Below are 57,671 nucleotides of genomic sequence, written 5' to 3'. Positions count from 1 at the left end.
ACCAGCTAGTATCGCTTTTATTGACAGATCATTATACCTGAATGAATTATATAGCAAAAATCTAAACCCAGATCTAGTTGTATTAAGTGCATGTGAAACTGGCATTGGACGTATTGCTTCTGGAGAAGGGCCTTTAAGTCTTGCCAGGGGATTTCAATATGCAGGTGCAAAAAGTGTCCTTTTTTCACTTTGGAAAGTAAACGACCAATCTACGGCAAATCTGATGAGTCGGTATTACATAACTCTTAAAGAAACAGTATCAAGAAACGCCAGTCTTCAAATCTCCCAACGCGCTTATCTTCAAGATGAAAACATATCTAACAGTAAGAAATCACCCTACTATTGGGGCGCCTTCGTATACTATGGCCCTACAGATATTCCGAGCCAACAAAATCATCCCTTATGGTGGTGGATACTGGGTATTTTTGGAGTACTTTTGAGCATTGTTTTGATCAGAAAATATGGCAAGTCTTAGAGAATTTTTATTAGCAAAAGGATATACACGCATTCGGTTATTCCCTACCCTCACACAACACCTAGAAATCACAGCCAAAATCAATGGTGTAAAAGGTTCTTTTATTCTAGACACAGGCGCTTCAAATTCATGTGTAGATTTCACATTTGCTGAGCATTTTAAATTAGTAAGCGAAGAAAGTGAAGTACTTGCTGCGGGTGCTGGCGCTACAGATATGCGCACAGAGTTATCTGAAGAAAATAGCATTAAAATCGGCACTTGGAAACGAGAAGATATTAACCTTGTACTATTTGATCTTTCTCATGTGAACACCGCTTTAGAAAATCACAACACACCGCCTGTACATGGCATTTTAGGAGCAGACATCCTCAACCTCGGAAAAGGAATCATTGATTATCAGTACACTTGCTTATATCTTAAAAAGTAAAATATAGCTTATATTGTAGGGAAAGATTTTATTAAAAATCTCGCCCTCAATGAGAATAATCTTACTTGTTTATCTTATATGCTACTGTTGTGTTTGTCATGCACAAAACAATGAGGTATATTTAAAACAATTCACCCAACAAGATGGATTGGAGATAGACAACGTCAATACACTCGAGTTTGATCAAAATGGATTTCTTTGGTTGGGCGGTGGTGTTAATCCAGCTCGCTCCAAACTTATAGCCAACGCAAATCCAACTATTTTACAACGCTTTAACGGAAATTCTTTTCATACCATCTCGACACCTGATGATAGTAATATTTTTGACATTTATAAAAGAAAGGATGGGCAATTTTACATCGTCACAGATAGTTCACTGTATCTTTTTGATCCTATCACTACCAAATTTATAAAAATACACCTACCCATACACACAAAGATTTCCTCTGTTTTTGAGTATCAAGACAAAAACTATGTCATTACTCAAAATAACCTTGAAGTGATTGTCAATATCATACATCCTGATTTAAAATTAGAAGAAACATTTCGATTTACTACAAAGGTTAATCGTATTAAGATAGATAAAAAAACACAGTTTATTCCTTTTGAAGATGTCGTTGTTATTAGTGATGACAACTTCCCTATCACCTTTGTTACTTGGGAAGGAGATGTCGTAAAAACCATTGACCCAAAAGGGTTTGAAAACGAACGAGAACTCGCTTTGCGTAAAAAATGGATTGATGGACATTTCCAAGTAAATGGACAACACTATGCACTCTTATACAATTACCATCAAGTATATCGCATAGATCCCAAAGCAATGGAGCTAATCCCTATAACGGCTACAGAAAATCAAATTCTTAGTACTATTTTAAAAACGTACAATGACCCAAAAGGAGGACATACCATTATTTCATCCTATAATGATCAATTATCTATACAAACATTACATAAAACGAAAGGATTAACCACTGTATACGAAGACAAAAAATTTGGCCCTGCTAGTAGTTTTGAAATCGTATCCAAAGACATACAACGTGATGCTTGGTTTACAACTAACAATACATTACACTACATAAAATTCCCATCAGATATTGTAACGACATTGCTCCCTGACAAAGAGATAAGAGCCATAACGCCTTTCTCAGAAAAAAAACACCTTATTGCTACAGAAAAGGATGGATGGCAGCTTTTTAATAGCAGTAACAACACCATAAAACCTTATACCATTCTTGAACAAGGAGACGTTTTAAAACCATCCTCCTCTCGTAATTTTTTTATAGAAGGCAGTACGATATGGAGTAATGATACTGCTGGAGGAATTATTGAGGTAGACACCTTAACACGAGAAATACAGTATTATAGACATTACCCTGTAATATGCATGGTACGCCCTACAGACTCAACCATTGTGTATGGAACCAAGGGGTACAATCTTATGGAGTTTAACACACATAAGAAAACCCACACACCTCTGGTAGCTACAGATTCCTTAGAGATTTATGATCTTGAGTGGCGTAAAGCAGATAATCACATCATAGCAAGTACAAGTAAAGGAGTACTCACCTATGATCTTAGCTCAAAAGAGCATGCATTATATAATGATCCGACACAGCTACCCGACCCTTTTCTTCTTATGGGAGAGTATCACCCTGAGTATGGATATATCCAAGGGTCACGTTCTGGCATCATCACCACGTTTGATCTTGAGACTAAAGAATTCAAAACCCTATATGAAGACGACCTCCAGGCAGGTATTGCAACCATTCTTTTTGACGATCAAGACAATTGGTGGATCAACACCTTTAACGGCATTGTATCCTTCAATCCAGCATCAAAACAAATACATCGCTTTTCTGTAAAAGACGGATTTACAAATAATGAAGCCAATAGATATAGTGCTTTAAAGACAGAAGATGGATTTTTGGTAGGTACCATACAAGGGTTAAACTTTTTTGATCCAGAAAAACTTCAGCCAGAAATCAATACAGCGCAAATCGTTCCTTTACGTATCAGCACCTATAATACACAAGATAAAAAATATAGCGTATCACATAATCAGTTCGCTTTCGCGAAATCGAGCTTGCGAGATTCACGACCATTGGGAGAGCAAAGCGGTAAAGCAAAAACCATCACACTCCCATCAGAAAATCGTGCCTTAGAAATTGGTTTTGCCTTGACACAACCTGATGTAACACGAAACGAACGCTACCGCTACCGCCTTGATGATAAAGAATGGGTATCTATAGGAAATACACAATCCATACGCTTTCCAAATCTTGCTGCTGGAAACTACCTTCTAGAAATTGAAGCACTAGACTTTTCAGGCAAGAAAATTGGAGACTCCCTCCTACTTCCCATATACTCCAAAGATTTCTTTTATAAGACCTGGTGGTTTTTCCTAATCATAACAGTAATCATATCTAGCATCCTTTTCTGGATGCTCAGACAACAACAACTTCGCAAACGCCTACAAGAAAGCTTTTCACAAGACTTAATGCAATCGCAAGAAGAAGAACGCGCTCGCATTGCTAAAGATTTACATGATAGTGTTGGTCAGCAACTCACCTTAATCAAACAAAAACTTCAAAAACAAGGAAAAACAACTATAAGTGAGCTTACCCATAAAGCCCTAGAAGAAATACGTCATATCTCTCGAGGATTGTATCCTACCATTATCAAACAATTAGGGCTAAGCGGTAGTATTGAGCAGTTACTCTATGACGTAGATGAACAAACCGACCTTTTTGTCTCAGCAGACATTGATGATATTGATGATCTTTTTGACGAAAATGAAGCACTACACATTTACCGGTTTGTTCAAGAAAATGTATCTAATATTATAAAACACGCTTTCGCGAAAGCATTCTCAGTAACGGTTCAAAAAGAAAAAAACACGATACAAATCACCATAAAAGACAACGGAAAAGGTTTTAAGGTATCTGAAAAACAAAAGAACCATAGTTTAGGATTAAAAACCATGGAAGAACGTATTCGTATATTAGCAGGAATAGTAACCATAGAAAGTAGTCAAACATCAGGAACAGTAACCACGGCACAAATCCCCCATAGTTATGCAAAAAAATGACATACACCTACTCATAGCAGATGATCACCCATTACTATTGGAAGGGCTTAAAAACGCACTACATACCCACGGATATTCACATATAGTAGCCGTAGAAAATGGCGCGCTCGCATTAGATTATATAAAAGAAGAACAACCCCATGTCGCATTACTCGATATTGAGATGCCCTTATTAACAGGGTTTGAAGTCATTAAAAAATGTCAAGCATTAAGCGTTACTACACGTTTTATTATTTTAACCTCCCACAAAGAAAAAGGCTTTGTTTTAAAAGCTAAAAAATTAAACATTGCTGGATACATCATAAAAGACGAACCTTTTATGGAGATAGACAAATGCATTCAAGAAGTAGCAGCAGGAAACACCTATTTCAGTGCGACATTTGATGCTGTTTTTGAAGGAGAAATCAGTCCTCAACTACAAAAAGTCAAACTTCTATCTCCCTCAGAACGTACCATCTTACGACTTATTGCTCAAAATAAGAACTCTAAAGAAATTGCAGAATTACTCAGCATTTCTGTACGTACGGTACAAAAACATCGTGCTAATATCATTGCAAAACTAGAATTACCTACTGGCTTAGACTCTCTTTCTGTCTGGACCCAAGAACATCAAGAATTGATACTCTCTATCTAAAATAACAAAGAAAATAGAGCAAAGAGCAGAGGAATCAAGGGTAAATATATTTTTTTCTCTTTACTCTTTCTTCTGATTATGTCACCTCGAGCGCAGTCGAGAGCTCGTGTAACTATACCTTAAAAACTTCTCGACTGCACTCGAAGAGACATACATGGTGATACCTTTCCATTAAACCAGAAATAGAATAGCACTCTAACGATAGCGTAGTACTCTATTTTTATTTTGCAATGTAGAATTCAGGCGTAACCTATGGTTCTCATTTCTGGAGAAAAACTCAAAATTCACACCTACCTAGCCCTTACTTCGACAAGCTCAGCACATCGCCTTCTTAGGAGGGAATTTCGTCAAACTGAACTTGTTTCAGTTTCTCATTAGCGTGATGAGATTCTGAAATGAATTCAGAATGACGTATTAAGTTGCTTTTTTCAATTTTCTTTTTCGCAACCGGTCATTTCGGTACACTTCGACAGGCTCAGTACAACGCTATTTTCGCGTAAAGCGAAAATCACTCAACCACCTTACATTTATATTTTAGTAATCATACTACACATCTAACACCAAATAACTTTAAACTTCTAGCGTCATCTTGAACTTGTTTCAAGATCTCATGAGCCTAACAATTAGTGTGATGAGATTCTGAAATGAATTCAGAATGACGTATTAAGTTGCTTTTAGATAGCTTTTTTAAATCTATTTTCTTTTCTTTTTTCAACTTCAATTTCAACTTCATTTTTCATCATGGTAACTTCGATACAATTCTGACTCCGTCAGAATCACTCAGTCACCTTTTCTTTTTTCAATTTCAAGTTCGATTTCAAATTCAATTTCAATTTCGTAATCAATCATTTCGATACACTTCGACAGGCTCAGTACAACGCTATTTTCGCGTAAAGCGAAAATCACTCAACCACCTTACATTATATATTTTAGTAATCATACTACACATCTAACACCAAATAACTTTAAACTTCCAGCGTCATCTTGAACTTGTTTCAAGATCTCATGAGCCTAACAATTAGTGTGATGAGATTCTGAAATGAATTCAGAAGGACGTATTAAGTTGCTGTATTCAACTTCAATTTCGTAACCGGTCATTTCGGTACACTTCGACAGGCTCAGTACAACGCTATTTTCGCGTAAAGCGAAAATCACTCAATTACCTTTTCAACTTCGATTTCGATTTCATTTTCAGTTTCAAGGACTACGTACCCCTACGTAATTTTTGCAGGAGGTACGTATAGGTAAAGAAAACTCTTACGCCTACTTTTACATCCTAAACTAGCATCCCTATTGTTATGAAAAAAATACTACTTATTATTATTTGCATTACTAGTATCACAAATGCTTTACAAGCACAAGACACCTTTACTAGAGACGATTTAAATTACGAAGTAACATCGACTGTTTTTCCATTTACAGTAAAAGTCACTGGTCGAGCAACTAGCACAAGTAACATTATTATTCCTCCTACTGTAATAAATGATGGTACTAATTATAGAGTAACTACTATAGGGGCAGCAGCTTTTGACCAAATCCAATTAGATAGTGTTAGTATTCCAAATACGGTAACGACTATTGAAGCTATAGCTTTTCGACTTTGTGGATTAACAAGCCTTACATTACCAGACAGTTTAATTAGTATTGGAGAGGCTGCTTTTGCTGCTAATAGTTTAATGGGCACTCTTATAATCCCTAATAGCGTAGAGACTATAGCTTCAGGTGCTTTTTCTGGGGCTTTTTCTAGTAGCACAAATATAAGTCTTACAATAGGAAATAGCGTAACAAGTATAGGGGAAAGCGCTTTTTCAGGAGGTATTGGTGTTTCTAGAGGGGTAGATGCAGTTACTTTTGAAAGCCCTAGTAGTTTAACGAGTATAGGACAAAGAGTTTTTGCGAATAGTAAAATAACAAGCCTTACGATTCCAAGTAGTGTTGTTAATATAGGTGAAGAAGCTTTTGAATTTGGTAATTTAACCGAGCTCATTATTCCCGACAACGTAAGTAGCATAGGAGCGCGCGCTTTTGCAGGGCACGAATTAATAAATATCAATATCCTTACCAGTTCAGCTAGCATTGGCCCACAAGCTTTTTCTAGCAATACATCCCTTGTCACAATAAGATCAAATATTGCATCAAATATTCCTACGTACATTAGTCATGTTGCTTTTCCAGAAAATGTTACTTTAATAGTACCTAACGGAACTATAAATGCGTACGAAAATGCTGGCTGGGATGAATTTACTATTGTAGAACAAACAGTTACTATTAATGATATAACCTACACCCCAACTTCTCCAACTACAGCAAGTGCTATTGCATATAATAATAATGGTAACCAAGGAAGTATCAATATTCTATCAAGCGTAACGAATAATGGTACCAGTTTGATGGTAACTAGTATTGGAGAAGCTGCTTTTTTTAATAGTGCTATAATAGAAGGGGTTGTGATACCCAATAGTGTAACAAGTATAGGTGCTCGTGCTTTTGAAGGTAATTTTATTAATAGTATTACCCTACCTAATAGCCTTACGAGTATTGGAGAAAGAGCTTTTTTTCTTAATTCAATAACAAGCGTTATCATTCCGAACAGTATTACAAGTATAGAAGCTAGTACTTTTGGTAATAATTCATCCTTAGAAACTGTTAGTATTCCAAATACGATAACTACTATAGGAGCTAGCGCATTTGTAAATAATGATTTACTAGAAGTTGTGATCCCTGATAGTGTAGAGACTATAGGTGATGGAGCTTTTTTTGGTAATTCACTAGAAAATATCACTCTTGGAAGCAGTGTAACCAGTATTGGTTCAAGGGCTTTTGAAGATAATAGAATATTTTTTCTTACAATACCCGATAGTGTAATGAGTATAGGCGAAGATGCTTTTTTAAATAATTCATTAAGAGAAATTAGTTTAGGAAATAGTCTTACCAATATTGGAAATCGTGCTTTTGCAAATAATCCGCTTGTTGATACATTAACTTTACATGTTGAAGAAAATATCCCTACTTATAACACTACTATTTTTTCGGATGAAGCAGGTGGAGACATACGACAAAATATTACCGTAGAAGTACCTGTTGGAACAAGAGAAGCTTATTTAAATGCAGGTTGGACAGGGTTTAAAACACTTGGAGGAAGATTTACAATAAACAATATAACCTACGAAACAACCAGTGCCTCTACGGTAAAAGTATTTGATTACAATGATGCAGGAGGGACTGTTGTTACGATTCCTGCTACTGTAGCAAATAATGGAGTTAATTATAATGTAACAAGCATAGGTGCAGCTGCTTTTGAACTTAACGGCCTAACAGAGGTAACGATTCCTGATGGTGTAATTAGTATTGAGCAAGCAGCTTTTTTTGATAATAACTTAACAGAAATTACGATTCCGAGAAGTGTAACGAGTATTGGAGGATTTGCTTTTGCTAATAACCCTAATTTAACTTTGGTAAACTCATTTATACCAGACAACATACCCACATATGATAATTACTTTACCTTATCAGCAACAATTATTGAAATAACAGTTCCAATAGGCACAACAGAGGCCTACGAAAGCGCAGGCTGGGACTTAGGGAGTTTTACTTTAATTATAGAAAGAGAAGCAACTATGTTTACGGTTGATTTTATAACCTATATAGAAACCTCACCATCTACAGTAAGTGCTATAGATTATGATGTGGCAGGAGGTACTGTAGTGAACATTCCATCAACAGTAACAAACAATGCTATTGACTATAGTGTAACCAGTATAGGTGCTATTGGAGGAGATGATTTTACCTTTTTTGGTAAAGGTCTAACAGAGGTTACCATTCCTAATAGCATAACGACTATAGGGGATCGTGTTTTTCAAACTAATTCATTAACAGAAGTTACCATTCCAGATAGTGTTACTAGCATAGGAAACTCTGCTTTTGAACGTAATTTACTCGAGAGTATTGATATACCTAACAGTGTAACTGTTTTAGCACGTAATGCTTTTCGATTTAATAGATTAAGCAGTGTTCACTTTGAAGAACCCAGCCAGATTACTAGTATAGAACGAGAAACTTTTGAGGGGCAAGGAGCTGCTCAAGGCGAAGCTTTATTAACAGCAGTTACCATTCCTAGCAGTGTAGAAACTATAGGAATAGCAGCTTTTGGTAGTTGTGGCTTAACTGCGGTAACCATTCCTAATAATGTAACAACTCTAAGCGAGCGAGCTTTTGGTTTTAATCAATTAACAAGTGTTACTATTGGAAATAATGTAACAAGTATAGGTGCTAGTGCTTTTGGATTTGCAGCACCCTCTTCTCCTGGTACGGGTGAGCATAGTGTGACCTTTTTAGGTGCTACTCCTCCTACAATAGAGTCTAATAGTTTTGCACAATTCACCACTCCTAATCGCTCAGATCTTACGCTCACAGTCCCTTGTGATGCATTAGATACTTATACCAATAGTGCTAATTATAACGATTTTCATGCCATTATTTGTCCTAGTATTATGACGACATGGGACGGTTCTATGTGGTCTCCAGATGTACCCGGACAAAATGATATGGCCATCATTGCCGGCGATTATAACACCGCCACAAATGGAAATCTTGATGTAAACACCCTAGAAGTACAAGGTGATACTGCGCTTGCTACGCTTACCGTAGCAGACAACACGTATGTGCAAACCCAAGGAGATATCACTGTTAATACTAACGGTGCCATAAATGTAGCTAACGCAGGAAGCATCGTACAGGTAGAAGAAGATGCTGTGACTATCAATAATGGAAGTATCGCTGTCGCGAAAACAACCCCAATCATAGACGATCGTAATTTTGTAGCCATGAGTAGTCCAGTTACTGCCGAAGCTAGAGATCGAGTCTATGGAAATTCTAGAGCCGTTTTTAGTATCATCCCTAGTAACTTTGTACCTTTTACAATTGACTTTGTGGAGTTCCCAGAATTTGAGTTTTCAGAAAACTTCCTTGATGATAACAATGATTATTTATTACCTGTCACTGGAAGTACTGCTTTACCAAGTGCAGGTATCGGACAACTCATATTCCCACAACCAGAACCCAATGTAGGAGATGGTGCCTATACCCTTACCTACACACAAGATGTCATGAATCCGGGAACCTTAAACTCAGGAACCATATCGGTGCCGATTAATTACAATGGCCCTGCGACTACCAACAACTATAATCTATTAGGAAATCCATATGCTTCGGCGATAGATGTCACAGCATTTATTAATGCTAATGATGCGATAAACGAAGTGTACTATTGGGATCATATCACCAATCCTACATCAGAGCTTCCTGGTTTTGGAACCAGTAACTTCTCTATGAATGATATTTCGATACGTAATGCCATAATGGGTATTGCTGCCGTAAATGGAGGAACACCGCCTAGTCAGTTTATGGCTTCTGGACAAGGATTTGGTATCAAAGCAGATCAAGCAGAAATGGTCGCTGGAACACCTGTAGTATTTACCAATAGCATCCGTGTGACTGGAAATAATGATGGCTTTAGAAGTAGTGATACCAGTACAGATATTGATAAACTATGGCTCAATTTGACTACAACCGCTTTTGACGAAGCCATTGCTCAAACAGGTATTGGGTTTACATCTAATGCTACTCCTGCGATTGACAAAGGCTATGATAGTCCGCGAGTGGGGACCTTCTTATCTCTATTTACAACCCTAGATTCTGGAGAACTATTGGGTATTCAGTCAAGAGAAACTTTTGATGCTGAAATGGAAATTGCGCTTGGCTTTTCCACCTCTATTGAAGAAATAAGCCCGTACACCATAAGCATCGGCAACCTTGAAGGAATCGCCATAGAAAATGCAACCGTTTTTATCATTGATCATGTGTTGGATACCATTGTTAACCTAAACGAACAACCCTATACCTTTACAGCTCAAAAGGGTCTATACACAGACAGATTTACGATGGTTTTCCAAGAGAGTGAGATATTGAGTACAGACGAAGAAAGCTTTCGCGAAAGCGGAATTACCCTCTACCCTAACCCATCACAGGGTCAAGTGACACTCGCATATGCTGGATCTTCAATACTAGAAAATGCAGTCATTACAGATGTAAATGGAAAAATCGTTAGAACTATTGATCTAAGTAGCTTCAATCAATCACAAACAATGGACTTAAGTGCGCTTGCCAGAGGAATGTATTTTATACAAATCACATCGCAAGAAAATACGGTTACTAAAAAATTGATTTTACGATAATGATATACTCCTAAAGTATAAGGAAACGTAGAATAAAATGGAATATGGATTGGGGGATCACTATACCATTTTACCAAAAAGACTGAACGCAAGTTCGGTCTTTTTTGATTTTATATTCTCTTCATTCCCGGGAACCTGCCTGTCGTCAGATAGGGGAGGGAATCTCAACTTGTCATCTCGAGCGCAGTCGAGAGCTCGCAAAAATACATACCTAAAACTCCTCGACTACGCTCGAAGAGACAAACATAATGTGATCCCTTTTCGTAATACCATAAATAGAATAACACTCTATCAATAGAACATTACTCTATTTTGCATTATCATTTTGTAATGTAGAATTAGAGGTTAATTAATACGTCATCTTGAACTTACCTGTGCTGTACTTGTTTCAGCATTTCAAGACCCCATAAATTTGATAACTAGTGTGATGAGATTCTGAAATGAATTCAGAATGACGTATTAAGTTGCTTTATTCACTTTTCTTTTTCAAATTCAATTTCATAACCAGTCATTTCGATACTATTTTCGCTTTAAGCGAAAATCACTCAATCTCCTTACTTTTTTCACTTCAAAAATCTAAAATTAGAAATCTACAATATTCATTCTATACTACGTACCCCTACGTAATTTTTGCAGGAGGTACGTATAGGTAAAGAAAACTCTTACGCCTACTTTTACATCTTAAACGAACATCCCTATTGTTATGAAAAAAATACTCCTTGTTTTTATTTGTATCATCAGTATTACAAATACGCTACAGGCACAAACTACATACACCTACACAGGAACAGGTGACTGGACAGATACTGCAAATTGGAGTCCTTCGTATCCTGGACTGTTTATACCTAATGGTGACACCGCCATTATTTCGGAAGGTTCTCAAGCTACAGTGCCTAATGGTAGCGGTGGTATTAGTATTGAAGGAAGAATAGATATTGATGGGACACTTATTATTAATACCACCTCTTCTTTTTCAACTATAAGCCCTTTATTTAATATTCGTATTAATTCAACAGGAACCCTCCAGAATAATTCTACCATTTTTAATGACGGCAATTTTATAAATTCTGGTATGCTCATCAATAATGGTTTTATAAATAACGATCGTTTATTCTCAAGTGGTGGTAGTGGTGATTTTAACAATCAAAATGTTATTCGCAACAGAACTGGAGGTGAAATGAATTTGTTTAGTAGTTCTCCATTTGTGAATATGAATTCCGGTATCTTTAATGATTTTGGCGGGCAATTAACCCTATTAGGATCTAACTTAACAGGAAACTTTAGCAATTCTGGCTCCATTACATTTTTTAATGCAGGTCTTTTAGGTACGTTAACCAATACCGATACTGGAACGATAGCTAACCCTGATAGCAATTTCACTATTCTTTCTGGCGGAACGATTATCAATGATGGCACCATAAATAGTATTAGAAATTTTTCGATATCAAATGGAGGAACATTAACTAATAGTGGTTTCCTTAATATTAACAACTTCACCTTTGCAATAAACAGTGGTGGGGTACTTACAAACTCCACAACAGGCACTATTACCAATAATGCAACTTTCATTAACAACAGTGATCTTACGAACAATGGCTCTCTAATTAATAATAATGTTTATACCAATAATGGATTCCTACGCGGCACCAATATAACACATACTAGTGATTTTGTTAATGCAGCTTTAGGAGATGTAAGCCCTGGAGGTATACTTCCAGAAAATCCAATAGGCACCTATACGTTTAATAATAACTTTATTCTACAGTCTAGTGGATTTTTCCCTACCCTTTTTATTGATATTAATGGCAATACTCAAGCGGGTATTGACTATGACCGAGTAAATGTGACTGGAGATATTACATTAGCAGGTAGGCTTCTTGTTCAATTACCATTTGGTTATACTCCTCAGATCGGCGATGAGTACACCATACTCACTGGGGCTAATGTATCAGGAACTTTCGATCAAACGTCTTTACCTCCATTAGCTATAGGATTGATATGGGAAATAAATTATAACCCTACCAATGTTGTCCTAACCGTACTAGCTGGTTGTCAAGTTCCAGTAACATTTACTGCACCAACAGCTATTTGCTTAGATGCAGGTGTACAAGCTAATCTAAGCGGTGGATTATCAGAAGGTGGTGTATACTCAGGTCCTGGAGTTACTGATGACGGTAATGGAATGACCTATAGTTTTGATCCCCAAGCAGCAGGTGCTGGAATACATGTCATAACCTACACTTTTATAGATGGAATTGGGTGCTCTGATAGCGCTAGTGACACCATAGAAGTATTTGATTTACCTATGATAACATTTGTTTCGCCAGCGCCTATATGTATAGATGCAGGTGTACAAACTGGTTTAGGTGGCGCTACTCCATCTGGCGGAGTGTACTCAGGTCCTGGAGTTACTGATGACGGTAATGGAATGACCTACAGTTTTGATCCCCAAGCAGCAGGTGCTGGAATACATGTCATAACCTACACTTTTATAGATGGAATTGGGTGCTCTGATAGCGCTAGTGACACCATAGAAGTATTTGATTTACCTATGATAACATTTGTTTCGCCAGCGCCTATATGTATAGATGCCGGGGTACAAACTGGTTTAGGTGGCGCTACTCCATCTGGCGGAGTGTACTCAGGAACAGGAGTGACCGATGATGGTAACGGAATGACCTATAGTTTTGACCCAGCAGCAACTGGATTAGGAACATATACAATAACCTATGAAGTGGCAGATACTAATGGATGTACTAACAACGTAGCAGAGAGTATAGAAGTCGTTCCTTTACCTGTAGTAGGCTTTACAGCCCCACCAAATCTAGCCGTAGATGCAGGGATACAAACGGGGCTTAGTGGCGGTACACCAACGATAAGTATCGCATCAACAACAGTTATATTAAATCTTGATTATGAGGACGTTTTTGGTCCTGGATCTGGTGTAACAGGAGCGGAGATCGTATTTGATCCTTCAGGTGCTATGATATCAACAAACCTTGTTTTTTTCGGTAATGCTAATGGCAATGTAGCCCCATTAATAAACGCAACTGCTTCGGGTGCGACTATAACGTTAGATTTTGAAAATGGCCCAATAGGTACCTTTGTTTCAGATGTTCCTATCATAGGGGCTACAGGAAGTTTAAATTTTATCTCAGGTACTGACTTGATTATTGATGGAGATAATTTTAGCTTTTTGTCGGCTACAGGAACTGCAACTACAGATTTTGTTGGCTCTCGTCTATATACTGGCTCAGGTGTTACAATGGATGCCAATGGAACTACCTATAGCTTTGATCCAGCAGTTGCAGGCTTAGGTACGCATACAATTGAGTTTACATTTACAGATGATAACGGTTGTGCTGCTACTGCCAGTGATACCATAGAAGTGTTTACTGAAATGTCAGAATTTATAACCACTTGGAAAACCGATAATCCGGGCACTTCTAATGACAACCAGATTACGATACCTGCCATAGGAGGCAACTATACCGTAGATTGGGGAGATATGTCTACGCCTGATACCAATGTAAGTGGAGCGATTACCCATACGTATACCACAGCTGGAACGTATACAGTAACGATTTCTGGAACATTCTCAACGATATTTTTTAATAACGGAGGAGACCGCGAAAAAATCCTTTCTGTAGAGAATTGGGGAAATTCCGTATGGAATTCCATGGGAAGAGCTTTTCATGGATGTACCAATTTGGTTATAAACGCACTGGATGCTCCAGATTTATCTCAAGTTACAAGTATGGCGGGAATGTTTGATGGGGCTACTACTATAAATCAGGATATAGGACACTGGGATGTAAGTAATGTAGAGAATCTCGATGGGATGTTTAGAAACACACCCTTTAATCAAGACATCAGCAGTTGGGACGTGAGCAATGTAAGCGTTTTTGCCTTTATGTTTGATGGTGCCTCTACGTTCAATCAAGATTTAAGTGCTTGGGGAACTCGTTTAGGAAGTGCCGATAATATGGCTTCTATGTTTAGAGGTGCTACTGCTTTTAATGGAGCAATAGAAAACTGGGATGTAACCACAGTCACTAATATGGTAGGGGTATTTGAAGGTACTGCTTTTAATAGAGACATCAATACTTGGGATGTAAGTAATGTAAGCAATATGGCTTTTATGTTTTCTGATGCGACTGCATTTAATCAACCTCTGGATCAATGGGCAACACGCTTAGGAAATGTGACGGATATGACTAACATGTTTGAAGGAGCTACTGCATTTAATCAGGATATAAGCAATTGGGATGTGAGTACAGTACAATTAATGGCAGGCATGTTTTCTAGCGCGACCTCTTTTAATATACCTATTGGAGCTTGGGGAACAAATACAGCCAGTGTTGTCAATATGGAATTCATGTTCAATGAAGCAACAAGCTTTGATCAAGATTTAGGAGGTTGGAATGTAGAAAATGTAAGCAATATGACTGCGATGTTTTTTGGTGTTACCCTTTCTGCCGACAATTATGATAGTCTGCTCACAGGATGGAGCACGCAAACACTTCAAAACGATGTAGAGTTTGATGCAGGAAATAGTGGTTATTGTACTGCAGAAGCCGCTAGACAAAGTATTATAGATACCTATAATTGGCTTATTATAGATGTAGGCGTAGAAAATATCCCACCTGTATTTATGGACTGTCCTACAGACATAATGATACCTGAACCTACAAATCCAACCGATTGCGGAGCCATAGCTACTTTTGTGACACCTACTGCAACAGATAATTGCTCTACAGTAACTGTCACTCAAATTGAAGGACTTGCATCTGGTGAATTTTTCCCATCAGGAACTACTGTAGTTACTTTTGAAGCAGTAGATACTGCTGGAAATGTGGCAACATGCTCTTTTAATGTTATTGTTGCTAATAGCACACCACCTGTTGCAGTGTGTCAACCTTTTACCTTACAACTGGATGCAAATGGGATGGCTACCCTAAATCCACAAGATTTAGATGGCGGTAGTACAGATGATTGTGATAGCATAAATCTTAGTGTAAGTCGTACTACTTTTGGTTGTGCAGATGTAGGAACCCCACAAATGGTCACACTCACTGTAGATGATGGTAGTGGTAATATAGATACCTGTACTGCGATGGTTACGGTAGAGGACTCCATTGCGCCTACGATTAATTGTCAAGATCTCACCGTAGATCTCGACATGAGTGGTACAATTACTTTAGATCCAGCAACTGTTTTAGCAGACTTAGCTTCTTTTGAAGTAGTCCTTGTAAGTGGAAATAATGATTCAAATTTACCAGGAAGTTCTGATATTACAGTACCTATCACCGAAGATGTTACCATCACTTTTGATTGGGCCTATGCAACTGATGATGGGGCTGAGTTTGACCCTTTCGGATATCTCCTCAATGGTGTATTTACAGAACTAACCGATATAGCTGGTGATGAATTCAATCAATCGGGTACAGAAAGCATAATGCTAAGTAATGGTGACACTTTTGGATTTAGAGCCTTTACGCTAGACAACACCTTTGGTCCTGCGACAACTACTATTACTAACTTTCAACCAAGCTTTCAAGGGCAATTTGCCACTGCAAACTGGACCGAAACCCTTACCGAATCAGATGGTTCTGCGGTGATCAACGAAAATTTAGCTGTTTTTGATGCCTGCGGGATTGCCTCAATTACCATGGATCAAACCACATTTACGACAGCAGATATAGGATCAAATCCAGTAATGTATACCGTAACCGACGTACATGGAAATGTAAATACGTGCAATGCGTTTGTGAATGTATTTTCTGCAGGGACTAGTTGTCCTACCACGACCACTTATACAACAGCAGAAGGTTGGAACAATGGAACTCCAAATGCAACCACAAGAGCGATTATTGCCGAAGATTACAATACGTCAACTGTAGGGCTTGGTGATATCACAGCTTGCGAACTTATCATCAATAGCGGAGTGACACTTACCATCACTGATAACAATTCTGTAAGCGTAGAGAATAATATTATTATAAACGGAACACTAGATGTAGCTAACACAGGAAGTGTCGTGCAAGTTCAAGAAGATGCTGTGACTATCAATAATGGGTCTATAGCTGTCGCGAAAACTACCCCAACCTTAGACGATCGTAATTTTGTAGCCATGAGTAGTCCAGTTACTGCTGAAGCTAGAGATCGAGTCTATGGAAATTCCAGAGCCGTTTTTAGCATCATTCCAAGTAACTTTGTACCATTTGATATTGACTTTGTGGAGTTCCCAGAATTTGAATTTTCAGAAAATTTCCTAGATGATAATAATGATTATTTATTGCCTGTCACTGGAAGCACTGCAACACCCACAGCAGGTATTGGCCAATTGATATTCCCTCAGCCGGAACCGAATGTAGGAGATGGTGCCTATACTCTCACTTACACACAAAATCCTATGAATCCGGGAACCTTAAACTCAGGAACGATTACGGTGCCGATTAATTACAATGGCCCTGCAACCACCAATAACTATAATCTATTAGGAAACCCGTATGCTTCGGCGATAGATGTCACAGCCTTTATTACTGCAAATGATGCAGTAAATGAAGTATACTATTGGGATCATATTACCAATCCTACATCAGATCTACCTGGTTTTGGAACCAGTAACTTCTCTATGAATGATATTTCTATACGTAATGCCATGATGGGTATTGCTGCCGTAAATGGTGGTACTGAACCTGGACAGTTTATGGCCTCTGGACAAGGATTTGGAATCAAAGCAGATCAAGCCGAAATGGTTGCTGGAACACCAGTGGTATTTACCAATAGCATCCGTGTGACTGGAAATAATGATGGCTTTAGAAGTAGTGATACCAGTACAGATATTGATAAACTATGGCTCAATTTGACTACAACCGCTTTTGACGAAGCCATTGCACAAACAGGTATTGGGTTTACATCTAATGCAACACCTGCGATTGACAAAGGCTATGATAGTCCGCGAGTGGGGACCTTCCTGTCCCTATTTACAACGGTAGCTTCTGGAGAACTATTGGGTATTCAGTCAAGAGAAACTTTTGATGCTGAAATGGAAATTGCCCTTGGTTTCTCAACGTCTATCGAAGAAGTAACGCCATACACCATAAGCATTGGCAATCTTGAAGGAATCGCTATAGAAAATGCAACCGTTTTTATCATTGATCATCTGTTAAACACCTTTGTAAACTTAAACGAACAGCCCTATACATTTACGGCTCAGAAAGGATTACATACAGATAGGTTCACGATGGTTTTCCAAGATCGTGAGGTATTGAATGCAGACGAAGAAAGCTTTCGCGAAAGCGGAATCAATATATATCCTAATCCATCAAATGGTCTAGTGACACTTTCATACACTGGAAGTTCAACACTGGAAAATGTGATAATTACTGATGTGAATGGAAAAATCATTAAGCGTATAGATCTAACAAATTTTAATCAAACACAAACTATACATCTAGAAAATCTTGCGAGAGGAATGTATTTTATGCAGATCATATCGCAAGGAAATACGGTTACTAAAAAATTGATCTTACGATAATAGGATGTTCTCAAGGCACAAAAATATATAGACTAAAATGGTGGATTGATTGAGGGATCAAGAAACCATTTTATAAAAAAGAGGTTATTTAAAAAGATATAATTTTCGTCAAATTGAACTTGTTTCAATTTCTCATCAAATTAACCAGAGTGATGAGAGAAACAAATTCAGAGTGACGTCCTAAATTACTTTTTAGATAGCTTCTTTTTTAGGTCTATATTCTATTCTCTAATCATTTTTTACCTTCATTTTCCTGAACCTGCCTGTTGGCAGACAGGGGCGGAAATCTCAACTTATCATCTCGAGCGCAGTTGAGAGCTTGCACAAATGCATACCTAAAACTTCTCGACTACGCTCGAAGAGACAAACATAATGTGATCCCTTTTCGTGAAACCATAAATAGAGTAACACTCTATCAATAGAACATTACTCTATTTTTCATTATCATTTTATAATGTAGAATTAGAGGTTAATTAATACGTCATTTTGAACTTGCCTATACTGCACTTGTTTCAGCATTTTCAAAACCCCATAAATTTGATAACTAGTGTGATGAGATTCTGAAATGAATTCAGAATGACGTATTAAGTTTCTTTTAGATAGCTTTTTAAAATCTATTTTCTTTATTCTCTTCTCTTTTTTTCATTTTCCTTCATAATTCTGAATTCATCGTTCTACATTCATCATTCCTCACTACGTACCCCTACGTAATTTTTGCAGTAGGTACGTATTTGTTGGAAAACATCTTACCAGTATTTTTACATCCTAAACTAACATCCCTATTGTTATGAAAAAAATACTACTAGTACTCTCTGTTTTAGCACTTACTATAAGTTCACTACACGCACAAACCACCTTTACTTATACTGGAATTGGAATTTGGACAAATACTGCAAATTGGAGTCCATCGTATCCTGGTACCACCTTAAATACAGGAGATACCGTAATTATAGATACAGGGGCAACGGTAGTCATAAATACTCTTGTCACCATACAAGGGCGTCTATTTAACAATGGTACCGTGAACAATGAAAGTATTTTAGCTATTATGGGAACTTTATTTAATAATATGCAATTAAATAATACAAGTCCCGGGATAGTAAGAGTTAACAATGGGGGCGTTTTAAATAATAACGGCGGCGTTATAAGTAATAATGGCACCATAGATAATAACAATGGAGGAACTATCGTCAATTTTTCTATTATAAACAATACTATTAATGGGGTTTTAAACAATAATTCTGGCGCATTACTAAGAAATGATGTAGGGCTTGGACAAATAAACAATAATGGTTCTATAATGCTCTCACAAAATGGCACACTATTCGGAAGTAATAATACGCATACCGGTAATCAAAGCAACGCAGGCATTTTAGTACCTGGTAATGGTATAGGGGTCTATCGTTTTGACAACAACTACATGCATCAGAGCACGGCCCGCCTAGATATTCAAATAACAGGAGCTACAACAGCAGGTACAGACTATGATCAAGTAATTGTTGCCGGAAACGCACTATTAGCAGGCACACTCAATGTGAGTTTACCTACTGCCTTTGAACCCCTACCAGGAGATAGTTTCACCATTTTAACTGCTGGCTCAATTACTAGCACATTTGCTATTGTAAACTTCCCCACTATTGCAAATGGTGTGTTCAATATTACATATACTTCTACAGAAGCTATTCTTACGGTTTCTTGTCCTACCACGACCACTTATACAATAGCAGGAGGATGGGATAATGGAGATCCAACAACAACTACAAGAGCGATTATTGCTGAAGATTACAATACGGCAACTGTAGGGCTTGGCGATATCACAGCCTGCGAACTGATCATTAATACGGGAGCAACTCTTACTGTGAGTGATACTAATTTTATAAGCGTAGAAAATGACATTATTATAAATGGAAATCTTGACATTACAAACACAGGTAGCCTTGTGCAAGTAAACGAAGATGCTGTGACTATCAATAATGGAAGTATCGCTGTCGCGAAAACAACCCCAACCTTAGACGATCGTAATTTTGTAGCCATGAGTAGTCCAGTTACTGCCGAAGTTAGAGATCGAGTCTATGGAAATTCCAGAGCCGTTTTTAGCATCATCCCTAGTAACTTTGTACCATTTGATATTGACTTTGTGGAGTTCCCAGAATTTGAATTTTCAGAAAACTTCCTCGATGATAATAATGATTATTTATTGCCTGTCACTGGAAGCACTGCAACACCTGCAGCAGGTATTGGCCAACTCATATTCCCACAACCAGAACCGAATGTAGGAGATGGTGCCTATACCCTCACTTACACACAAAACCCTTCAAATCCTGGAACCTTAAACTCAGGAACGATTACGGTGCCGATTAATTACAATGGCCCTGCAACCACCAATAACTATAATCTATTAGGAAATCCGTATGCTTCGGCGATAGATGTCACTGCCTTTATCAATGCTAATGATGCGATAAACGAAGTGTACTATTGGGATCATATCACCAATCCTACATCAGAGCTTCCTGGTTTTGGAACCAGTAACTTCTCTATGAATGATATTTCGATACGTAATGCCATAATGGGTATTGCTGCCGTAAATGGAGGAACACCTCCTGGACAGTTTATGGCCTCTGGACAAGGATTTGGAATCAAAGCAGATCAAGCAGAAATGGTTGCTGGAACACCTGTGGTATTTACCAATAGCATCCGTGTGACTGGAAATAATGATGGCTTTAGAAACGCTGAAACCAGTATCGATATTGATAAACTATGGCTCAATTTGACCACAACTTCTTATGATGAAGTGGTTGCTCAAACAGGTATTGGCTTTACACCTAATGCTACTCCCGCGATCGACAAAGGGTATGATAGTCCGCGAGTGGGGACCTTCCTGTCCCTATTTACAACGGTAGCTTCTGGGGAACTTTTAGGCATTCAAGCAAGAGAAACTTTTGATCCTGAAATGGAAATTGCCCTTGGTTTCTCAACGTCTATCGAAGAAGTAACGCCATACACCATAAGCATTGGAAATCTTGAAGGAATCGCTATAGAAAACGCATCTGTTTTTATCATCGATCATGTGTTAAATACCATTGTTAACCTAAACGAACAGCCCTATACATTTACGGCTCAGAAAGGATTACATACAGATAGGTTCACGATGGTTTTCCAAGATCGTGAGGTATTGAATGCAGACGAAGAAAGCTTTCGCGAAAGCGTAATTACCCTTTATCCAAATCCATCACAAGGTCAGGTGACACTTTCATATACTGGAAGTTCAACACTGGAAAATGCGATAATTACTGATGTGAATGGAAAAATCATCAAACGCATTGATCTAACAAATTTTAATCAAACACAAACTATACATCTAGAAAATCTTGCGAGAGGAATGTATTTTATGCAGATCATATCGCAAGGAAATACGGTTACTAAAAAATTAATCCTGAGATAATTGCATATTTTTAAAACATAAGAATAAAGACTAAAATGGTATATTGATTGGGGGATTAACTAAACCATTTTATAAAAAGAGACTGTCTAAAAAAGTGTGATTTTCGTCAAACTGAACTCGTTTCAGTTTCTCATCAAATTAACCAGAGTGATGAGACTCTGAAACAAGTTCAGGGTGACGTTCTAAATTACTTTTTAGATAGTCTCTTTTTTCAATTTCAATTTCACAACTGGTTATTTTAATACTATTTTCGCTTAAAGCGAAAATCACTCCATCACCTTTTGAGTTTCGACTTCAATTTCAAAGACTACGTACCCCTACGTAATTTTTGCAGTAGGTACGTATTTGTCTCTTTATTTTTAGGTGGTACATTTACCAAAACTTTAAAAATTCCAAAAAACAACTTGAAATTGCTTTTGCGAAATCAAACTTGAGAGGTTCATGACCAAAAAGTAAAGTGTAACGTTAAAGCAATAAAAGTCTATAAATATCATTTTAATAGATATTTGTATTTTTAGGGAAGATTTAGATTTTTACTAAAAACGAAATATAAGACAAGGAGGGTATCAAGTATATGAACACTCATCCTTAGGATGACTTTATGATTGGGGGATCACTAAGTCATTTACAAAAAAAGACCGAACGATGAGTTCGGTCTTTTACTATATATTAGGAAATACTATCCTATTAAACTCTCATCTGCAGATGCCACATAGCTAGCTGGCACTTTTAGATTATTCATACGCAAATACACACCTAATTGAGCTCTATGATGTATGGTATGACTAATGACTAGATTACGTATTACGTCTTGTTTAGGTACATCTTTAAAATAAGTAGTCTCTCCATTTTTCAATGTCCACGCATCTGTAAATTGTGCTTCTGGCAATTGATTTAAAGCTTCTTTAGCTTGTGTTACATTTGTTTCAAAAAGCTCAATTATCGCCTCTTTAGTTGTTGCTGGTTCAGATGGAGGTACCTTACTAAAATCTAAACTAGATCCTCCTGCAATAGCAGTTATAAATGAAGGAATACGCGCAATATGATTTAACAATTTTGCAGCATCCATTGATTTTTCATGGGGTTGGTATGCAAAAAACTCATCAGATATTACATCAAAAAAACGACGTGTCGTATTCATTTCTTGTTCAAAATTTGCAGTAATTGATTCTTTCATTTTTATATTTTTAGTTGTAGTTTTCAATACTTTAAAGATATTAGGTATTTATTTTTTCTCTACTGCTTTTATTCTTTTTTACTTGTCGATATGACACTCACTTATTATTAAAATCATACCTATTTTACTTTAGTTATTCGTACTGGAAAGCTATATGTCATTTTCAGCATAATTATTTATCATAGATGTTATACAGATCATTTATGATACTTTTTTATACGCTTTCGCGAAAGCGTGTAGAGAAATTTTGATTTTTTAAAAACTGGTATAAAAGACTACAATAAATGGTAAATAGAAGTGCTAGCAAATAAACTTTTTAACCTATTAAAACAGAGCAATAATCTTAAACGAGTCACTAGAACCCGCTCCAAAAGTTGCCCTAAAAGCATCACTAGCAACCCCTAAATTACCATTAACTGCAGCTACTGTTCCATATAAATCTACCGTATATGTTCCTGGAGGTAAGATTAACATGTGTGCTGCAGTATTTGTAAAGAGTCCTGCTATAAATGTGCCCCCATCACCAGATGCAGTATTGGTATATGATTGAGACATAATACCATTTCTTTCTACAACATCTCCTGAATCATTTTTAATTTCAAAAAAATTTCTAATAAGCTTAGCTTTACCGTCATCTATAGGACTTACACCATCGGTTTGAGAACAGAAAAAAGTGATATTGTAATTTATAAATATGATTGCATTTTGATCTAATGTAAATGTCTCTGTAGTGGCTAATACCGTATTATTAGCTTGTCCTAATATTCCTGTATCTACAGGGATAGAAGATATAATATCTGCTTCATCTACAACAATTTCAGCCCCTGCTGGCGTATTTGGGATAATTAAATCTCCATTTGCATTTGCGTATACTGCTACATTCCTACTTCCTGTATTATTGATATTATTTGCACTACTAAAGCCTTCAACTCTAATTCCTGAGGTCGCTCCTGCTATATGAAGATCATTTTGTGGGGTTGTCGTTCCTATACCTACTTGTCCTTGTATATCGAGGGAAGTAGCAAACAAAAAAATAAATAAAAGTATTAGGGTACTTTTTCGAATCATAGATATATAATTTGGGGTTATAACTTTATACTAGTTTTTGATAAATTTTCTCAACACTTAAAAAAAGCAAACTAGAATTGTTGTCGAAATATATCAAAAGCAAAAGCTATTTTTCCTAAAAAGCACCTTAATTAAACTGTATATAGTAGTCTTTACACCCCTTAATTTCTGTAATCTAAAAAATTAAAAACATGAATTTCAACGATCTAAATAAAATGAAAACTATATTTTAAAGAAGGCTTATATAGAAGGAGTAATCTGTCTATTTTTCCTACATATTTAATATTCTTATTTAGGTATAGCACTTATCATCATCTAAAAAAAGGCCATAAAATCTGTTGATTTTATGGCCTTTTGAAAGCTAAATACTAAAAAATTAATCAAATGAAAATGTACCTGATCGAGTTCCTCCAGACCAAGTTCCTTCAAATTCAGTACATCCAAAACCAGTTGAAGATCCAGCTGGAACTATACTTGCATCCCAAGAAATATCTACTCCATTATACGTAGCTATTTGATTAAAGCCTTCTAAATATGGAAATCCTAATCCCTGAAAATCAGGTGCAATTCCAGCTTCTCCAGGAGTAATAAAAAATTCATTTCTTGCAAGCACACAAACAGAACCTGCTTCTCCAAAACCACCCCAACTTTCTGTATTAGGGTCTGTATCATTAAACATATTTCCATTTATAGATACTGTAATGTCCATAATAGTAAAGAAACCATCACCTTCAAAAGCATCTTCTGGTTGTACTGTACTACTTGCTGCAATATCCCAGTTTCCTGCAAATGAAGGATCACTAGAATCTACAAAACTACCTAATACCATTGCAATACGCTGATTAGATCGTTCTTTATATGTTTGGATATATCCATCTTTATTATCTATAGTAACATTTGTTGCTCTAGGATGTTCACTATCTGTTACATCAAAAATAAAACTTGCTCTTTCATTAGAAAATAGAATTTCATGTAAAGAAGCATTACCGTTTGCAGTAAATTCAATAAGCTCCCCAGAATTTAATAAAACTTCTGCTCTATAAACATTGTCACTCCCTAAATGCACATAGATCTCTCCTTTTCTAGTACGATCACTAGAAGAAAAGACTCCATGATACAGTCCTTTATTACTAGTATCTAAAGAAGCGTCTGGTATTATTTCAAAAAGACTTACAGTTTCTAAATCACTAGCTGTTGTTTCTAAATCATTTTCGTTATCAGTACTACAACTAGTACATACAAATGTTATCGCTGCAAATACGTATAATATACTTTTTTTCATCTTAGTTTTTATTTTATTGGATTATTATTTTTTCTGAAGTTATTCCTTGATTTGTTGTAATTTCTACAAAGTAGATCCCTTGTTTTAATGCAGATACATTTACATTATTTTGATTTATAATAGCACTCACTTGTTGTCCTAAACTATTATAAATTTGAATATTTTCTAAGGTTACACTATTTGATAGTTGAACAGTAAACACATTAGAAGTTGGATTAGGATATAGACTTACTTTAGTTACCACAAATTCTTCCGTACTCAAGAAAGCATCATTAATATCAAAGACTCTAACATGTCCTGCATTGACTCCTCCTCCATCTTCATTTTGAAATCCGCCTACTACTACAATTCCATTATCAGAGAGAGAAAGCGTCCAACCAAACAAATCTCCAAACACTTCTCCTTGTAAATTAGGTCCTACTTGCACCCATTCTCCTGATTGATTTTCATAAACTCTGGCAAAATTTCCACTAAAATCATTAGTATCTGGATCTAAAAAGGCTCCTGCTGTACCAATAACAGCAAAACTACCATTAGGAGAAAGGTCTAATCCTGTTCCGTTTCCTAGTTGTCCTAGAGGAACATCTCCTAAAATATCTTCTCCTATTTGATTCCATTCCTCAGTTGTAGTATCAAAGTCATAAAAACGAGCTAACCCTGGCGCGTTTGTTATAGGAGCGTTTGGTATTCCTATTCCAATCACTGTACCGTCATCTGAGATGCTAAGTCCTCCTGATCCTAATTGTTCCTGAGATTCTGTCCCTAAAACATCTTGTCCAACTTGATCCCACGTATCTGTAGTAGTATTATAATCAAACACTCTTAATCGTCCTCTATCATCACCCTCATTACCAAAAGAGGTCACTACTATTCTAGAACCATCTGCTGTTAGTGCATGATTAGTCGTTCTATCATTTTCTGCTAACCCATTTATGGATTGCCCTATTTGCACCCAAGCGCCTGATTGATTTTCGAACACTTCAATTTGCCCTGCATTAGGTGCAACTTCATCATTAAAAATAGCACCAACAGAAACAATAGTACCATCATCAGACATATCAATATGGTTCCCTAAAAAAGCACCGGGATCGTCTCCTATAATATCTTCTCCTATTTGTACCCAAATACCAGATTGGTTTTCAAAAACACGAACACGACCTTCACCAGAATTAGAAGATGGATCAACATCATATTCTGCACCTGCCACTGCTACTATAGTACCATCTCCTGAAATGACAACATCACCCCCAAAAGTTTCTCCAACTTGCCCTCCTTCTATATCGGCACTTATTTGCGTCCATTCTCCTGAGATATTCTCATAAATTCTGGCAGCGCCTGCAAAAACATCACCATTAGTATTTGTAGCTCCTAAAGCCCCCACCACAATAAAATCTCCATCTGAAGAAATACTTGTCGCTATTCCGAAAAACTCTTGTGCTACTGATCCGTCTATATCTTCCCCTATTTGCGCTACTTGAGCAAATGTTACAAATGGAATAAATACTAGTAATCTTAAAATTTGTTTCATGTTTATTTGTTTTAAATAGATAATCCTCTCTAAATTAAATTAGAGAGGTTATCTTAAGTGAACCAAACACTAAATCAAAGGAATCCTATGATTTAGTATTCAATCATTATTTATTATTTTTTAATAAGCTTATCTTGATATAAAACAGCACCTTCTTCGCTTAAAATACTCACGAAGTAAACACCTGGTTTTAATCTATCTAAATTTACTTTGGTGTTTGTACCATTAAATTTTTCTTTAAGCACCTCAACTCCAGAGTTATTGTATATAATCACACTACTTGAAGTATTACTTTTATTGAAGCTTCCACCTAAATCGATGGTAACTTCATCTGTAGTAGGGTTAGGATAAACAATACCTGCTTTTTCTTCAATTTTTGTGATTTCAGAAAGTGTTTCTTCTGCTTCTACTATGGTTAATGTTTGTTTTGTAGATCTTTCAGAAACTGCAGTTCTAGCAGTAGTACAAGAACTAACTCCAAAGGCTACATCATAAGGAGCACAACCACCTCTAGAAACAGTTGCTGTATACGTACCTTCTGGTAAATTTCCAGATAAAGAAGTCCCTCTATCAAGACTAAAACCAAAACCTAAGATTTCCACCTGTACTGGTACGAAACTTGTACTTTCATTTGAAAATCTTATTCTTCTAGTTCCGTTATCATTACAACCTAGATCTCTTACAATAAAATTATCTGCAAATACAGTAAATCTGGTTGTATCTTCACAACCATTCGCATCGATGATACTCGTTTCGAATGTTCCAGGAAAAACTCCTATAGTTAAAGATCTATTACTTGTTACTGCAGATGCTTCTTCTCCTGTAAACACATTTCTAATTGTAAAATCAAATGGCGTTTCTCCACCTTCTATAAAGGTATTTACACGGCCTCCGTTACCACAATCATCTATTGCTCTTTCTAGACGTAAACTCTGGTCAAAAGATTCGCAATTTTCCTGAGCATGAGCCCCAGAAAGTGTAAATACAAAAACAAGAACCAATGTTGCTTTTAATGTATTTAGTTTTTCACTTAATAATGTCTTTTTCATTTTAAAAAATAGGATTTAAATATTATTATTTATTGAACACTACAAAAGTAATTTTAAAGGCATGCTCACCTCCTAAAACAACACCTTGAAAAAACTGTAATAATCCTATTTTTCTCTTGACTTAATCTGGCTCACCGATTATATATGAAGCATTCATCATCTCTAGCCATTTAAATATTAAAAAGATTGATATTAAAAGTATTCAGCAAAAACCACTAACAACTATTTGTCATTTAGTGTATGCTTTAACATATAAAGTGTATTAAAAAAGTAAGAAAGATGAGAAATATTGGTTTAAGAAAACCTCACAAACCAATACTATAATTATAAAAGATTATGCTTTCGCAAAAGCGTATAAAGAGTTTAAATCTCTTTGATATGATCACTTAATTTTTTGTTCTTTGGCACTTCCATTTTAGATCGTATTTTAGATCTATAGGTATCTACACTATAAACAGATAAGTTTAATTGTGCTGCGATTTGTTTTGAAGATAAGTTTAATCGTAGCATTTGAATAATCTCCATTTCTTTTGGAGATAAGTCAGGATATGTTTTATTTAAATTCTTTAGAAACTCATTATTACTCTCTTGAATTTTAGAATACAATTCTATCTTCGTTTTATTATACTTAATATCATCATTAATGTATGTGTGGATATTAGACAAGAGCGATTTTAACTTAGGTTCTTTTTTATATACTTCAGAAATTTTCTTTTTTATATTTTCTAACAATACATTTTTCTCCTTTATGTGAATAGAGAAATTTGTTATTTGTCTTTTATTAAATTCTAAGTTTTGTTTGAGTTTATCCTGTTCTATATCTTGAATACGTTTTTCTGAAGCATGTAATCTGTGTTGTTTAATAAAAGCTATAATTGCTAGGGTTATTAATAAAACTATCCCTATAATTAATATTGTATTATATACATTTTTAGTCTTATTTTTTTCAGACAAATACTGAAGCTCTGTTTCCTTTTTTTCTAATTCAGTTTTATTCTTTTCAACATCGAATATCGTTTTCAAAAATTCTGTATTTGTACTATTTTCTATAGACAGCACACTATCCTTAACCTGTATATACTCATTTAAAACTTCATTAGATCTCTTATATTTTTCTACATCCTTATACAGATTAGACAATAACAAAAGAATATCTCCTTTATAACCTATACGCTCATAATCATCTATATCTTTAATTGTGCTCTCAAGAATATCAATAGCAACTTGTGTATCTCCTAAACTACTATAAATTCTTGCTCTTTGGTCATCTGCACTAACTTTGTAAGGAACTACCTCTACATCAAGCCCTTCTAAAGAGCTAATAATGTTATTATTATATTTTAAAGCAGTTTTATAATCTTTCTTATGAATATATAATTCGCTTGAATAATAATTCACAAAAAATGTTTGATCTAATTTCTCTAACGTATCTGGGTCTGGTAACTCATCAAGCATCAAGGCTACTAAATCATACTTTCCAAATCTAGCATGTGATGACATGATATTCAATTTATTAGCAATAATCCCATCTACATCTCCTATATCATCAAGTATTTTTCCAACATCCTGTAAGTATGTAATTCCTTTCTCATATTGTTCTTGTCTCATATAGATTTCAGCAGTACACGAATACACTTGTGCTAAAGGCATTTTATCTTCTAGAGAATTTGCTAAATCTTGAGCTAAATTTAAGTATTCCAATGATTCTGTAAACCTAGACCTTACAGTGTAGAGGGTTGCTAAGTTCGTGAGATTTAATACTTTTGTTCTTGTAATCTCGTCTGTTTTTTGATATACAGATTCTGCTTTCAAATAATACTCAAGTGCTTTCTTTTCATCACTTAAAGATTCATAATTCCTTCCTATCTGATAATAACAATACCCTAGATCTAACCTATTGTTTTCTTCTTTAAGAATCTCAATAGCTCTTAGAAGTAACTCATTAGACTCTCTATAATTTAAGGCTTCATCATACTCTTTTGCTTTTTCTATAAGAATAACAGCAGATTGATTTTCTGTTTTCAACTCTGTTATTTGTTGAAAAATAACCTCGCTAGTATGTTCAACATAATAAGCAACTGCATTAGAATTTTCAGAAAAACAATCACTAAAAAAAAGAAACACAGTGAGTAGTATTACTGTTTCTTTTAAAAGAATGTGATTAAAATTGAAATACGCCATGATCTGAGAGCTATTTTTCTAAAAAAGCATAAGTAAACTAATTATCTAAAAGTATCAATATAATATAAAATCTATTCTTTTTATAACTTTAAGTTAGACTCTTTAGTATATAAAAACAAAACCCGAACTCAAGAGTTCGGGTTTTTTATATCTATAATAATCAAAAATTACATTTCTAATGCTTTTTTCACATCACCTCCCATTAATAAATTAATTGGGTCTTCTAGTGCTTCTTTGACAGCTACTAAGAATCCTACAGATTCTTTACCATCAATGATACGGTGATCGTATGATAATGCAACAAACATGATTGGTGCTACAATAATCTGCCCGTCTTTTACAATAGGACGTTCTACGATATTATGCATCCCTAAAATACCTGATTGTGGTGGATTAATAATAGGCGTAGATAACATAGATCCAAATACACCTCCATTAGAGATTGTAAAGGTTCCTCCTGTCATTTCATCTACGGTAATTTGTCCATCACGAGCACGTATCGCTAGACGTTTTACTTCGCTTTCTACACCTCTAAAAGAAAGGTTTTCTGCATTACGTATTACCGGTACCATGAGACCTTTAGGTCCAGAAACAGCGATAGAAATATCCTTATAATCAAAGGTTAGCATTTCTTTACCATCAATCATACTGTTAACCGCAGGATACATCTCTAACGCTCTCACGACAGCAAGGGTGAAGAAAGACATAAATCCTAGACTTACCCCGTGCTTTGTTTTAAAAGCTTCTTTATATTCTTTACGAAGATCAAAAATAGGCTGCATGTTTACCTCATTAAATGTGGTAAGCATGGCTGTTGTATTTTTGGCTTCTACTAAACGCTCTGCTACTTTACGACGTAACATTGATAATTTTGTACGGCTTTCTCCTCGTGCTCCAGGTCCAGGAGTACCCATAGAAGGTGTTGCTTTTACAGCATCTTCTTTAGTAATACGGCCATCACGACCAGATCCAGACACTTGACTAGCATCCATTCCTTTTTCGTCAAGAATCTTTTTTGCTGCTGGGCTTGGTGATCCAGAAGCATATGTTTTTGTTGCTGGTGCTTCTACTTTAGGTGCAGGAGCAGGAGCTTCTTTCTTTTCGGCAGGTGCTTCTTTTTTAGCATCTCCAGCTGGCGCTTCGGCAGCAGTGTCTATAAGACAAACTACAGCACCTACAGCGACCTCATCACCTTCTTCAGCTTTTAGTGTAATTACACCACTTACTTCGGCAGGAAGTTCTAGTGTTGCTTTATCACTATCTACTTCAGCAATAGCTTGATCTTTTTCTACATAATCGCCGTCTTCAACGAGCCATTGTGCGATTTCTACTTCGGTGATCGATTCTCCCGGTGAAGGGACTTTCATTTCTAAAACCATAGTTGTTCTAATTACGCTTTCGCGAAAGCGGACTTATTAATTAAACTTTCTCAAAGGAGGAAGTCTCATCCTCTCTTCAAAATTAATGTTTCTTATTACGAGATCCTTACTAAAGTAAAAATCTCATCTATTTATTTACTATTCTTCTTATTGTGCTTTAAAAACACTCTCGATTACTTTTCTATGTCTTGCTTTTGATCGTGTGCTACTTCCTGCTGCTGGCGAACTATATACGTGACGCGAAGCAATACGTAATTTTACCTGATCAAAATTCATAAGCATATATCCCCAAGCTCCCATATTCCTAGGCTCTTCTTGCGCCCATACATAATCTGTTACATTAGGGTAACTTGCTATAATTTCTTTAATTTTATCTTGTGGTAACGGGAACAATTGTTCTATACGAACAAGTGCTACATCCGCACGTCCATTTCCTTCATTTTTATCGTCTCCATCTCTTTCTTTCAAAAGATCATAATAGAATTTTCCTGTACAGAACACAAGTGAAGTTACTTTCTTCTTATCTACGTGTATATCGTCTATGACTTCCTGAAAACTTCCTGTAGCCAACTCTTCTTTTGAACTTACCGCTAGTTTATCTCTAAGTAGAGATTTAGGTGTAAATACGACGAGTGGTTTTCTAAAGTTCCATTTCATCTGACGACGCAGTAAATGGAAAAAGTTGGCAGGTGTTGTGATATCTGCCATAATCATATTGTCATGAGAACATAACTGTAAATACCGCTCCATACGTGCACTAGAGTGTTCAGACCCTTGTCCTTCATACCCATGAGGCAATAACATTACTAATCCATTCTGAGTTTTCCATTTTGACTCTGCAGCAGAGATATATTGATCTAACATGATCTGTGCTCCATTTGAAAAATCTCCAAACTGAGCTTCCCAAATCGTTAATGTTTTTGGGGCCGCCATGGCATATCCATAATCAAATCCTACTACGCCATATTCAGAGAGCAAAGAATTATAGATATCCATATGACCTTTTACACCAAGCATATTATGAAGATTAACCTCTTCACTACCATCTTCTGTTTTTATAATGGCATGACGGTGTGAGAAGGTACCACGTTCTACATCTTGTCCTGAGATACGTACATTAAATCCTTCTTCCATTAAACTAGCATAGGCGAGTAGCTCACCCATTCCCCAGTCTAATTTATTAGTCTCTGTGTATTGTTCTTTTCGACTTTTAAAAATACGTTTTACTTTATTTATAAAAACCTTTCCTTCAGGAGGGTGTATGAGACCCTCAGCTAGTTTATTTAATTTAGCTTGATCGTAAGTAGTGTCTATTGGAGTTAATATATCTTCCAATGTACCTAACTCATAGTTTTCCCAATCATCTGCAAGAATTTCAGTAATGACTGTTTTATCTTTTTTACGAGAAGCTTCTAAATCTTCTTCAAGATCACTTTTATATGTTTTTTCAAGCTCTTTTACATGTCCCTCAGCAATTACGCCTTCACTTAATAAACGATCTGCATAAATATCTCTTGGATTTTTATGCTTTGAAATTGCTTTGTATAATTTTGGTTGTGTAAAACGAGGTTCATCACCTTCGTTATGGCCATATTTACGATATCCTAAAATATCTATAAACACATCACGTCCAAATTCCATTCTAAAATCCAATGCAAATGCAAACGCATGACATACTGCTTCTACATCATCTCCATTTACGTGAAGTACTGGGGATAACGTTACTTTTCCTATATCTGTACTATAGGTAGATGACCTTGCATCTAAGTAATTTGTTGTAAATCCTACTTGGTTATTTGCAACCACATGAATGGTTCCACCTGTACGATAGCCATCTAATTGCGACATTTGCACAATCTCATATACAATTCCTTGACCAGCAACTGCTGCATCACCATGGATGGCTATAGGAAGAATTGCTTTTTCGTTTCCGTCTAGTTTTGTGTCAATTTTTGCTCTTGACATTCCTTCTATAACAGCGCCTACGGTCTCTAAGTGTGAAGGATTTGGAGCAAGATCCATACGAATGTTATGCCCTTTATCGCTTTCGCGAAAGCTAGTCCAACCCATATGGTATTTTACATCGCCATCAAACAACTCATCTTCGTCATATTCTTTTCCATCAAACTCGGAAAAAATAGCCTCTGGTGATTTTCCAAAAATATTTGCCAATACATTTAAACGACCACGGTGTGCCATTCCCAATACAAACTGCTGAATCCCTTTTTCAGATCCACGCTCAATTAATGTATCTAGTCCAGGAATCATAGCATCCAAACCTTCTACAGAAAAACGTTTTTGCCCTACATATTTAGAATGTAAAAACGTTTCAAAAGATACGGCTTGATTTAATTTATGAAGAATATGTTTCTTCTCATCTGGGCTAAAAGAAGGATGATTATCATTGGTATTTAACCAATTTTGGATCCATTGTCTTTCTTCAGGTTTACGTATATACATATACTCTACCCCAATAGCGTCACAATAAATAGCTTCTAGATGACGTACAATATTAGATAAGCTTGTTTTACCTAATCCAAGAATCGAACCCGCTTCAAATTCTAAATGCAGATCGGAATCTGACAGATTAAAATTGTGCAACTCTAGTGTTGGCGCATATTTACGTCGATCCCTTACTGGGTTTGTCTTTGTAAATAGGTGTCCTCTTGTACGATATGCATCAATTAAATTGACAACTTGAAACTCCTTCTTTACATTTTCAGGAATAGCAACTGGTGCACTTCCTACCTCGTTTGAAACAGCATTACTGCTTTCCATTCCGAAGTCAAAACCTTGAAAAAAGGCTCGCCAACTTGGCTCGACACTATCTGGGTTTTGTAAATACTGATCGTAAAGCTCTGAAAAATAAGCTGTATGGGCTGCGTTTAGAAAAGAAAATCTATCCATTGTTAGTTATAAGCTATGTCTTACTGACATATAGACGTACAAAAATACAATATTTAACATTTTAGGGTATATAATTCCTATATTTATGATATTATTTTAACAAACAGCCTCATGAAATTTAAAAATTACCTTTTTTTAAGCATCGTTTTTACTCTTTTTTTCAGTTTTCAAGCTGAATTAATAGCCCAAGAAGATCCTGCCCCAAAGCAAAAAAGTGAATTCTGGAAAAAAGTTCGCTTTGGAGGAGGTCTAGGATTATCCTTTGGAACGAATAATACACAAATCACTGTAGCGCCAAGTGCTATTTATCAATACAATCCATATATTGCTTTTGGACCGGGATTAAATTTTAATTATCAAAAATTTGGAGATTTTTCATCTACCCTCTATGGTGTAAGCGGTATCTTTTTAGCTAATCCAATTCCTGAGGTACAGCTATCTGCTGAATTAGAGCAGTTATTTGGTACGCAACGTTTCGAAGATCTTCAAGGCGATATTACCAACGATGTAAACAATACAGCCTTCTTTTTGGGTGCAGGTTATCGAATTCAAGGAGTCACAATAGGTGCTCGTTATAATGTCTTATTTGATAATAATGATGGAATTTATGCCGAAGCTTGGCAACCTTTTGTGAGAGTTTACTTTTAACATTGAAGTTAAACCGTTCGCTTCATAAGGTTATTCCCAAACGCACGTAACAATGCTTTTTTATCTTCAGATATTTTTACCGTTTCTAAAGATTGAAAAGCACGTTGTGTATATTTTTCCATTTCAGCTTTTGTCGCATCGGCAGCGCCACTATCTATAAATTGTTGTTTTACAGTTTCTATTTTTTCTGTAGGGTCTACAGGTGTTATAGAAAACAGATGTTCTAGTTGTCTTGCTTCATCTTTTTCAGATTTCTGCAAAGCAGTGAGATATAAAAATGTCTTTTTATTTTCTATGATATCTCCTCCTACTTGTTTTCCAAATGTTTCTGGATCGCCAAATGCATCTAGATAATCATCTTGTAATTGAAAAGCAATCCCTAAATCTCTACCATAGTTATATATAGATTCCTGACATTCTTTTGAAGCTCCTGCAACGATAGCCCCCATTTTAAGAGCCGCACCTACCAAAACTGCCGTCTTGTATTCTATCATCGTCAAATACTCAGAGATAATTACATCGTCTCTCGTTTCAAAATCTACATCGTATTGCTGACCTTCACATACCTCTATTGCTGTTTTTGAAAACAATTTTGCTAGTTCTTTAAAAATCACTCCATCATAATTCTCAAATAATTGATATGCAAGAATAAGCATGGCATCCCCTGAAAGAATTGCGGTATTAATATCCCATTTCTCATGTACTGTTTGCTGCCCTCTTCTCAAAGGAGCATCATCCATAATATCATCATGAACTAATGAAAAATTATGAAAAATCTCTATTGCAAGTGCTGCATCTAACGCCTTTTGATAAGGCTGATCAAACAACTCTGTTGCCATTAATGTCAATACAGGACGTAATCTTTTACCACCCAAATTCAAAATATAATTAATAGGTGTATATAAGTTGTTAGGCTCCTTATCTAAAGAACGTTTACTAAGGTAGTCTATGAATATAGATGAGTATTCTAATACAGATAGCATGCGGGAAAAAATTTTAAACACAAAAATACGGTTTCCATTGGTTATGTAACTATATATGCTTTCGCGAAAGCGTACCCAAATGTTAAATTATCGTAAAAACTTTGGAAACTTTAATCGTTTTTAAAGTTTCCATCGTAAATTTGCATAGCAATCTATGAAAGAAAAAATATTATACACCGCCACTGAATTGTTTCTAAATCAAGGGTTTAAAAGCATAACAATGGATGATATCGCTAGGGAAATGGGGATATCAAAAAAGACCATTTACAGTCATTTTAGTAATAAAGAGGCTGTTATTGAAGCATCAACAGCTGGGATTTTCAATATGATTTGTAATGGAATTGACCATATTACAGAGAATAAAAAAAATCCAATTGAAGAGCTTTATGATATTAAGCGCTTTGTGCTAGAGCATTTAAAAGGAGAACGTACTTCTCCTATGTATCAACTACAAAAATATTATCCAAAAATTCATAAATCACTTCGTAAAAAGCAATATGATTTCATGCAAGACTGTATGATTGAAAATATTACGCGTGGTGTTTCTGAAGGACTCTTTAGAGAAAATATTAATGTGCAATTTGTATCACGTATTTATTTTACGGGAATGACTGGAATAAAAGATGGAGATATATTTCCTTCTTCAGAATTTCCACCACACATTTTATATGATATGTATTTAGAATATCACTTACGTGGTATTGTAACACCAAAAGGACGAAAATTATTAAACAAACTCATACAATCAAATCAAGAATAATGACAAGAATCCTAATCATCCTATTATTGTTGACTGGTTTTACTATCCAGGCGCAAGACAAAAAGAGCTTTTCTTTAGAAGAAGCCATTGTCTTTGCATTAGACAATAATAAAAATGCGATTAATTCGCGTAGAGACATCGCTATAGCGATTAAACAAAAATGGGAAACTACCGCTTCGGGGCTTCCTCAAATTAATGGAGTCATTGACTACCAAAACCAATTGAAACAACCTACTGCATTTATTCCTGCAGAATTTTTTGGAGGAGAACCTGGCACATTTGCACCCGTAGTTTTCGGGACACAACAAAATGCATCTGCCACTGCAACACTTACACAATTAATATTTGACGGTTCCTATTTAGTAGGATTACAAGCGGCAAAAGCTTTTCTAGATTTTTCTGAAAACTCTAACGAAAAAACACAATTAGAAATCCGAAAAGGAGTTATTAATGCCTACGGGAGTGTATTGATCACTAGAGAAAATATTACGATTCTCAATAATAATATTGCTACAGTTAAGAAAAATCTAGATGAGACTCGAATTATTTTTGAAAATGGATTGGCTGAAGAAGAAGATGTAGAACAGCTACAAATTACGTACAGTCAATTACTCAATCAAAAAATAAATGCAGAGCGTCTTGAAGATATTGCGATTCAAATGCTCAACTTGGCTATAGGGTTAGATATTTCGACAGAGACACAACTTACAGATTCACTTACATCACTTGCTAAACCAGGACTAGGGCTTTTTCAAGATAATCCTGAAATAGAAAAAAATGTAGATTATAAAATTGCTTATAATCTTACGGAACAACGCTCTTTAGAATTAAAATTAGAACGTAGTAAAGCATTACCTAGTTTAAGAGGTTTTATAAATGTAGGAACTGCTGCAGGACGTGATACGTTTGACTTCTTTGATAGCGATCAGCGTTATTTTGCATCTTCTATTTTCGGACTCACATTAGACGTACCACTATTTAGCTCTGGAGCTAGAAGTGCTCGTACACAAAAAGCTAAAATAGCATTAGAGCAAGCCGAAACAGATTTTGAATATGCGCAAGAACAAATCAGACTTGCCTATGAACAAGCTAAAAGTCAGCACCAACTTGCTATTGACAATTTAGAAGTTTTTAAAAGTAATTTAAGCTTAGCTGAACGTATAGAACAAAAAAATCAAATTAAGTTCAAAGAAGGGATCGCCTCAAGTTTTGAATTACGACAAGCGCAAACACAATTATATGCAGCTCAAAACTCTGTACTAGAGGCTATGTTAGCTATGATTAACTCTAAAGCTGAACTAGAGACCGTATTAAACACACCAGATTACAGAAATAAAAAATAGTTGAGGAGTTGAGGAGTTGAGGAGTTGAGGAGTTGAGGAGTTGAGGAGTTGAGGAGTTGAGGAGTAATATTTAAAAAAATAAATAAAAAATGAAAATATTTGGTTTTGAAAAATTAAATGTTTGGCAAAAGTCAAGAGCACTTTCTGTGTTTGTATATAAACTTACAAGTCATTTTCCAGCCGAAGAAAAATTTGGTCTTACAAGTCAGATGAGAAGGTGTGCTATTTCAATAGCATCAAATATTTCAGAAGGGACAGGAAGACATACGAATAAAGATCAAGCTAGGTTTACAGAAATAGCTTATGGATCTACACTTGAATTATTAAATCAAAGTATCATATCTAATGATTTAGGTTTTCTAAAAAATGAAGATTATACTATAATAAGAACTCAAATAACTGAGGTTACAGCTATGCTTGATGGGCTTAGAAAATCTCAATTAAAAAACTAACTATGAAAATAACCACTGCTAAACATCAACATATCGACACATCGACATATCGACAATTTGATATCTCTCACAATAAATCCAACCTAATCATGAAACAAACATTTTTGCTAATTATAGTACTCATATTAGCTTCCTGTGGTGGAGATAAGCCACAATCTATAGAAGCTATTATAGAAGCTGGAAATATAGAAGTTTTAAAAACTAAGAAAGCAGAGTTAAGCACACAAGCAGCAACTATAGCAACAGAGCTTGAACTCATAGAAAAAGCAATAGCAGAGAAAGATCCTAAAGAAGGAGTTCTTGTGACTACAATGACTGTAAAAGACACCTTATTTAACCATTATGTTGAGATTCAAGGTAATGTTGAAACAAAACAAAATGTACTTGTATACCCTGAATATCAAGGAACATTATTACGTGTAAATGTTAAAGAAGGGCAACGCGTTTCTAAAGGTCAAATTCTTGGTCGTATAGACGATGGAGGTATCAGTAATCAAGTTGCACAACTAGAGACACAAGCGGCACTTGCAAAAACCACTTTTGAAAGACAAGAACGCCTTTGGAATCAAAAAATAGGATCTGAAATTCAATACTTACAAGCAAAAACGCAATACGAATCTGCTCAAGACATGGTAAAACAGATGAAAAGTCAGTTAAGCAGAACTGTTGTAAAAGCACCTTTCTCAGGTATTGTAGATGATGTTATTACAGAACAAGGAACGGTAGTTTCTCCAGGCATGGCATTATTTAGAATTGTAAACTTAAATAATATGTATGTAACCGCAGAGGTTCCTGAGACCTACCTTACAACAGTTCGTAAAGGAAAAGATGTGAGTGTATTCTTCCCCGTACTTAATGAAACTATAAAAGCCACCATTAGACAAGCAGGGGATTACATTAATCCATCTAACAGGAGTTTTCCGATAGAAGTTGCTGTACCTAACAAGAAAGGAAACATCAAGCCAAATCTTACGGCTAGACTATCTATTAATGATTATACAGTAGACAATGCAATTCTTATCCCTTTAAATGTTATTAATGAAAATGCAGAAGGAAAACAGTATGTCTATACCGCTTTCGCGAAAGCGGACACAAACACCATTGTCGCTAAACAACAAATTATAGAAACTGGTAAGTCTCAAGGTGATAAAATAGAAGTGCTTTCAGGGCTTAAAAGTGGCGATCTTATTATAGTAGAGGGTGCACGTTCTGTAAAAGATAATCAAGAAGTACGAATCTTAACATACTAAGACCATGAGTGCAAAGAAAAAAAAGAATGTAAATAAAGAGTTCGGCATCTCTAGCTGGGCTATAGACAATCCGACAATTATCTATGTATTAATGGCACTGTTTCTAATTTTAGGGATGAGCGCATATTTAGGGATGGCAAGGGAAAATTTCCCTGAAATTAATGAGACTAAGATTTATGTCTCCGTTCCTTATCCCGGAAATACTGCAGAAGATATAGAACGTCTTATTGTAGATCCATTAGAAGACAAACTACAAAACCTATCTGGTGTAGAAGAAGTGTTGTCTACATCTCAGGAAGATTATGCTATTATTACGGTAGAGTTTGACTACAAAATGGATGTACAAGCCGCCAAACAAAAAGTAAAAGACGAAGTAGATTCAGAAACAGCAAATGAGGATTGGCCTACCTTTAATGGAGCAAAAGTAGAACCGAATGTTTTTGATTTAAGTATTTCTGAAGAAACACCTATACTAAATGTAAATATCTCTGGAGATTACCCAGTAGATAAGCTTAAAGAGTATGCAGAGTATCTTCAAGATGAAATAGAAAGTCTTAAAGAAATAAAAGAGGCTACCATCCGTGGGGCACAAGAACGAGAAGTTGAAGTTGCTGTAGACATCTACAAAATGATGGCTGCTAAAGTTAATTTTGACAACGTATTAGGAGCCATCAGCAACGGAAACATGACGCTTTCTGCAGGAAACTTAATTTCTAGTGGGCAACGTCGTAATATTCGTATCCTAGGTGAAATAGATACGCCAGAACAGCTAGAGAATTTTGTTGTAAAATCTGAAAATGGAGCTGTTTACTTAAGAGATATTGCTACTGTTACTTTTACAGAAGAAGACAAAACAACCTATGCACGTGACCTCACTTTAGAAAAAGGAGAATCTGTAAATGATGGAGAGGTAAGTGAAAGCGTGGTGATGCTAGATGTAAAGAAACGTTCTGGAAAAAATATGATTGCCGCTGTAGAACAGATTACAGAGATCATAGAAAAAGCTGAAACAGAAGTATTTCCTCCTGATGTAAAAATCACAACAGCAAATGATCAAAGTGCAAAAACAGAAAACCAAGTAAATGACCTTGTAAACAATATCATTTTCGGGATTATACTCGTAGTAGGCGTTCTTATGTTCTTCTTAGGATTTAAAAATGCCCTTTTTGTAGGATTTGCAATACCTATGTCAATGTTTATGAGTTTTATGATTCTAAACTTGATGGGGTATACGATGAATACCATGATCTTATTTGCCTTAATTATGGGGTTAGGGATGCTGGTAGATAATGGAATTGTGGTGGTAGAAAATGTATACCGCCTTATGGATGAAGAAGGGATGGGTCGTATTGAAGCTGCCAAAAAAGGAATAGGTGAAATTGCATTTCCAATCATTATTTCCACGCTTACTACGGTTGCAGCATTTGTACCACTTGGGCTATGGCCTGGTCTTATGGGGCAATTTATGATTTACTTCCCCATTACACTTTCGGTTGTATTAGGATCATCATTATTTGTTGCTATTTTTATTAACTCGATGCTGGTATCTCAGTTTATGAAAACAGATGAGAAACCACTTACATTAAAACTTCTTATTCGCATCTCTCTTATCATGTTACCTATAGGGCTTATGATTCTTTTTCTTGGAGGCGCTATAAGAGGTTTTGGATCATTGATATTAGTGACTATTCTATTAATGTGGGTGTATAAATATGTACTCCATAACGCTACTCAAGTTTTTCAACGTCGTTTCCTAACTTGGTTAGAAAACAAATACCGTAACTTCTTAGGTTGGGCGTTACGGGGTTGGAAACCTATAGGGTTTACTGTAGGAATATTTTTCATCCTTATTTTTACGATCATTGGTTTTATTGTATCTGCAAGCCAAGGACGCACAGCCATTGAATTCTTCCCAGACAATAAACCAAATCAGATTATTACCTATATAGAATATCCAGAAGGAACAGATATCAAAAAGACAAATGCGATTACTAAAGAAATAGAGCGTCGTATTTTTAAAGTCTTTAATGATCAAGAATATCTAGAGGGCGAGGATTATAACGCTTTAGTAGAGACCTCTGTTTCTCAGGTAGGAGAAGGCGCTGGAAACCCTCAAACAGATGGAGGAAGTGCAGCAGAGATGCCGCATCGTTCAAAGATTACTGCAACCATGCGTGAATATAAATTTCGTAATGGTGCCGATAGTGAAGAGTTACGATTTAAAGTACAAGATGCTTTAAAAGGTATTTACCCAGGCGTTGTGATTACTGTAGAGAAAGATGCTGCTGGACCTCCGCAAGGATATCCTATTAACTTAGAGTTACAAGGTGATGATTATGGAGAACTTATCGTAGCTGCAGAAAAAATGCGAAACTATATAAATTCGCGTAATGTTCCTGGAGTAGATGAATTGAAAATTAATGTAAATAGAGGAAAACCAGGTACAGAAGTAATCGTAGATCGAGAAAAGGCTGGAGAACTAGGGGTTGCGGTAGGCCAAGTAGGTATGCAATTACGTCGTGCTATTTTTGGAGATAAAGCAGGAGTGTATAAAAAAGATGGAGAAGATTATGATATCTATGTTCGTTTTAAAGAAGATCAACGCTATAACAACTCTGCCTTATTCAATCAGAATATTATTTTCAGAGATCAAGCTAGCGGACAGATTAAAGAAATCCCTGTCTCAGCAGTAACTACTACAAAAAACACCTCATCATTTAGTGCTATTAAACATCGTGATTCTAAACGAGTTGTAACTGTATACTCTAATCTTGCTGCAGGATACACAGATGCAGGAGTGGTTGTAAATAGCATCAAGCAAGAAATGAATAATTTTGATGATGAAATGCCTGAAAATGTAGAAGTCTTTTATACAGGTCAGATAGAAGAGCAACAAAAAGAAATGTCATTCTTAATGAGTGCCTTCTTTGGAGGTTTAGGATTAATCTTTTTCTTACTCATCTTTCAGTTTAGTTCTATATCAAAACCAATCATCATTATGATTGCTATCTTTCTTAGCTTCATTGGTGTTTTTGGAGGTATTATTATTAGTGGATCTTCTTTTGTGATTATCATGACGATGATGGGGATTATTTCCCTTGCCGGAATTGTAGTAAATAATGGTGTGGTACTTCTCGATTACACTCAGTTATTGATAGATCGTAAAGAAGTAGAAAGAGATCTTGAAGGAAAACAAATGCTGGATAAGGAGACGACAAAACAACTTATTGTAGAAGGTGGTCGTGCACGTTTACGTCCTGTATTACTTACAGCGATTACAACTGTATTAGGATTAATACCATTAGCTATTGGAATAAACATTGACTTCTTTGGATTATTTCAAGATTTTGATGCTGGAATTTACGTAGGAGGAGATAATGTAATTTTCTGGGGTCCTCTGGCTTGGACCGTAATTTATGGTCTTATTATCGCTACGTTTCTAACACTTATTATTGTACCACTACTCTACTATATAGTATACCGCATTAAACTATATTTTAGAGGAGCTGCCGCCACAGATGCACATCAAGAAGCTACGACAATAACAGATGATGAAGAACTTGCTAACGCATTAGATACTGATATATTGGATAATGAATCTTTTGATTATCCAATCCCCGAAGGTGAATAAGCACCCCCTATTTATTCCCTTTAAAAAACGCCAGTATGATACTGGCGTTTTTGTTTTTACAAGAACTACGTTTAGTACTGATTTCAAGTCTTTTTTAGTACGCTTTCGCACTTCGGCAAGCTCAGTATACACTTCAGCGTATAGAGTTTTAACATCACACAGAAGACATATTTGATTGATTTTCCGTAAATTAAAGAGAACCAAAAAGATATTACGATGTTAAAATTTGCACTACCCGTACGTTATGCAATCGCTTTAAGTGGTTTGCTTATTAGTTATTTTCTAATCATTTCTCTCTTTGGATGGCATACAAATCCACTATTTAGTTTATTTAATGGTGTGATTACAGCCTTTGGAGTTTATGAAGCTATCAAAGGATATAAACTGAGGAAAAATGATGCGTTTACCTATGCCGATGGTTTTACAACTGGCATTGTTACTGGATTTCTTGGCACATTGTTATTTACTATATTCTTTGGGATTTATGCAGGAAACATCAATCCCACATTTATAGATAATTTTATGGGACCTTGGGGAAAATCTAGCAGTTTAGGAATCATTTTATTTACAGTAGCCATTTGTGGATTTGCCACTACAGCAGTACTTACACTCTCATTTATGCAACTTTTCAAACCTAGTTGGAATCTTACAAAACCAAAAAAGACTACCGAATTTATTGGGAAAGAAATAATGGAATGAAAAATACAATACTATTTCTTACTCATCATAAAAAAGAAACTCCCGAGTTATTTCGGGAGTTTCTCATTACATAGTGGAACTAATTCTACCTAGTTTGGTATATCACTATTGGTTTTCTGTCAAAGGAATCGGGAATTGATCAAATATTGCATCTCCTGCTCTATCAATAGGTAAGGTATTTAAAATTCCAAACCTTCTCACATCTATCCATCTATGTCCTCCTTCTGCAAATAAAGAATATCTTCTATTATAGATAATTTCATCTACCAACTCTGCAGGAGAATTACCTCCTGAATATGCTCCTAATCCTGCATTTATACGAATTACATCTAGTGCTTCAATAGCAGCTGTTGGATTTGAAATATGATTTGCTTCTGCAAATAATAACAATAGCTCTTCATTCCTAATAATCGCAGCAGAAGCCTCTTGACTTCCATATACAAAAACATCGTGTGTTCCCGTAAGATCTGACTGCGTAATTGATTCATTTCTTAACACCGCTTTATTTACCCTTGTATCATTAGGTCTAGCATCATCAACAAACGTTGGATGTGCAATTCTTGCATTTGCTCCTGTAGAGTTTAACGCAAAAAATAATGGATTTGCTAAATCTGCTCCTGAAAGAGAAAATGTAAAATATACTCCATTATCCAAATCACCATTCATGTTCATAAATGAATTCTGAAGTAATGTACTAGCTGATGACAAATTACCTCTATAAATTTCTACTCTTGCTGCTAGTGCATTATTAAACTCAATAAAACTAGCAGGTGTACTTGCAATTGCAAATCCAGACGGAATGCTAAAAGGGAATACATCTCCTCCATTTGATAAATCAGAAACGGCTTCTGTTAGCATTTGAAAAATTGCTGTTAAAGAATCATCATAATTTACAAATGGTCCTAAGTTGTCTGGATCATTTACATCTATACGAATTCCGTTTTGGAACTGATGATTCAATACCATTAATAGTTCGTGTGCTTTTATGGTGTTTGCAAACCCTCTAATTGCTGCAATTTCTTGATCAGAAAAATCGGCTGTTGTATTTGCTAGTCCTTCTAATAATATATTAATATCCTTTATCGCAGCGTATCTAGCCGCATATGGATTTGTTGTATAAAATGTATTATTATCTAAGGTTCCTGTCAGTAAATCTGCTGTCCATCTTGGATCTGAACTTTGAAATCTCCAGTACTCTCTTCCTGCCACAGACATTGCATCTACTTGCGTTCCTAATCGAACTCTCATATCTGATAATGCTCCTCCGATGGCTTCTTGTAATTCGCCTCTAGAAAGATCTTCTGAAACAGCATCTGTTGTGGGGCCATTTAAATTTTCTCCATCTTCTACCTCACAAGCAAATGCTAGGAAGGAAAATAACATCAATACTATTATATTTTTATATGTTTTCATTTTTATCTTTTTAATATTAAAAGTCAACTTTTACGTGAAACAAATAACGTTTTGAAGAAGGAAACGGCGTTACCTCAACACCTGTAGATAATCCATTTGATCCAAAATTTGAAACTTCTGGATCATAACTATTATAATCAAAAATATTAATTAAGTTATTTCCAGAAAATCCAACCTTAAAGTTAGCAATATACCCTGCAAAAACATTCTCCAGCACTTTGTTAGGTAAGTTGTAGTACAATCCTATTTCTCGTAATCTCAAATAAGATGCATCCTCTATAAAAGGAGTTGCATTTCCTCCAAAGAAAGAAGCAATTCTAAAGTCTCCATTAGACATTTGTCCTGAAGGATCTAAGCCAGTATCATCATAATCTGCACTGGTCCCTCCAAAGTCTGTTAATAGCGTAGTTAAATTAATATTGTCTCCCCCTTTTTTCCAATGCCATAAGAAAGACAAGTCAAAATTTTTATAATGAAGCGTATTACTTAATGTCATTTGAAAATCTGGTTCTGCATCACCAAGCACTGTTAATACACCGTCTGCATTAGTTCCTACAATCTGGGTAGCGCTTTTCCCTTCTTCTATTCTAAATGTTCCTAAGCCTTGTCCAAAACCTCCTAGATTAAAAGGATCTACATCAAGTCTTGTAATTTCTGATGTATTAGTAAAGAATAACAAATTAGCATTCCAATCAAAGTCTTCTTTTTCTAAAATTAATCCGTTTAGACCAATTTCAACTCCTGAGTTTTTTAAATTTCCTGCATTTGCAAATCTATTACTAAACCCAGAAGACGATTCATTATTTGCTAGTAAAATTAAATCATCTACATTCTTATTGTAGTATGTAAATTCTAACCCTACTCTATTCTCAAGGAAGCTAGCATCAAAACCAACTTCGAATTCTTTTTGTCGCTCTGGAGAAATTTCAGAATCTCCTAAAGTTAATGGTACTGCAATACCAGGCAAGCCACCAATTAATGAATTAACATATGCCGTAAACAGCGCTCCGTTAGGCGCAAAATTACCAGCTTCTCCATAAGCAGAACGTATCTTTAATTTATTTATAAAAATAGCATCACTCCAAAAATCAAATTGATGCAAATTTACAGCAGCTGATGCTTTTGGGTAATAAAATAACTCATTGGCATCTCCATTATTACTAGACTTATCACCTCTAACTCCTACAGTTGCAATTATTTTGTCTTGGTAGTTAAGTTCTTCTTGAACAAAAAATCCGGTATCTTCTTGTTCTTGTCTAAATTGAGTTACATTAATGTTTGCCGCTTGATCTAGATTTGTCTCTGAAGCGATTAAACCTGAAGCAATACTTCTAACGGTGTTTCTGCTAAACGTTTGCTTTGTAAGACCCGCTTGCGTTGTAAATCTCAAATCATTCTGAGTATTGTATTTATGTATTAAAAATGCAGAATAGTTTGCATCTTTATTTTCTGTAGTTCCCAAGGCACTTACTCCATTTAAACCTCCGTTAGATGGTTTTTGGAATTGTAATTCTTTTGGAAAAATAGCTGTATTTACAAGATTATAATAATCTACCCCTGCTCTTACTTGAAGATCTAAGCTTGATTTTGTGTTCTTAAATATATTAAAATCTAATGTAGCTCCAGTAATAAACCTATTTACATCTTCTCTATTTGTTACTAGATCTCTTGTTTGAAGTGCATTGGAAGCACTAAAAGGGTTATCTGGATAATTCCCATTTGCATCTGGAAATAACTGTGCAAAAGGAGGTGTAGATGTTAAAGAAACTCCTATGGTAGTTCCTGTATTATCATTATTAAAAAAACCTCTATCTGACCTTGAATCTACATAATTACTCGTTACAGAAATTTTTGCTCTGCCATCTAAGAAGTTATGATTGATATTAAATCGAACAGATTTTCTATTATAGCCTGTATTTCTAACAATTCCGTCTTCTTCATTATTTGAAAAAGCAGCATAAAACAATGTGTTTTCACCTCCTCCAGAAATATTAACACTTGTATTTGTTATGAATCCATCTTCTCCATAGATTTCATCTTCAAAATCTACCAATGTTCCATTTGCTTGAGCAGTTGTAAAAAGAGCACCTGCTCCTTCTCCATATGTATTTTCTGCTATATCTGCTGTAAGATTTCTTTGTCCTAAAGGATTTAATATTCTATTGAAACCAATGTCTTGAGAAAAAGAAATTTTAGTTTCTCCTCTTTTTCCTTTTTTGGTTGTAATAATAACAACTCCCGCTGCCGCACGAGAACCATAAATAGCAGCTGCAGATGCTCCTTTTAATATTTCAATATTAGCAATATCGTCTGGGTTTAGATCTGCAATCCTATTAGTAGGATTATCTTGGGAAGATGCATTTCCTCCAGCTGAAGCTCCAGACACAAAATTTAATCCTGCACCAGATACACTGTTATTATTTACATAAACTCCATCTACAATATAAAGAGGCTGAGAGTTTCCATTAATGGAAGTAACCCCTCTTAATTTTATAGCAATTCCTCCTCCTGGTGCTCCAGAACTTCTTGTTACTTGTGCTCCTGCAAATTTACCAGCTAAAGCCCCATCTAATGTTTGCGCTGGGGTTCTTCCCGTTAAATCTTCTGCAGAGACTGTAGCGACAGCATTTGCAGAATTGGATCGTTTAATTGATGTTGCAAGACCTGTAACAACCACTTCTTCTAGAGCTTCGGCAGATTCTGAAAGTGTAACCTGTACAGATGATGTGTCTGTAATTTCTTTTGATAAGGTTGTAAATCCAAGTATGGAGAATTCTAATGTGGTGGGAAGATTAGCTACACTGATGATAAACTTTCCGTCAAAGTCAGTCGTGACCCCATTTGTAGTTCCAATTTCAATGACATTTGCAAATGGTATTGGTACTCCATTTGTGTCTTGTACCGTTCCAGTTATTTCACTTTGCGCAAACGCAATGATGGGAAATAACAAAAATAACAGCGTCATTTTAACGCCTTTGTAATTTTGTTTCATATTGATTGATTTTTTTGTTAATCTCAATAAAACTAACGAATATTTTATCAAATCATCAATAAATATCAAAATTAACGTTAAAAAATTAAAAAATTCGTAATTTAAAAATAAGCATAAGCCCCATAAACGCTAGTGTTAGCAGGATTACTCAATAGTAAGAAAATCAACTAATTACACAAAAACCGTATATCAAGTGCAAAAAACGCGTAATATGCTTTTATTTTAGTAGGCATCAAAAATTTATATATTCATATTCAAGTTACCTAACTTGAATATGAATATGATCATCATGCCTTACTGCTTTACAACCATGGTATCTAATTTTCACATGGTTTATATTCATTCTATCTCTTAAGTGTGGTTCGATAAAAATTTTAGAAATAGATGCTTCTTGAGCAATAAGTTGAAGTAATGTCTTTGTTCCCTTTTCAGAGAAATTCAATTCTGGATATACAGTCCCTAATGTAAGATACTTAGGGAAATCATATTGCCAATACCCTTTTCTTTTACATACTGAAATCTGATCATATTCTCCATTAGTAGGATAAACAAATGCTCCATAACCACTTACTGAAGGTTTCTCATTTACTAGCACTCCTTTTTGATCTTCATAAAGCAAAGAAATATCTAGCTTCTTCCCATCTTTATGACTTAAATGTGGTGGTAATGGAAATCCATTAAGAAATGGAAAATTAGCATCCAAACAATGGATTTCTATTCCTGGATATTTTTTGGTTAACTTCTCTGAAATATTTGCAAGTACTTCATTAACTTTTGGAACGACATAATTTCTATTTGTCAGAGATGTAAAAAACATATGGATTTTAATAGTATCATCTATCTTTATTTTTTCTCTCCCAAATAAAGGTGCTACATATGGAACGATAGCATATGTACAAATAAGATACAGTACTATAAACACACTCCATTTTTTAAATGTCTTTTTTCTGTATAGAAGTGTAACAATAATATAGATCACTCCTCCTATCTGTGTAATAACAGTAAGTAATACAACCCACAATACATTCAAAAATAATCTACCCATATAAACCCGATATATATTCCATAACGGTTCTGGTAGCTCCTGTATTGCTATTTATAAAGTGACCTGCAATCATTCCTGTTTGAGATCTGAATTTTTGATCAATCAATAACTTGTGTAAGATATCATCAAGTTCTTTTTGATTTGAAATAGTGTATAATCCTGCAAGTTGCTGTAGTCTTTTTGCTTCTGGGAACTTCTCAAAATAATTTCCAATAATAATTGGAATTCCAAAAGTTGCCGGCTCTAATATATTATGTAATCCCTTTGTTCCTAACGCTCCGCCTACATATGCAATATCTGCATAGTTATATATTTTAGTGAGTAAACCTATCGTGTCTATGATAAAGACATTATACTCAGAGAGTGCTTTTCCTTCTTTTTCTGAAAACAAAACAGTTTTCACTTCAAGTTTTTCTTGTAATACTTTTATTTTCTCTGGTTTTATCTGATGAGGGGCAATAATAAATTTAGTATCACTTTGATGATTATTAATAAATGTGGTAAGCACTTCATCATCTTCTGGCCATGTACTACCACACACTACACAAAGTTGATTTGCTTTAAATGCTGAAATAAAACTTAAGGTATTATCCATTTCTATTTGACGAGAAACACGATCAAAACGTGTATCCCCACTTATAGTCACTGGGTGGAGGTTTAATGTTTTTGCTGCTATAGCTGATGTTTTGTCTTGTACAAAGTAATGGTCAAAAGCTTCAAAACTTTTAAGCATCCATTTCCCATACCATTTAAAAAACGGTTGGCTTTCTCTAAAAACACCAGAGAGTAACACCGTTTTTATATTTCGCTTTTTTAGAGCTGTCAAATAATTCGGCCAAAATTCATATTTAATAAAAAACACTAGTTCAGGATGTACTACATCAAGAAATAACCGGGCATTTGTTGGGGTATCAAGGGGTAAATAGGTGGTCGCTTTCGCGAAAGCGTTATTTTTCTTAATCTCATAACCAGAGGGAGAGAAGAACGTAATTACCAATGAAAATTGCGGATACTTTTTTAATAACTCTTCCATTACCGGAACACCTTGCTCATACTCTCCTAGAGAAGCGGCATGAAACCAAATGACACGATCTTTGTCTGTTAGTTGATTTCTTAGTGTTGAAAAAATATCTTTTCTACCTTTTACAAATAACTTCATCTTGGCACTAAAAAGTCCAGATACAGGCAAAATTGCTTGTAAGATGTATATTATACTAGAATAGAGACTACGCATACACTGCTAAAATAGCGCTTTGTCATAAAATAGATTGTTGGAAGGTACTAGTTTTTGTATTTTCGTTACAACTTTCTTAATTGAAAACACAATCAGTCTTATCCTAACTCTAAAGAGTAAAAACTCTTTCATACCTATGAAGAAGATACAAATGGTTGACCTTAAAGGTCAATATCAGAAAATAAAAGAACGTGTAGATGCCTCTGTGCTAGAAGTTATTGAATCTAGTGCCTTTGTAAATGGTCCTGAAGTACATACATTTCAAAAAGAACTTGAAGATTACTTAGGTGTTCATCATGTGATCCCATGTGCTAATGGAACAGATGCATTACAAATTGCTATGATGGGACTTGGTTTACAACCTGGTGATGAGGTAATCACAGCTGATTTTACATTTGCCGCTACTGTAGAGGTGATTGCTCTATTACATCTTACGCCTGTGCTTGTAGACGTAGATCCTGTTAATTTCAATATTGATATTGAGGCTATAAAAAAAGCAATTACTCCCAAAACAAAAGCAATTGTTCCTGTACATCTTTTTGGAATGGCTGCTAATATGGATGCTATTATGGATCTTGCAAAAGAACATGATTTATATGTCATAGAAGATAATGCGCAAGGTATTGGAGCAACGTATACGGGACGTGATGGCAAAAAGGTAAAAACAGGAGCTATAGGACATGTAGGTACTACTTCTTTTTTTCCTTCTAAAAATTTAGGGTGTTATGGAGATGGTGGTGCTATCTTTACCAATGATGCTGATCTTGCTCATACCATACGAGGTATCGTAAATCACGGGATGTATAAGCGCTATCATCACGATGTAGTAGGTGTAAATAGTAGGTTGGATTCTATTCAAGCAACTGTTTTACGTGCAAAACTACCACACCTAGATTCCTATAACACGGCTCGTCGAGATGCTGCTCGTAAATACTCTGCTGCATTTATGAATGAGGAAAAAATCATTACTCCTATGATATGTGATAGTTGTGACTGTCATGTATTTCATCAATATACTTTACGATTAAAAGATACAGACCGTGATGCATTAGTAGCTCACTTACAGGAAAAGCAGATTCCTTGTGGTGTATATTATCCTATTCCTTTACACAAACAAAAAGCGTATTTGGATGAGCGTTATAACGAAGCTGATTTTACAGTTACGAATCAATTAGTTCAAGATGTAATCTCGCTTCCTATGCATACAGAACTTGATGATGAGCAAATTGCTTTTATCACTTCTACTATCATCGATTTTGTAAATAAATAACTTACTAAAACAACTATCACCCATGAAAAAGATCTTTTTATTGCTATTGGCACTTTTTATAAGCACTATTTCTTTTGCACAAGAAACTACGTTATTACATTGTGGTAAATTGATCGATACTGAAAATGGTACTGTTCTCACGGAGCGTACTATTACAGTACAAGGAAATAAAATCATTGCTATTGATAAAGGATATACACAGCCTAAGAAAAATCAAGCGGTTGTTGATCTTACTTCTAAAACAGTGATGCCTGGGCTTATCGATATGCATGTTCATATTGAAGGTGAAACAAGTCCAAAGAGATATATTGAGCCTTTTACAAAAAACGAAGCTGATGTCGCTTATACAGCTGGTGAGATTGCAAAGCGCACCCTAATGGCTGGTTTTACTACAGTGCGTGATTTAGGAGGAAGTGGCGTAAATGTATCTTTACGAAATGCTATCAATAAAGGGACTGTAGATGGTCCTCGTATTTTTACTGCCGAAAAAGCTATAGGAACTACCGGAGGTCATGCCGATCCTACCAACGGATACAAGAAAGAGTTGATGGGAGACCCAGGGCCTGCAGAAGGTGTTATTAATAGTCCTGCAGATGCTCGTAAAGCAGTACGCCAGCGTTATAAAAATGGCGCTGATGTTATTAAAATCACAGCTACTGGAGGTGTTTTAAGTGTGAGTAAAAATGGAGTAAATCCTCAGTTTACACAGGAAGAGATTAATGAAATTGTAAAAACTGCTAAAGAATACGGAATGAGTGTTGCAGCTCATGCTCATGGAATCGAGGGTATGCAGCGTGCTATAAAAGGAGGTGTTACTACCATTGAGCACGGATCTTTAATGGATAAAGAAACTGCCATGCTAATGAAGCAATATGGTACGTATCTTGTCCCTACATTATCTGCAGGTCGCTACGTAAGACAACAAGCAGATATCCCTGGGTATTATCCAGATATTATTATTCCTAAAATCATGAAGGTAGATGCGGGCATTCGTCAAACGATGAAAATGGTTGCTGACGAAGGTGTAAATATTGCTTTTGGAACGGATGCAGGTGTATTTCCTCATGGAGAAAATGCTAAAGAATTTATTTATATGGTAGAAACTGGTTGGTCTGAAATGTTTTCTATTCAATCTGCCACAATTACTAATGCAAAAGTATTAGACATGCAGGGTCAATTAGGAGAATTAAAAGAAGGATATCTAGCTGATATTATTGCTGTAGATGGAAATCCTACCAAAGATATTTCTACAATGACATCGGTTTCTTTTGTTATGAAAAATGGTGTTATTTATAAGAAATAAAAAACCCACTACACATCAGATAAAGATCATTTCATCTATTCCCGTTCCCTAATAAAGGAATGAATGAAATTCTCGCTATGCTCACCCTTCATTGGATTAAGTCAATCCAAAAGAACACAACTCTTTATGTACAGCGGGATTTTATTTATTTCTTATAAATAACACCAAATCAGCTCACTTTTTAAGTTGGGTAAAGTGTGGTGTATTATTCTATATTTTTTTATTATTTATTTTGCTAATATTATAAATTCACTTCTTCTATTTAATTGATGTTCTCCTTCTGAGCATGGCACACCATTACTACATCTATTTGTTAATTGTGTTTCTCCATAACCTCTTCCTGTTAATCTACTTCTAGATATACCACCTACATTTACTATATAATCAATAGTAGATGTATTTCTGCGTTGAGATAATGCAATATTATATGCATCGTCTGCACGACTGTCTGTATGACTTCTCACGTCTATTTTTGCATTTGGAAATTGTTCCATAAAAGCGATTACTTTTATGAGTTCTCTCTCTGCATCTGGACGTATAAAAGATTTATCAAGATCAAAATAAATTGGTTTTAATCCCAGTAATTCATTTAAGTCGTCTCCTACATTTACAGCTACTGGAGGTTTTAAGTATAGATCACGTTTTATATTTCTACCTGCTTCTCCATCTGTTGTGATAATTGCTTCAGCAGGATCATAATTTTCTTTTTCTGCCCTCACAACATAGGTGTCATCACAGTTGATTCCATCAAAATTATAGTTCCCTAGTACATCTGATGTAGTTTGTGTAATGACATTATTTTGTTTGTCTCGTAACTGCACTCTTGCCATAGGTAGTACTTGATCTGTTTTTACATCTCTTGTGATACCACTAATCACTTGACCACAATTCGTCAGTAGTTTTTTCTCTCTAGTAAACCCATAGATATCGTCATTTCCTAGACCTGTAGCACGATTTGAAGAAAAATATCCTAGTCCTTTATCATTGTCTAGAATCAACCCAAAATCATCATAACTACTATTTACAGGTTTTCCAGCATTATAGGCGTCGCCTACAGTACCATTGTCTTCTATCTGGGCAACAAATACATCTAGTCCTCCTAATCCTATATGTCCATCTGTAGCAAAAAACAATCTTCCATCTTTGCTTATAAAAGGAAATGTTTCTCTTCCTTCTGTATTGATTGTTTCTCCTAAATTTTCTGGAGTTCCATACGTACCGTCTGCATTAATAGACACTCGCCATATATCTGACAAGCCCTTTGTTCCTGGCATATCTGATGCAAAATACAAGGTCTTTCCATCTGGACTTAATGCAGGATGCGCTACAGAGTATTCGTTACTATTAAATGGTAATTCTTCTGCAACACTCCATTGTCCGCTTTCGCGAAAGCTTTTATATAATTTTAATTTGTTAGTTCCTTCTTGATCTCGTTTCAGTCGCTTTGCTGTATAATTGTTACGTGTGAAATACATCACATCTCCTAAATCATTAAATACCGTACTACTCTCGTGGTACTTTGTATTTACATCTCCTTCTAACTTGCTAATCGTTGGAGCATCCGTTTCAGGATTGTCTACTATATATAGATCTAAAAATGGTTGATCATTCCAGTCATGTATTAAGGTTCCTGTACTATTTTCACGATTGGAAGAAAATACAAGGCGCTCTCCATAAAAACTAGGACTAAAATCCTGTAAGCCAGAATTTACCTGTATTGGTTTTATGGCATATCGTCCAGATTGCCTTTCAATTTCAGCAAGGTAATCGCGCTCTTTGACAAACATTTTACCTCTAGAGTCATTTCCGTTTGCAGCTTCAAATTGATTCATCACTTGATCTGCTTCTTCATAGCGTCGCACACTTTTTAATGATTGTGCATATCGAAAATAATATTCTGGAGTTACTTGATCTCCTCCTGTATTCACTAATTGTCCATACCATGTAACAGCATCTCTATATTCACTCGTAAAGTAATAGGAATCTCCTAATTTTTTAAGAACTTCTGGAGACCGGTCTCCTTTATCTGCAATTCTCAAATATAAATCACGGGCATCTACAAAAGCATATTGATCAAATCGTTTTTCTGCTTTTTTTACACTTCCATTTTTCTTTTCTTTTATTTCTTGTTTTGCCTCATCTACTTGCTCTTGTCCATAAGACCATCCAACACTCCCTACAATAAGGGTTGTTATGAGCGTATAACGTATTGCTTTTTTTATCTGAAACATCATTGTGTCTTATACTTTAGTTTAACTTAGGTGAACTTAAAAGAATCTCGGTGACAAGAGACGTTTTGGTTTATTCAAGACTTCAAATCGCAAAAAGATTTCATAACTACCATCATTAAATTGTTGTAATTCTGTTGTCTCTCTATCATAGGCAAGACCTAGCATTAGACCATCTGTTATTTGAAAACCTGCTAGTGCACTTACTGAAGCACTCCATCTATACGCTAATCCCAATGTTAATTTATCATAGAGTAATGCATTTGCAGTAACATCTACTTGTAACGGTGCTCCTGCTACCCATTTTACGAGTCCAGCAGGTTTAAACTTAAAATCTTCTGTTACATTAAAAACATATCCCGAAGTGAGGTAATAGTTGATTCGTTCTCTCGCTAAATAGGTAGCGTTTGCATCATTACTATTATTACTATCATCAAAATGCTCAGTACGTAATAAATTAGGTGCACTAAAGCCTAAATAGTACTTATCAGTATAATAGAATAAACCTACTCCTACTTGTGGTGTAAAACGATTATCAATATTATCTTGAGCTGTCGCTAAAGGGTCTCCATTTTGAAATGGACTGGCCTCGCTATAATTGACATCCAATAAGTGTGCGCCTCCTTTGATTCCAAAGGCTAACTTACCTCTATCACTTGTAGGAATTGTATAACTAAAATCAATATCTATATAGGTTTCATTGGTAATGAATATCTCATCATTAACAATATTTAATCCCAATCCAACTCTTTCTGATTGTCCTACTGGAGAATGAATAGAAAATGTTTGTGTGCGGGGAGCACCATCTAAACCTACCCATTGACTTCGATGAAGTCCTAAAATACTTAGTCCTCCTCTAGATCCTGCATAGGCTGGATTAATACTCAGTGTATTATACATATACTGGGTATACTGCGCATCCTGCTGGGCTACAGCATTTTCTGTCTGTAAACCTAAAACTACTATTACCATGGCTATGATGGCGTTGTAACTTTTTCTCATAGGTGTTTATTTTAATCTGATAGACTAGTATGTGACTAGTCTATCAGATATGAATTAATCTAGTTATCTATTTATGTATAATGGTCCTGCTAATTGCTGTAGTCTTCCTTCACTATTTGTGTATTCTAGCACATAATAGTAAGTACCCACTGGCAGTAAACGATCTTGATCTATGGTCACACGGCCTGTAGATTCTCCTCTAAAGAAGTTATCGTTTTGTCCATATCCTCTAGTATCAAATACTAGTACTCCCCAACGGTTGTATATACGCACCGTATTATTTGGGAATTGCTCTATGCCTCTAATAACAAATACATCATTAAGTCCATCTCCATTTGGTGTCACAATATCAAAGACTTCAAGTCCGTCTTGTGCATCAGGATCTCCATTATTTTCTTCTAAGAAGTCTGGAATTCCGTCATCATCTTCATCACCTAATTCTTCACCATTAGGAATACCATCTCCATCACAATCGGCTGTATCAAACTCTACATCTGTTGGTAATGTTTGACTACCTATTTCTAAGCTACAAGGATCATTTGGATCCGTTCCATCATTGGCTTCATCTCCATCAGTTACTCCGTCTCCGTCCGTATCTGGATCTAATGGATCTGTTATATTACCACCTGGATCTTCTATAGTGATTGGATCATCTACACCTGTAGTCTCCTCTTCGTTTGTTAAACCATCATCGTCACAATCGGCCGTATCAAATTCGACAGAAGTTTCAACAGTTTGGCTACCTACAACGAAGTCACAGAAGTTATTTGGATCTGTACCATCTTCAATTTCATCACCATTCGTTACACCATCACCATCACAATCGGCTTCATTATAACCTTCATCTGCTGGTAATGTTTGACTACCTATTTCAAAATCACAAGGATCATTTGGATCCGTTCCATCATTTGCTTCATCGGCATCATTAACACCATCGCCATCTGTATCTGGATCTAATGGATCGGTCATATTACCATCTGGATCTGCTGGAGTATCTGGATCGTC

Annotated in this window: 32 protein-coding genes (1 of these 32 running past the window's edge); 16 read left to right on the top strand and 16 right to left on the bottom strand. The window is 35.6% G+C overall.

Annotation, left to right across the window (positions count from 1 at the left end):
- The 7 genes from Q1A01_RS07020 to Q1A01_RS06990 all read left to right on the top strand — a co-directional run.
- A protein-coding gene (locus Q1A01_RS07020) for a CHAT domain-containing protein (RefSeq protein ID WP_299678069.1) crosses the window boundary here: on the top strand, nucleotides 1-475 show its end. 2,096 nt of this gene lie to the left of the window's left edge; only the last 475 of its 2,571 coding nucleotides appear in the window; its start codon lies beyond the left edge, outside the window; its stop codon occupies nucleotides 473-475.
- Complete coding sequence (locus Q1A01_RS07015; protein ID WP_299678066.1) at nucleotides 462-902, top strand: retropepsin-like aspartic protease; 441 nt, start codon at nucleotides 462-464, stop codon at nucleotides 900-902. The genes Q1A01_RS07020 and Q1A01_RS07015 overlap by 14 nt, the downstream gene beginning before the upstream one ends.
- Before the next feature lie 49 nt (nucleotides 903-951).
- Entirely contained in the window at nucleotides 952-3,990 is a 3,039-nt protein-coding gene (locus tag Q1A01_RS07010) for an ATP-binding protein (protein ID WP_299678063.1), read from the top strand.
- Nucleotides 3,977-4,624 (top strand): response regulator transcription factor, encoded by a 648-nt coding sequence (locus tag Q1A01_RS07005; protein WP_299678060.1) that lies wholly within the window; start codon nucleotides 3,977-3,979, stop codon nucleotides 4,622-4,624. The genes Q1A01_RS07010 and Q1A01_RS07005 overlap by 14 nt, the downstream gene beginning before the upstream one ends.
- Before the next feature lie 1,298 nt (nucleotides 4,625-5,922).
- Nucleotides 5,923-10,857, top strand: a complete 4,935-nt coding sequence (locus tag Q1A01_RS07000; RefSeq protein WP_299678057.1) for a leucine-rich repeat domain-containing protein — start codon at nucleotides 5,923-5,925, stop codon at nucleotides 10,855-10,857.
- 703 nt (nucleotides 10,858-11,560) lie between these two features.
- Nucleotides 11,561-18,400, top strand: coding sequence for a BspA family leucine-rich repeat surface protein (locus Q1A01_RS06995; protein ID WP_299678054.1), 6,840 nt, complete (start codon nucleotides 11,561-11,563; stop codon nucleotides 18,398-18,400).
- Nucleotides 18,401-19,187: 787 nt separating this feature from the next.
- The gene (locus Q1A01_RS06990; protein ID WP_299678051.1) at nucleotides 19,188-21,842 is read left to right on the top strand and encodes a T9SS type A sorting domain-containing protein; all 2,655 of its coding nucleotides are present in this window, start codon (nucleotides 19,188-19,190) and stop codon (nucleotides 21,840-21,842) included.
- A 679-nt stretch (nucleotides 21,843-22,521) separates the two neighbouring features.
- Here the strand turns inward: Q1A01_RS06990 and Q1A01_RS06985 are convergent.
- From Q1A01_RS06985 to Q1A01_RS06950, 8 genes are all read right to left on the bottom strand, one after another.
- A complete protein-coding gene (locus Q1A01_RS06985) occupies nucleotides 22,522-23,019 on the bottom strand; it encodes a DinB family protein (protein WP_299678048.1) in 498 nt (165 codons plus the stop codon).
- Between the two features lie 324 nt (nucleotides 23,020-23,343).
- Nucleotides 23,344-24,087 (bottom strand): hypothetical protein, encoded by a 744-nt coding sequence (locus Q1A01_RS06980; protein WP_299678045.1) that lies wholly within the window; start codon nucleotides 24,085-24,087, stop codon nucleotides 23,344-23,346.
- Nucleotides 24,088-24,463: 376 nt separating this feature from the next.
- Nucleotides 24,464-25,369, bottom strand: coding sequence for a hypothetical protein (locus tag Q1A01_RS06975; RefSeq protein WP_299678043.1), 906 nt, complete (start codon nucleotides 25,367-25,369; stop codon nucleotides 24,464-24,466).
- A gap of 13 nt (nucleotides 25,370-25,382) precedes the next feature.
- Nucleotides 25,383-26,897, bottom strand: coding sequence for a T9SS type A sorting domain-containing protein (locus Q1A01_RS06970; RefSeq protein ID WP_299678040.1), 1,515 nt, complete (start codon nucleotides 26,895-26,897; stop codon nucleotides 25,383-25,385).
- A 113-nt stretch (nucleotides 26,898-27,010) separates the two neighbouring features.
- The gene (locus tag Q1A01_RS06965; protein WP_299678037.1) at nucleotides 27,011-27,946 is read right to left on the bottom strand and encodes a T9SS type A sorting domain-containing protein; all 936 of its coding nucleotides are present in this window, start codon (nucleotides 27,944-27,946) and stop codon (nucleotides 27,011-27,013) included.
- Nucleotides 27,947-28,309: 363 nt separating this feature from the next.
- Entirely contained in the window at nucleotides 28,310-30,127 is a 1,818-nt protein-coding gene (locus Q1A01_RS06960; RefSeq protein ID WP_299678034.1) for a LuxR C-terminal-related transcriptional regulator, read from the bottom strand.
- Between the two features lie 167 nt (nucleotides 30,128-30,294).
- Entirely contained in the window at nucleotides 30,295-31,506 is a 1,212-nt protein-coding gene (gene odhB, locus Q1A01_RS06955; protein ID WP_299678031.1) for a 2-oxoglutarate dehydrogenase complex dihydrolipoyllysine-residue succinyltransferase, read from the bottom strand.
- A 147-nt stretch (nucleotides 31,507-31,653) separates the two neighbouring features.
- On the bottom strand, nucleotides 31,654-34,413 hold the full coding sequence (locus Q1A01_RS06950) for a 2-oxoglutarate dehydrogenase E1 component (RefSeq protein WP_299678028.1): 2,760 nt from the start codon (nucleotides 34,411-34,413) through the stop codon (nucleotides 31,654-31,656).
- Between the two features lie 111 nt (nucleotides 34,414-34,524).
- On the opposite strand from Q1A01_RS06950, the gene Q1A01_RS06945 reads away from it, so the two are divergent.
- On the top strand, nucleotides 34,525-35,061 hold the full coding sequence (locus tag Q1A01_RS06945) for a hypothetical protein (protein WP_299678025.1): 537 nt from the start codon (nucleotides 34,525-34,527) through the stop codon (nucleotides 35,059-35,061).
- Nucleotides 35,062-35,069: 8 nt separating this feature from the next.
- Here the strand turns inward: Q1A01_RS06945 and Q1A01_RS06940 are convergent, their stop codons facing one another.
- Entirely contained in the window at nucleotides 35,070-36,044 is a 975-nt protein-coding gene (locus Q1A01_RS06940) for a polyprenyl synthetase family protein (protein ID WP_299678022.1), read from the bottom strand.
- A 154-nt stretch (nucleotides 36,045-36,198) separates the two neighbouring features.
- On the opposite strand from Q1A01_RS06940, the gene Q1A01_RS06935 reads away from it, so the two are divergent.
- The 6 genes from Q1A01_RS06935 (at nucleotide 36,199) to Q1A01_RS06910 (ending at nucleotide 44,179) form a co-directional block, all read left to right on the top strand.
- Nucleotides 36,199-36,804 carry a TetR/AcrR family transcriptional regulator gene (locus tag Q1A01_RS06935; RefSeq protein ID WP_299678019.1) on the top strand — a complete coding sequence of 202 codons (606 nt, stop codon included), beginning with the start codon at nucleotides 36,199-36,201 and terminating at the stop codon, nucleotides 36,802-36,804.
- A complete protein-coding gene (locus tag Q1A01_RS06930; RefSeq protein WP_299678016.1) occupies nucleotides 36,804-38,147 on the top strand; it encodes a TolC family protein in 1,344 nt (447 codons plus the stop codon). The genes Q1A01_RS06935 and Q1A01_RS06930 overlap by 1 nt, the downstream gene beginning before the upstream one ends.
- A gap of 89 nt (nucleotides 38,148-38,236) precedes the next feature.
- On the top strand, nucleotides 38,237-38,599 hold the full coding sequence (locus Q1A01_RS06925) for a four helix bundle protein (RefSeq protein WP_299678013.1): 363 nt from the start codon (nucleotides 38,237-38,239) through the stop codon (nucleotides 38,597-38,599).
- Nucleotides 38,600-38,688: 89 nt separating this feature from the next.
- Nucleotides 38,689-39,849: an efflux RND transporter periplasmic adaptor subunit gene (locus tag Q1A01_RS06920; protein WP_299678011.1), complete on the top strand. Its 1,161-nt coding sequence runs from the start codon at nucleotides 38,689-38,691 to the stop codon at nucleotides 39,847-39,849.
- Nucleotides 39,850-39,853: 4 nt separating this feature from the next.
- A complete protein-coding gene (locus Q1A01_RS06915; protein ID WP_299678008.1) occupies nucleotides 39,854-43,480 on the top strand; it encodes an efflux RND transporter permease subunit in 3,627 nt (1,208 codons plus the stop codon).
- A 216-nt stretch (nucleotides 43,481-43,696) separates the two neighbouring features.
- Complete coding sequence (locus tag Q1A01_RS06910) at nucleotides 43,697-44,179, top strand: DUF4199 domain-containing protein (RefSeq protein WP_299678005.1); 483 nt, start codon at nucleotides 43,697-43,699, stop codon at nucleotides 44,177-44,179.
- 105 nt (nucleotides 44,180-44,284) lie between these two features.
- Here Q1A01_RS06910 and Q1A01_RS06905 read toward each other — a convergent pair whose 3' ends face one another.
- The 4 genes from Q1A01_RS06905 to Q1A01_RS06890 form a co-directional block, all read right to left on the bottom strand.
- Entirely contained in the window at nucleotides 44,285-45,592 is a 1,308-nt protein-coding gene (locus Q1A01_RS06905; protein WP_299678002.1) for a RagB/SusD family nutrient uptake outer membrane protein, read from the bottom strand.
- 16 nt (nucleotides 45,593-45,608) lie between these two features.
- On the bottom strand, nucleotides 45,609-48,584 hold the full coding sequence (locus Q1A01_RS06900) for a SusC/RagA family TonB-linked outer membrane protein (RefSeq protein ID WP_299677999.1): 2,976 nt from the start codon (nucleotides 48,582-48,584) through the stop codon (nucleotides 45,609-45,611).
- Nucleotides 48,585-48,843: 259 nt separating this feature from the next.
- On the bottom strand, nucleotides 48,844-49,629 hold the full coding sequence (locus tag Q1A01_RS06895) for a hypothetical protein (protein WP_299677996.1): 786 nt from the start codon (nucleotides 49,627-49,629) through the stop codon (nucleotides 48,844-48,846).
- Nucleotides 49,622-50,863, bottom strand: a complete 1,242-nt coding sequence (locus Q1A01_RS06890) for a glycosyltransferase N-terminal domain-containing protein (protein ID WP_299677993.1) — start codon at nucleotides 50,861-50,863, stop codon at nucleotides 49,622-49,624. Before Q1A01_RS06890 ends, Q1A01_RS06895 begins: the two co-directional genes overlap by 8 nt.
- 136 nt (nucleotides 50,864-50,999) lie before the next feature.
- On the opposite strand from Q1A01_RS06890, the gene Q1A01_RS06885 reads away from it, so the two are divergent.
- Both Q1A01_RS06885 and Q1A01_RS06880 read left to right on the top strand, forming a co-directional pair.
- Entirely contained in the window at nucleotides 51,000-52,133 is a 1,134-nt protein-coding gene (locus Q1A01_RS06885; RefSeq protein ID WP_299677990.1) for a DegT/DnrJ/EryC1/StrS family aminotransferase, read from the top strand.
- 22 nt (nucleotides 52,134-52,155) lie between these two features.
- Nucleotides 52,156-53,436, top strand: coding sequence for an amidohydrolase family protein (locus tag Q1A01_RS06880; protein ID WP_299677987.1), 1,281 nt, complete (start codon nucleotides 52,156-52,158; stop codon nucleotides 53,434-53,436).
- Between the two features lie 227 nt (nucleotides 53,437-53,663).
- On the opposite strand, the gene Q1A01_RS06875 is transcribed toward Q1A01_RS06880, so the two are convergent.
- The 3 genes from Q1A01_RS06875 to Q1A01_RS06865 all read right to left on the bottom strand — a co-directional run.
- Nucleotides 53,664-55,670 (bottom strand): OmpA family protein, encoded by a 2,007-nt coding sequence (locus tag Q1A01_RS06875; RefSeq protein WP_299677984.1) that lies wholly within the window; start codon nucleotides 55,668-55,670, stop codon nucleotides 53,664-53,666.
- A gap of 33 nt (nucleotides 55,671-55,703) precedes the next feature.
- Nucleotides 55,704-56,666 carry a type IX secretion system membrane protein PorP/SprF gene (locus Q1A01_RS06870; RefSeq protein WP_299677981.1) on the bottom strand — a complete coding sequence of 321 codons (963 nt, stop codon included), beginning with the start codon at nucleotides 56,664-56,666 and terminating at the stop codon, nucleotides 55,704-55,706.
- A 63-nt stretch (nucleotides 56,667-56,729) separates the two neighbouring features.
- The coding region (locus tag Q1A01_RS06865; RefSeq protein WP_299677978.1) for a gliding motility-associated C-terminal domain-containing protein at nucleotides 56,730-57,671 on the bottom strand (942 nt) is incomplete at its 5' end.

It is taken from the genome of uncultured Dokdonia sp. (assembly GCF_947492815.1).
Taxonomy (GTDB): domain Bacteria; phylum Bacteroidota; class Bacteroidia; order Flavobacteriales; family Flavobacteriaceae; genus Dokdonia.
This window is presented reverse-complemented; position numbering and strand designations above follow the sequence as displayed.

Bases quoted from the DNA above. Each gene is read 5' to 3' on its own strand.
- Q1A01_RS06890 (WP_299677993.1), bottom strand. From the start codon at position 50,863: ATGCGTAGTCTCTATTCTAGTATAATATACATCTTACAAGCAATTTTG.
- Q1A01_RS06880 (WP_299677987.1), top strand. From the start codon at position 52,156: ATGAAAAAGATCTTTTTATTGCTATTGGCACTTTTTATAAGCACTATT.
- odhB (WP_299678031.1), bottom strand. From the start codon at position 31,506: ATGGTTTTAGAAATGAAAGTCCCTTCACCGGGAGAATCGATCACCGAA.
- Q1A01_RS07005 (WP_299678060.1), top strand. From the start codon at position 3,977: ATGCAAAAAAATGACATACACCTACTCATAGCAGATGATCACCCATTA.
- Q1A01_RS06925 (WP_299678013.1), top strand. From the start codon at position 38,237: ATGAAAATATTTGGTTTTGAAAAATTAAATGTTTGGCAAAAGTCAAGA.
- Q1A01_RS06940 (WP_299678022.1), bottom strand. From the start codon at position 36,044: ATGCTATCTGTATTAGAATACTCATCTATATTCATAGACTACCTTAGT.
- Q1A01_RS06970 (WP_299678040.1), bottom strand. From the start codon at position 26,897: ATGAAACAAATTTTAAGATTACTAGTATTTATTCCATTTGTAACATTT.
- Q1A01_RS06990 (WP_299678051.1), top strand. From the start codon at position 19,188: ATGAAAAAAATACTACTAGTACTCTCTGTTTTAGCACTTACTATAAGT.
- Q1A01_RS06965 (WP_299678037.1), bottom strand. From the start codon at position 27,946: ATGAAAAAGACATTATTAAGTGAAAAACTAAATACATTAAAAGCAACA.
- Q1A01_RS06915 (WP_299678008.1), top strand. From the start codon at position 39,854: ATGAGTGCAAAGAAAAAAAAGAATGTAAATAAAGAGTTCGGCATCTCT.
- Q1A01_RS06975 (WP_299678043.1), bottom strand. From the start codon at position 25,369: ATGAAAAAAAGTATATTATACGTATTTGCAGCGATAACATTTGTATGT.
- Q1A01_RS07000 (WP_299678057.1), top strand. From the start codon at position 5,923: ATGAAAAAAATACTACTTATTATTATTTGCATTACTAGTATCACAAAT.
- Q1A01_RS07010 (WP_299678063.1), top strand. From the start codon at position 952: ATGAGAATAATCTTACTTGTTTATCTTATATGCTACTGTTGTGTTTGT.
- Q1A01_RS06885 (WP_299677990.1), top strand. From the start codon at position 51,000: ATGAAGAAGATACAAATGGTTGACCTTAAAGGTCAATATCAGAAAATA.
- Q1A01_RS06875 (WP_299677984.1), bottom strand. From the start codon at position 55,670: ATGATGTTTCAGATAAAAAAAGCAATACGTTATACGCTCATAACAACC.
- Q1A01_RS06905 (WP_299678002.1), bottom strand. From the start codon at position 45,592: ATGAAAACATATAAAAATATAATAGTATTGATGTTATTTTCCTTCCTA.
- Q1A01_RS06920 (WP_299678011.1), top strand. From the start codon at position 38,689: ATGAAACAAACATTTTTGCTAATTATAGTACTCATATTAGCTTCCTGT.
- Q1A01_RS06910 (WP_299678005.1), top strand. From the start codon at position 43,697: ATGTTAAAATTTGCACTACCCGTACGTTATGCAATCGCTTTAAGTGGT.
- Q1A01_RS06935 (WP_299678019.1), top strand. From the start codon at position 36,199: ATGAAAGAAAAAATATTATACACCGCCACTGAATTGTTTCTAAATCAA.
- Q1A01_RS06960 (WP_299678034.1), bottom strand. From the start codon at position 30,127: ATGGCGTATTTCAATTTTAATCACATTCTTTTAAAAGAAACAGTAATA.
- Q1A01_RS07015 (WP_299678066.1), top strand. From the start codon at position 462: ATGGCAAGTCTTAGAGAATTTTTATTAGCAAAAGGATATACACGCATT.
- Q1A01_RS06985 (WP_299678048.1), bottom strand. From the start codon at position 23,019: ATGAAAGAATCAATTACTGCAAATTTTGAACAAGAAATGAATACGACA.
- Q1A01_RS06945 (WP_299678025.1), top strand. From the start codon at position 34,525: ATGAAATTTAAAAATTACCTTTTTTTAAGCATCGTTTTTACTCTTTTT.
- Q1A01_RS06995 (WP_299678054.1), top strand. From the start codon at position 11,561: ATGAAAAAAATACTCCTTGTTTTTATTTGTATCATCAGTATTACAAAT.
- Q1A01_RS06950 (WP_299678028.1), bottom strand. From the start codon at position 34,413: ATGGATAGATTTTCTTTTCTAAACGCAGCCCATACAGCTTATTTTTCA.
- Q1A01_RS06930 (WP_299678016.1), top strand. From the start codon at position 36,804: ATGACAAGAATCCTAATCATCCTATTATTGTTGACTGGTTTTACTATC.
- Q1A01_RS06900 (WP_299677999.1), bottom strand. From the start codon at position 48,584: ATGAAACAAAATTACAAAGGCGTTAAAATGACGCTGTTATTTTTGTTA.
- Q1A01_RS06870 (WP_299677981.1), bottom strand. From the start codon at position 56,666: ATGAGAAAAAGTTACAACGCCATCATAGCCATGGTAATAGTAGTTTTA.
- Q1A01_RS06980 (WP_299678045.1), bottom strand. From the start codon at position 24,087: ATGATTCGAAAAAGTACCCTAATACTTTTATTTATTTTTTTGTTTGCT.
- Q1A01_RS06895 (WP_299677996.1), bottom strand. From the start codon at position 49,629: ATGGGTAGATTATTTTTGAATGTATTGTGGGTTGTATTACTTACTGTT.